The sequence below is a fragment of the Faecalicatena contorta genome (genome assembly GCF_001404335.1).
GTDB lineage: Bacteria > Bacillota > Clostridia > Lachnospirales > Lachnospiraceae > Faecalicatena > Faecalicatena contortus_B.
This window is the reverse complement of the sequence record NZ_CYZU01000032.1, coordinates 1-57671: the sequence shown is the minus strand read 5'-3', so window position 1 is coordinate 57671 and position 57671 is coordinate 1. Positions and strand designations below refer to the sequence as shown.

Here is a 57671-nt window from a genome sequence, read left to right as displayed (position 1 = left end):
ATGTCACTGCCGCCATTTTCGTTTAACTCCTTATCTGTTTTCCCATATTTCCGTAATTTTATAGATCCGCTTCTTTTACGACTTTTACCTCTGCTGCTTCCAGAACACGCGCAGCTTTTTCAAAATCATCTGTGTTGAACACCATAACCGGCGCCCTTCCCTCGCGGATTACAAAAGAATAAATATAATTGATGTTGATCCTGCCTTCTGCAAGTATGGAAAGCATCCGGTTCAGGTTTCCTTTTTCATCTTTGAGTTCTACACCAATTACGTCGTGTATTCTGACAACAAATCCCCTGCTTGTCAGATAGGTCTTTGCTTCTGCCGGTTTATCAACCACCAGCCTGAGAATTCCAAATTCAGGCGTATCAAATGAAGCGATCGCCCTGATATTGATATGCGCCTCCGTCAGCGCCGATGTCACCTGCATCAGGCTGCCCGGCCTGTTTTCCACAAATACTGATAACTGCTTAATCATCCTCTCACCGCCTATCCTTATAATGTGTATCCTACATCAAATGCTTTTTTATTGATTTCAATTGTTTTTGGAGGAACCGTCTTTTCGATCACCTCATACCACTGCTCTTTTGTAAAGTCCATATGCTGCGCTGCAACCCCCAGTACAATCAGATTGAATACTTTCGGATTGCCGAGCTTCTTGGACTCCTCCGTCGCGTTTACCTTATAGATCTTATACTCTTTTTCCAGGGTCTCCAGGATATTTTTCGGGTATTCTGCCGCGCCGATTACAACCGGCATCGGATCGATCCGCCAGTCATTGACAATCAGAACTCCGTCCTTTTTCAGAAAATGTGCATACCGCAGGGCTTCCAGGCGTTCAAATGCAATGATCACATCCGCCTGCCCCTCTTCCACGATCGGCTCCGCCACCTGCTCGCCATAGCGCACAAATGTAACAACACTGCCGCCCCTCTGAGCCATGCCATGTACCTCGGAAAGTTTGACATCATAGCCGCCTGCAATGGTAAGTCCTCCCAATATTCTGCTGGTAAGCAGGGTTCCCTGACCGCCTACTCCTACAATCATAATATTCTTTGTCGCCATGATTATTCACCCGCCTTTACCAGTTCTATTGCGCCAAATTTACATAGAGATTCGCACAGGCCGCATCCCGTACACATGGTATCGTCTATATGGATGGTGCCATCTGCATTTTTCGTCATTGCGGGACATCCAGGCTTCATGCACATACCGCACTTTTTGCATTTGTCTTCATGCACGGTATAAAGCGGCTTTTTGGATTTGTCCAGAAGTACGCACGGTGATTTTGTGATGATGACCGACACCTCATCTCTGGCGACTTCTTCCTTGATTGTCCTCTCCAGTGTGTCCAGGTCGAATGCATTTACCTCTATCACGTGATTCACACCCATAGCGCGGCACAGCTTCACAATATCAATGGCATAAGTCGGATCTCCCTGGAGTGTTTTTCCTGTCGCAGCATGATCCTGATGCCCGGTCATCCCGGTAGTGGAATTATCCAGAATCATCACGGTTCCTGTCGCTTTATTATAAACCATATTCATCAGGGAGTTCACACCTGTATGTAAAAATGTGGAATCACCGATCACGGCTACCCAGTCTTTGATGTATTCCTTTCCCTTTGCCTTTTCCATGCCATGCAGGGTGGAAATGCTGGAGCCCATGCACATCGTTGTATCAACTACGCTTAAGGGCGCAACTGCTCCCAGCGTATAACATCCAATATCTCCGGCCGCATGCATTTTCAGCTTATTCAGCACATGGTATACACTTCGGTGCGGACATCCGGGACATAAGATCGGCGGGCGCTGCGGGGCATCTGCCGGAGGCTGGATATCCAGCTCCTCATTTAATATTGCTTTGCGCAGCATATTCGCGCTGTACTCTCCCTGTACGGTAAAGATCTCCTTACCGACCGCCTTGATCCCCCAGGACTTCACCTGCTCTTCAATGACCGGATCCAGTTCTTCTACAACATAAAGTGTATCTACTTTCGCTGCAAATTCCTCAATCATCTTTCTTGGAAGCGGATTGACCATTCCCAGTTTTAATACGGAAGCCTGCGGAAGGGCCTCTTTTACATACTGATAAGGGATACCGCTTGTAATGACTCCGATTTTCGTGTCGCTCATCTCCACACGGTTGATCGGCAGTGTATTTGCGGCCTCGGCCAGCTCTTTATTGAGCCTTTCGATCTCCACATGGCGCAGCTTTGCGTTGCCCGGCATCATCACATTTTTCCGGATGTTTTTCACGTAAGGCTTATCTTCGATCTCTTCTCTGTCACACAGCTCCACCAACCCCTGTGAATGTGCCAGCCTGGTGGTTATTCTGTAAATAAACGGTCTGTCAAACTTCTCACTCAGTTCAAAAGCTGCCTTAATATATTCTTTTGCTTCCGCACTGTCAGAAGGTTCGATCACCGGGATCTGGGCTGCTCTTGCCACCATTCTGGTGTCCTGCTCGTTCTGGGAGCTGTATAAACCCGGATCATCGGCAACCGTAAGCACAAGACCGCCGTTAACGCCCATATAGGATACGGAATACAGCGGATCCGATGCCACATTCAGGCCGACGTGTTTCATGCAGGCCATCGCACGCACACCTGCAATGCTGGCTCCTACAGCCACCTCAGCAGCTACTTTTTCGTTCGGCGCCCATTCTTCATAAAAAGTATCTTTATACTGAACCATGTACTCACTGATCTCTGTACTTGGGGTTCCCGGATAGGCTGAGGAAACTTTGATGCCGGCCTCATATGCGCCTCTGGCAATCGCCTCATTTCCCAGCATTATCACTTTATCTGACATAGTTTATAATCCATCCTTTCGTAAATCTTTCACTCTCTTTGCCTTGCCCTCAAATCTCTGAAGCGAGTTCGGGGCAACCAGCCTGATCTGTGTTGCGAGTCCAAGCTGTGACTTCAGAGACGCTCTGATGCTCTGCTCCAGTTCGCTTAACTTCGCGTAGCTGTCCAGCAATCGGTCGTCGATCAGCTCAACAGAGATTGTCATAACATCCAGACGGTTCTTTCTCTCGACCAGAATCTCGTAGTGCGGCCCGATCTCCTCAATTCTCAAAAGGACTTCTTCTATCTGGCTTGGGAATACATTGACACCGCGGATTACAAGCATATCATCCGCACGTCCTGAAAGATTTTCCATGCGTACCGTTGTTCTTCCGCATTTGCAAGGCTCATACATCAGTTTGGTAAGATCTCCTGTACGGTAACGGACAAGCGGAAGCGCTTCCTTGCACAGGCAGGTTATTACAAGCTCTCCGGTCTCACCGGGAGCCAGGACTTCCTCTGTCTCAGGATCTATAATCTCCGGAATAAACCAGTCTTCGTTGATATGCATACCGCATAATTCCGTACATTCACCTGATACGCCGGGTCCGCACAGCTCGCTCATACCGTAGTTCTGTGTACAGACAAACTGATCCCCCCAGACTTTATGCATCTCATCGCGCATGGGTTCTGTCATTCCTTCGCCGCCAAACAGGCCGATATGTATCTTCAGATCCTTTGAAGGGTCAATTCCCCGTTCCCTTAAGATCTCTCCAAGATGAAGCGCATAAGAAGGGGTCGCTACCAACAGTGTCACGCCCATATCCTGCATAAACATAATCTGTTTATTTGTATTGCCTGAAGACATTGGAATAACGGAAGCCCCTAACTTCTCCAGTCCTCCATGCAGTCCCAGTGCGCCGGTAAAAGTACCGTATCCAAATGCAATCTGCGCTACATCTTCTGATGTTGCGCCGCCCATACATGCGATTCTTGCCACATTGTTCAGCCAGACATCCAGATCGTTCTTCGTATATGCCACTACGGTTGGTTTCCCCGTGGTCCCGGAGCTTGCATGGTACCTGACAATCTCCTTTTTATCTACCGCAAAAAGGCCGTCGGGATAATGATCCCTGAAGTCTGCTTTATATGTAAACGGCATCTTCTTTAAATCTTCCAGGCTCTGAATATCTCCTGGCTTCACACCGGCCTCATCCATCTTCTTACGGTAAGGCTCTACCCTTTCATAAATATATGCTGCCGTTTTCTGTAACCGTTCCAATTGGATTTTCTCAATCTCGGCCCTTGGCAGAGTCTCTTCCTTTGCCCAAATCATCGTAAAAACCTCCTTCAACATCACATTCGTTATCCAATAGTATAACACACTGCTTTGACGAATTAAAGCATTAAATTTGAAAAATTATGGGGACGGGGTTCACGCGGAAGAAGAAGCGGAAGGGGACGGAAAGGCCTGTGCTGTTTTGTATGGCGGTCCGCAGACTTAGCGGCAGCAAAAGGAAAAAGAAAGGATTGCCTGGCCCTGCAATCCTTTCTCATTGGGGGATTAGATAAGCGGGTACTTTTTCGTAAGTTCTGCTACCATTCCCTGTGCTTTTTCGACATTTGCTTCATCATCTATTACCATGGCTATGATTTCTGCTATCTTTGCCATGTCTTCTTCTACCATTCCCCGGGTGGTGACTGCTGGGGTTCCAAGCCTTACTCCGCTTGTAACGAACGGAGAACGGGGATCGTTCGGGATGGTGTTTTTGTTGCAGGTTACGTGGGCTTCGTCGAGTCGTTTTTCAAGTTCTTTGCCGCTTAAGTTGTTCTCTGTCAGATCTACGAGCATGAGGTGGTTATCGGTTGCTCCGGATACGATCTTGACTCCTCTTTCCTGCAGGCCTTTGCACAATGCTTTGGCGTTTTTCACGACCTGTTCCTGGTATGTCTTGAACTCAGGCTGCAGGGCTTCTTTGAAGCAGACTGCCTTGGCTGCGATGACGTGCATCAGCGGGCCTCCCTGGATGCCCGGGAAGACTGCCTTATTAAAGTTGAACTTTTTATTCATCTCTTCACTGCACAGAATCATACCGCCCCTTGGTCCGCGCAGGGTCTTATGTGTTGTGGTGGTCGTCACGTGTGCATAGGGGATCGGGCTTGGATGAATGCCTGCTGCCACTAAGCCGGCAATATGCGCCATATCCACCATCAGGTATGCGCCAACCTCATCCGCAATCTCACGGAATCGCTTGAAGTCGATGGTCCTGGCATAAGCGCTTGCACCAGCAATAATCAGCTTTGGTTTATTTTCTTTAGCGATTTCAAGTACTTTATCATAATCAATGACACCATTGTCATTCACGCCATACGCCGAGAAATCAAAATACTTGCCTGACAGATTAACCGGTGAACCATGAGTCAGATGTCCGCCGTGATCCAGGTTCATACCCATCACTTTATCTCCCGGCTCTACCATAGCAAACATTGCTGCCATATTAGCCTGTGCTCCGGAATGAGGCTGCACGTTGGCATATTCACACTGGAAGAGCTCTTTTGCCCGCTCTCTGGCAAGATTCTCAACAACATCCACACACTGGCATCCGCCGTAATATCTCTTTCCCGGATATCCTTCTGCATATTTATTCGTCAGCGGGCTGCCCATGGCCGCCATAACAGCCTTACTAACCCAGTTTTCAGAAGCAATCAGCTCAATATGAGAATTCTGCCTGTCCATCTCCGCCTGAATCGCTTCCGCAATCTCTACATCTTCATTCTTGATTTCCTCGAAACCGTACATAATTCTTCTCCTCCATAAATCTTTAAGCATTTCCGGATCATTAAAAATTCTCCCGGTAAAAGTCCATTGGGGACATTATAGCATAAACAAGAACGTTAAGTCCATACATAATTCTATTCCATCCGCTGCTCCCGTTCCGGACTCTCCTTGCCATTTGCATCCCCCAAGCAGAATACACTCTCCCCTACCCAAAATCAAATAGCGACAGCTGATTGCTCTGCGGCAGATCTCCAAACAGCCCCAGTTCCGCCATAAAATCAATGACTGTTTTGCTGACCTTCGTCCGCTGTCTGAAATCATCCAGAGACAGGTACGGCCCGTCTTTGGCTGCTTCCTCCACAGCCTCAGCGGCCTTCTCACCCATCCCTTCGATACTGGAGAGCGGCGGCATCAGTTTCCCGTCTATGATCTGGAATTTGGTTGCCTTTGCCTTATAGATATCCAGGGGCAGGAACTCATAGCCTCTGGCGTACATTTCCTGCACGATCTTCATGTCTTTTACTACATCCTGCTCTTTATTGCTGAGCGAATCCGCCCTGCGTTTATAGTCTTTTATATAATAATTCAGCTTGTCTTTTCCCTGGCACATGATTTCGTAAGAAAATGCATTGGCACGGATACCAAAATAAGCGCCATAATACGCCAGCGGATAATTAATCTTGCAGTACGCGATGCGGTAAGCCATCATAACGTACGCCGCCGCGTGGGCCTTCGGGAACATGTAGCTGATCTGTTTACAGGACCAGATGTACCAGTCCGGCACGTTCTTCGCCTTCATGGCTTCTTCCCACTCCGGTTTCAACCCTTTTCCCTTACGCACACTCTCCATGATCGTAAAAGACAGCGCGCTGTCCACGCCTTGGTTGATCAGGTAGATCATGATATCATCACGTGTACAGATACAGGTAGAAATTGTGGCCTTTCCTGACTTTACCAGTTCCTGTGCATTTCCCAGCCACACGTTTGTCCCGTGGGACAGACCCGATATACGGATCAGGTCTGAAAGCGACTGCGGCTTCGCATCCTGTACCATCTGAATAACAAAGTCTGTCCCGAACTCAGGAATTCCAAGGCATCCCAGGTTGCACCCGTCTATATCCTCCGGTTTGATCCCCAAAGCACTTGTATCGTGGAACAGGGAGAGCACCTTCTTATCGTCCAGCGGTATATTGGTGGCGATAAACGGATTCTCCTCATTGTACTCATTGTCCATGGCATCCGAAGTGATATATTCTTCCAGTGTACGGATCATAGTAGGATCATCATGGCCAAGAATGTCCAGCTTCAAAAGGTTATGGTCAATAGAATGATAATCAAAGTGAGTCGTAATGATATCTGTTGTCATATCATTTGCCGGATGCTGCACCGGGGTAAACTCATTGATGTTGTGTCCGTGAGGCAGTACGACGATTCCTCCCGGATGCTGGCCCGTACTTCTGCGGATCCCTGTGCATCCCACCGTAATTCTGTCAATCTCACACTTTCTTTTTCTGTGCCCGCGTTCCTCGTAATAGTTCCTCACATAACCAAATGCGGTCTTATCTGCAAGTGTTCCGATAGTCCCGGCCTTGAACGTATGTCCCTCCCCAAATAACACTTCCGTATACTTATGTGCCTTTGCCTGATAATCTCCCGAGAAGTTCAGGTCAATATCAGGCTCTTTATCACCCTTAAAGCCGAGGAAGGTCTCGAATGGGATGTCAAATCCCGCCTTAATCAGCATTTCTCCGCAGTTCGGGCATATTTTGTCCGGCATATCGAAGCCGCAGCCCCCTGCATATGCCTTTACTTCCGGGGAGTCAAATTCATTATAGTGGCATTTCTCACAGTAATAATGCGGACTTAAGGGATTCACCTCTGTGATCCCAGACATCGTGGCAACAAAAGAAGAACCGACAGAACCACGGGAACCTACCAGGTATCCGTCGTCATTTGATTTCCATACCAGCTTCTGGGCAATGATATACATGACGGAGTACCCGTTCGATATGATAGAGTTCAGTTCCTTCTCCAGACGGGTGGATACCGGCTCCGGCAGGTCTTCGCCATAGATTTCATGGGCCCTGTTGTAACAGATATTCCTCAGATCCTGCTCCGAATTCGCGATCACCGGCGGGCACTTATTCGGATTGATCGGAGATATTTTCTCGACCATATCGCAGATCTTGTTCGTATTCTCTATGACAATCTCCCTGGCCTTTGCTGAACCAAGATATTCAAACTCTTCCAGCATCTCCTCCGTCGTCCGCAGATACAGCGGCGCCTGTTCATCCGCATCACTGAATCCCTTGCCCGCCATGATAATCCGGCGGTACACCTCATCCTCCGGATCCAGAAAATGCACGTCGCAGGTTCCTACAACCGGCTTTTTGAACTTTTCTCCCAGTTCCACAATCTTTCGGTTAATCTCCTCTAAGTCCTCCGTAGTGTTGATATCCGGAAACTTGTCACTGACCATCATAAACCGGTTGTTGCCGAGCGGCTGGATTTCGTAGTAATCATAGAAATCTGCCAGCCTTGCGATAGATTCCGCAGATTTATTGTTCAAAATGGCCTGATAAAGTTCTCCGGCCTCGCATGCGCTCCCTACAATCAGCCCCTCCCTGTACTTGTTCAGTACACTTTTGGGGATTCTGGGCCTTCTTGCATAATAGGTCAGATGGGACTCGGTGATTAATTGGTAAAGGTTATACCGGCCGATATCATTTTTAATCAGTATGATGATATGATAAGTGGGCAGCTTGCGGATGGCATTCGGATTCATGTCCCCAAACTGGTTCATTTCCTTTAAGGTTGTGATATTCTGTTCTTTCAGCATCTGGACAAATTTTACGAATATCTCCGCTGTCGCGGCTGCATCGTCTACCGCCCGGTGGTGGTTCTCCAGGGAAATTCCCAGCGCCTTCGCCACCACGTTCAGCTTATACTTGGACAACGTGGGCAGAAGTACTCTTGCCATAGCCACCGTATCCACATAAACAAAGTCAGGCTCTATATCCTGATATCTGCAGTTCTGCTCAATAAATCCCACATCAAACCCTGCATTGTGCGCAACAAGCACCCCGCCCGCCGCAAATTCCAGAAACTGCGGCAGTATCGTTTCTATGTCCGGATATCCCATCACCATTTCATCCGTAATACTTGTTAGCTGTGTGATTTCAAAAGGGATCGGCCTTTTGGGATTGACAAAGGTGCTGAACCGGTCCACAATCTCGCCATTTACAACCTTAACCGCTCCGATCTCAATAATTTTATCCTTAATAGCGCTAAAGCCGGTCGTCTCCAGGTCAAATACGATATATGTATCATCCAGCCGCTCATCCCCGGCATTTACCGCGATCTCCGTCAGATCATCTACAACATAGCCTTCCACACCATAAATCACTTTAAAAGGATCATCCTTATCCAGTGTCTCGATAAAATGATTGGCATCCGGAAATGACTGCACAATGCCATGGTCTGTAATAGCAACGGCAGGATGCCCCCAGTCATGGGCACGCTTCACAATATCCTTTACCTCAGATACCCCATCCATATCACTCATCTTTGTGTGGCAGTGGAGTTCCACTCTCTTAACCTGGCTCAGATCCTTTCTTGTAACAGTAAAATCTCCGCTCTTTTTGATACCTGTCACCGAGCCGATGGTCAGTTCCCCGTCAAATTTATCAATGGTTGTGATCCCCTTGATTTTAACGAAAACGCCCTTTTTAAGATCCCCCAGCAGTTCCGGCAGCTGATCATTTCTGGTGAACATCTTCACCGTTATCGTGTCGGTAAAGTCCGTGACTGCAAACATCAGAATCGTCTTGTCATTTCTGATCTCCCTGGTATCAAAATTAATAATCTTTCCGTGGACGGTAATCTCTCCCATCTCAGTAACAACCTGATCCAGTGTGATCGGCTCATCGTCGAAATTCCTGCCGTATATCAGACTCGGGTCATCGCCTTGCTTAAGCGGCCTGTAGAAATCTTTTTTCTTGAAATCTTTCTTCTTGAAATCGCCTTTCTTCCCGGAGTCTCCCCGTTTTTCCTGATTCCCCTCTTTCTTTACTCCCTGGCCGCCAGCGCTGTCTTCTGCCGGTTCTTCGCCTCTCTGCTTCGCCCTGCGTTCAAATATGGCATTGATCTCCTGCTGGATCCGCTGCTCCTCATACTGACGGTCCTGCTCTCCCTGCGCCTCGCGGTACGTTACCCTAATGTCAGCTTTGATATGGAATCTCTTTTCATAGATCTCATGAAGCAGATCTACGATATACTCCCGTTTCCCTTCGGATACGATCGTGTTGAGCATCTCCAGATACAGGATATCACTGCCTTCAAAGTGCATCTCTGCCTGTTCAAACATACTTGCCGCCAGCACGCTGTGCTGCTTCAGCTCCTGCACAATACTTTCCCGGTATTCCATCATAAGCGTACTCGCCGTGTACTGCTCGGACAACGCATACTGCTCTTCCAGGCGGATGGACACCCTCGTATTGCCAAAAAGCTGCTCTTTAATCTTCTGTTCCATCTGCCATATATGCTTTTTCTGGATCAGATGCGTGCTGAAAATATGGACACGGAGAAAATCACGTTTTGAGTTCGTTGTGATCTTCGAGACCTCCACATCGCTAAAAAGCATCTTGATATCATTTTCCACTTTTAATGTCGGAAAAACATGAAAAAATATCTTTTCGTTCCCTATCTTTTCCAATTTAACAACTCCTGCCGCAAGGTTTCCAGAAGCTCCTCTTCCTTCACCTTTTTTACAATTTCACCTTTCCTGATCAGAAGGCCTTCTCCAATTCCCCCTGCAATTCCGATATCTGCCTCTTTTGCCTCACCCGGGCCGTTAACCACACATCCCATAACGGCAACCTTGATGTCCAGGGGGATATCTGCCACCATATTCTCAACCTGGTTTGCCAGGCTGATCAGGTCAATCTTCGTCCGTCCGCAGGTCGGGCAGGACACCACTTCGATCCCGCCTTTGCGCAGCCCCAGTGTCTTCAAGATCAGCTTTGCCGTTTTAATTTCTTCCAGTGGATCTCCGGTCAAGGAGACACGGATGGTATCGCCGATGCCTTCGTACAGGATGATTCCCAGGCCCACAGAAGATTTGACATTTCCCGAGTAAACAGTTCCCGCCTCTGTGATCCCCACATGGAGCGGATACGGACACCTCGAAGCGATCTGTTCGTGGGCCTTCACACACATCATTACATCCGAAGATTTGATGCTGACCACAAGGTTATCATATCCCATCTCTTCGATCATACGGACCTTGTCCAGCGCACTCTCCACGATCCCCTCTGCGGTCACGCCGCCGTACTTCTCCAGCAGTGGTTTTTCCAGCGAACCGCTGTTGACGCCCACCCGGATCGGCGTCTCATATTCCTTTGCCTTATTCACGACGGCCTGCAGACGTTCCCTGCTCCCGATATTGCCGGGGTTGATCCGGATCTTATCTGCTCCGTTCTCGATCGCCGCAATTGCAAGCCTGTAATCAAAATGAATGTCTGCAACCAGCGGGATATGGATCTGCCTCTTAATCTCTTTTAAGGCAGAAGCCGCCTCCATCGTAGGCACTGCGCAGCGGATGATCTCGCAGCCTGCCGCCTCCAGCTTTTGTATCTGGGCAGCTGTAGACTCCACATCCTCGGTTCTTGTATTCGTCATAGACTGGATTGCAACCGGATGCCCGCCCCCAATAAGGACATCTCCTATTCTGACTGTTTTTGTCTTTTCTCTTAACATCTCCATCGTAATTATCCTTTCTGCACACACCGTCTTATCGTAGAAAAACAGGGAGTGAATTCCCTGTTTTCCGGTTACTTTTTATCAAATATCATCTGATCTCCATACTCTCTGTCGGTCAGTGTCAGCGTACTTTTTTCAATGTTGTAGTCATACGTTCCCTCCAGCGAATTCACTGCCGAACTTAATCCTTCTGCTGTAGCAGTTCCGTCCGACGCATCCGCTGCCTTTTGTACCGCCTCGTCATCCGACCGCAGCGTAAATGTCTTTGTATCTTTGTCTACACTATACCTCATCTCAACAGAGACGCCTTCGCTCTCGAACTCTTCCGGCCATTCAAGTACTGCGGTCCCATTCCCCCTGATCGACATAACCAGGCCGCTGTCCTCATGGCTCCACTTGCCTTCCACTGGATTGGCAGTAAAAAGCTTTATCACGAAAAAGGCTGCTATGATGATGATCAGCACAGTTGTAACAGCCATTACAGCCCTCCAGATCCGGTTTCTTTTTTCTTCGTTATTCTTTGCGATCATGCATATACTTCCCTTCTTTTTCTCAATTTCATTATACGAATTTTACCGGTCTGTGTCAACGGGTATCACTTTTGCAGCATTTGAGCAGTAAGAAATCGTTACTATTCACACCCTGCGGGTGCGCACAGTAACAAGGAATCAATACGTGTCATATCGACACTTTTATTTTTCTTATGTTGATTTTTGACACAATTTGTCTATAAATTGTAACAAGCTGGTAAAATATACCATATTCTGGGAGGTGCCATCATGAAGTTTGCATCTACATTGAAATTACTAAGGGAACCAAACCATGTCACACAGAAGGAACTGGCTGATTATCTGAAGGTGACGCGCTCGACAATCGCAGGCTATGAGACGAAGGGCAAACAGCCGGATTATGAACGTCTGCTGCGCATCGCCGCATACTTCGGTGTATCGGCCGATTATCTGCTTACGGGTTCGAAACTTGGACTTATCACAACCACCAGTACTTCTCCCGAAAAAGGGCGTGAAATCCTGATCTCTTATCTTCATCTTTCCGCAGAATCCCAACGGAAACTGGAAGAATATCTGCATCTGCTGATGCTGAAAGAACAAAATGAGGGAAAAGGACGGATGGAAGCTGGATCCTAAACCAAACCGGAAGTCAAAATATGTATTTCTGACAGCTCTGTTTCCTGTCTCAATACACATTCTGACTTCCGGTTTTCTATTTATCTCATATAGCTTTTCAGAAATGTGAAAAGTGCTTCCATCTCTTCTCTGGTTCCTACTGTGATTCGCAGATACTGCTCGATCCGTTCGCTGCCCCAGTACCTTACATAAATATTTTCTTTTTTCAGAGCAGCAAACAGTTTCTTCGCATCATAATCCGGGTGAGCTGCAAATATAAAATTAGCTTTTGCATCGGGAAACTGAAAGCCCAGACTGCTCAGTTCTTTCTTTGCCCACTCTCTGGTTTCTATGATACTGGCTGTTGTCATATCAAAATACACTTTATCTTTTACCGCTTCTGCCCCGCATACAAGCGACGGAAGATTCATGGTATAAGAGTTGAATGAATACTTCACATCATTCAGGTATTTGATCAAAGCAGGGCTGCTGATGGCATATCCGATTCGCATCCCCGCCATAGACCTCGCTTTTGAAAATGTCTGCACTACGATCAGGTTCTCGTACCTGTCCAAAAGTTCCAGCGCAGATCTTCCCGCAAAATCAATGTACGCTTCATCTACGATCACAATCACATCCTGATTATGCTTTAAGATATCCTCAACAAACTCCAGGTTCTCATAAACGGCCGTGGGAGCATTTGGATTGGGAAATATAATCCCCCCGTTTTCTTTATAATAATCTTCCCTTCGGATACGAAAATCTTTATCCAGTTTCGGGCACTCATATGGAATGTGATAAAGCTCAGCCCATACTTTATAAAAGGAATATGTAATATCCGGAAACAAAATCGGCTTTTTTGAATTGAAAAATGTCAAAAAGCACATTGACAGTACATCATCAGAGCCAACTCCAACAAATACCTGTTCACTGCTAACACCGTAATACGCTGCCAGCGCCTCCACAAGTGTGCCCGAGGCCGGATCCGGATAAAGGCGCAGGCGGTCTGTATCCAGATGCTTTAAGGCTTCAAGCACTCCGGGCGCCGGAGGATAGGGATTTTCATTTGTATTAAGCTTGATTACCTTTTCCTGTGGCTGTTCACCGGGAACATAAGGCTCTACTTTACGTATATTTTCTAACAACTTTGCATTTGGTTCCATTTTCGCTGCTCCTGTCCTATCTGTATTCTGCCGCCAGTTCCGCAAATTTAGGCAGGGAATTCACGATTGTCTCATAGGATACACAATATGCCAGCCTGACATAGCCAGGACATGCGAAGGAGGAGCCGGGCACGATCAAAATATTGTACTTTTTCGCTGCGGCACAGAATTCTTTTTCATCTGCAACCGGTGATTTTACAAACAGATAAAAAGCGCCTTCCGGTTTGATACATTCAAAGCCTAATTCTTTTAAACCGTTATATAGTGTTTCTCTGTTTCTATTGTAATAAGAAATATCTGTCTTTTCGTTCAGACATTTTTTAACCACCTTCTGCTGCAGGGTGGGCGCATTTACAAAGCCCAGAATTCTGGTCGCCACATTCGCTGCGCCGATCAGCTTTTCACTGTCAGCCGCCTCATCCGGAATTACCAGATAACCGATACGCTCCCCTGGAAGGGAGAGGGATTTGCTGTAGGAATATCCTACAACCGTATTGGCATAATACTTCGTAAGATAAGGAACTTCTACTCCGTCATATGCAAGTTCTCTATATGGCTCATCGGAAATCAGATAAATCTCCGTCCCATATTCTTTCTGCTTTTCCTCCATGACAGCGGCCATCTTACGAATGGTATCTTCCGAATAGACAACGCCGGTCGGGTTGTTCGGAGTATTTACGATGACAGCCTTTGTCTTCGGCGTGACTTTGGCCTCGAATTCATCCAGTTTTGGCTGGAATGTGGAGGTATCCGGAGAAATCTCCACAAGCACTCCGTCATAATTATTGGTATAACTCCTGTATTCGCCGAAATAAGGGGCGAACGCAATGACCTCGTCTCCGGGGTTCAGAAGCGATTTGAGAATGACATTCAGGCCGCCTGCCGCGCCAACCGTCATCGTAATATTCTTAGATTCAAAATATGTACCGAATCTTTTATTTAAAGATTCTGCAATGGCCTGCCTTACATCCTCGTAGCCCGCGTTACTGTTTGTATATCCATGAAGCACAACGGGATTTTCCTCATCAAGCAGCTCGCGGATCGCGTCCTTTACCGCCTCCGGCGCGGGAACATTGGGATTACCCAGACTGAAATCATATACATTCTCCGCTCCGTAAATCCCCGCCAGACGGTTGCCTTCTTCAAACATTGCACGGATCGCAGAACTGTTCGCGACCATAGTTTCCATTTTTTTTGAAATCATTTTCCTCTCTCCATTTCTGATTTATTTAATATATGGACATCCGGGGATACCCTTACATCCAGTTCTGCAGCATGGCCGCAGAACTGGATTTGCTATTCGGTACCGCGGGCCGTCTTTTTCGTAACAACCCCTTTTTCTACCAGAAAGGCCGGCCTGTACGAAAGCTTTGCCTTCCTCAGCCCTTCCGCCCCCGTATCCTCCTCGCGGTTCACATATTTATAATCCATGCATTCATGCTGCACAAACTGCTGGTTAATCATCGGATATGCACCGTCAATATCAGCAAATGCCTTTTCTATATGAACAACGAATGTATCCCCGCATACAGGTTCGCCAATCGTAAATGCGGCAATCTCTCCGTTCACCCTGAGAACACCGCCCCTCTGCCCAAGTTCCTTGAACAAACGCAGCGAATTCAATGTCACGCACATCTCCGCATTCTTATCCGAATCCTCCTCACACCCATTCTGGTTACGCCATTTCAATGCCATCTGGAAACACTCTTCCTGGTTACTGTTATCCAGCGTCTCATAGCTCCAGTCCGGATTCGCAATTTTAAACTTATTGATATGGTTTCGTTTACTGTGCAGCTTCTTACCTGCCAGCGTCGCCAGCTTTTCCGACTCGTACACATAATCCGCCTGATCCCGATCATAATGAATTTGGTATTCTCCGGGATACCAGCCATCCAACTGCGCAAAATTTTCTTCCGTCACATTATATAGTTTAAACGGATATCCCTTCTCCTCGCTGTATTTCATAAGAAACTCCAGTGCATTTTTAACGCACTGCGGCTCTCCCGCCGGATAAGCAAACGCAAGATCAAATTCATCGTCCTGAAATATCAGGGCATCCTCTATAACAGCATACTTTACATGGTAATGTCTGGACCAGAGGTACACGTTACTGAATGTTCTTTCGCAGCTTCTGCTAGGCGCCTTATTGAAATAAGAAGTAATTATCTCCCTGTCCTCCAGCTCCGGCCGTTTAAAGTTTATATCGTCCATTCCTAACCTTCTCTTTCTGAATGTAATTTCTAATAACTTTTTGTATAAACTTGTCTCACAGACAAATAATACTTTGATAGTATACCACATTTTTTCTTTAACTGACAATAAAAGCATGGATAATTAAAAAAATGGGGTGCGCGACGAGCTTTAGCCTCGGTACGGACGGAGTCGCTTAATGACAGGGATACCAGGGAAGGAATGGATCCGAATATGCCCGAGACTATAATAGCCGCTCCAATACCGTACGCCTTCCCTTTATGGAGCGTCCCCGTCCGTTGACGAACCTAAAGCTGGTCCCCTAATCCCCGAACTGCATTTGGTACAGCCCCGCATATATCCCCCGTTTTCTCAGCAATTCTTCATGTGTCCCTTCCTCTGCAATCCCATGATCCGTCATGACCAGGATACGCTGTGCATTGCGTATCGTAGACAGTCTGTGCGCAATCACAAAGGTGGTTCTGTTTTTTGCCAGGTTCTCCATTGACTGCTGTACTACTTTTTCACTTTCGTTGTCGAGCGCGGATGTTGCCTCGTCAAAGATCAGCACTTCAGGATTCCTAAGAAAGACCCTGGCAATGGAAAGGCGCTGTTTTTGCCCTCCTGACAGTTTTACGCCCCGCTGTCCGATATCTGTATCATAACCATCTGGGAAACTCATGATAAACTCATGGGCATTGGCATTTTTTGCCGCGCGGACCACGTCTTCGTCTGTGGCCCCGGGTCTTCCATAACGGATATTATCCATAACACTGCCCGAAAACAGATACACATCCTGCTGTACGATTCCAATATGACTGCGCAGTTCTTCCAGTTTGATATGCCTGATGTCCGTCCCATCCAGAAAGATCCCACCCTCAGATACTTCGTAGAAACGGGGGATCAGGCTGCAAAGCGTTGTCTTGCCCACTCCCGACGGCCCTACCAGTGCAATATAGTCGCCGGCCTCCACTTTGAGGTCCAGATTGTCCAGGACTTTCTCACTCTCATTTTCATAGTAAAAGGATACTTTTTTAAACTCAATGGCGCCTTTTACCTCTTTCAAGGAAACCGCATCAGGCTCATCAGCAATATCAGGCGCTATAGACAGTATTTCCAGAAATCTCTCGAAGCCGGAATAGCCGTTCTGGAACTGCTCGGTAAAGTTCACCAGTTTCCTTACTGGTTCCGTAAAGTTATTAATATAAAGCAGAAATGTAATCAGATCCGTCACGACAATCGATCCGTTGAGCATCAGACTCACGCCAGCCAGCAGTACGATAACAGTAATCAGTGTGCTCATAGCCCCAAGCCCGGAATTATAAATCCCCATGTATTTATAGCTCAGCTTCTTTGCCGCCACAAAATTCTCATTCCCTGCGTTGAATTTTTTCATTTCCACATTTTCATTAGCAAATGATTTTACAACGCGGATACCAGAGAGGCTGTCCTCAATCTGGCTGTTGATGTCCGCAATCTTCTCTCTGTTTCTTTTGAACGCGGTCTTCATTTTACCATTATAATAAAAGGCGAATATCGCCATAACCGGAATAAAAATAAAAGCAATCAACGCCAGTTTTACATTAACAGTCAGCAGAATCACAAAGGAACCGATTATTTTAATAAAAGATATGACAAGATCCTCCGGTCCGTGGTGAAGGAGCTCGCTGATATCGAACAGGTCGCTCGTAATTCTGGAGAGCAGGTGGCCGACCTTCTGATTATCATAAAACGCAAATGTCAGCTTCTGATAATGGCCGAATATATCGCTGCGCATATCGGCTTCCATCTTTGCGCCCATCGTATGTCCGAAGTACGCTATATAAAAATTGCAGAAGACTTCCAGTGCCACAAGCGCCAGCATCACGGCACCCAGAATAAGAATTGCATGTCTCGCATCGGCCCTGTCAAAATAAATAACGTCGTTTGTAATATACCGGACAATCATCGGAATGACCAGGGTCACAGCCGCTCCAAGTATGGCAAAAAACATGTCGCTGTAAAACAGCCCTTTGTAGGGCCTATAATAGGAAAATAATCTCTTCAGTTTTTCTTTCATGATCTTACCTCTCTCATTATAACAATTCGTATGTTAATCATATTACTCCTGTTTCGTTGTATCTGCAAACCCTTCCTTTATATATCCCTGCCTCAATACTGCTAGACGGCCCTGCTTCCGCAGTACATATGTCCTCAGGCCTTTTGGGATACAGGAATTTCCTAAATCATAAAATCTTAATAAAATCCCCAAAGTATTTTAAGAAGAGGCTGAAATAATGAAACTAACGTAATACATCAGGCAGGCCTGTCTGAACCGTTACAAACTAATGCATCAAAAATTTAGGTCAATATAACAGTAAGTTGATTATTATTCAATGTACAAGCATCAAGGAGGAAACTGCTATGGCTGATATTATTATTACACTCTATCCTATTTTGTGTGTGCTGCTGCCCTGTCTTATCTATATGTTTATCCTGGCTCGCAAGCCCGGAAACCACCTGACTAAGGCTCATTTTATCTGGGTATTCCTGTTTCTGTTCTACCTGCATATGGTACTGGACACAACGGGGATCGGAACCATATGGGACATCGGCAAATACGACAGTATCCTTTCACTGGACAAGATCAACCTGGTTCCATTTAACGATGGGCTGGAGTTTTCACAGATTCTGAATGTCATTATGTTCATGCCGCTTGGATTTCTCCTGCCGCTGCTCTGGACCAATTACCGTACACTCCCCAGAGTCCTTCTGGCCGGAGCCGGCTATTCTCTTTCCATCGAAATCTGCCAGTTATTCAACAACAGGGTTACCGATATGAATGACCTGATCATGAACACCTTCGGCGCACTGGCCGGCTATTGTATCTGGATCATATACCGGCGCCTGTTTCCCCGGACCGGCACGAGGAAAGAGCTCGCACTCTCCCTCCACGAACCTGCGGTTTACATGGTGCTGAGCGTACTTGCCGTGTTCTTCCTGTGCAACTGGAGGTGGATGGTATATAAGTTGTATATGTAAGAGACCATACACATAAGAAACTTTTGTCAATCCGTACTAAGATGTTCTGACGGCACCCAACTATAAGAGTCCGGCATCAGCTTAAACCGCTGATGCCGGACTCTTATTAATCATGTTTAGTTATCATTCATATTAGCCAGTTTTGCTGCCTGGTCTGCAGCGGTCAGACTGTCTATAATTTCATCCAGATCCCCGTTTAAAATCGTATCCAATTTGTGCAGCGTCAGCTTAATTCTGTGATCCGTAACCCGTCCCTGGGGGAAGTTGTAGGTTCTGATCTTCTCAGAACGGTCCCCGGTTCCGACCTGGCTTCTTCTCGCCTCAGCTTCGGACGCCTGCTGCCTTTCCAGTTCCAAATCATACAGCTTGGAGCGAAGCAGGCGGAACGCCTTTTCCTTGTTCTGCAGCTGTGACTTTTCGGTCTGGCTGTAAATCACAATCCCCGTTGGATAATGGGTCAGACGCACAGCGGAGTCCGTTGTGTTGACGCACTGTCCGCCGTTTCCAGACGCACGCATAACGTCGATTCGGATATCCTTCTCCTCGATGACAACGTCCACTTCCTCGGCCTCCGGCATAATGGCAACCGTAATTGTGGAGGTGTGGATTCTGCCGCCGCTCTCTGTCTCCGGCACACGCTGTACACGGTGTACGCCGCTCTCATATTTCAAACGGGAGTAAGCGCCCTGCCCGCTGATCATAAACACACACTCCTTGAAGCCGCCGATTCCGTTTTCATTCAGGGAAATCATCTCCACCCTCCAGCGGCGTCCTTCCGCATAATGAACATACATGCGATAGATCTCTGCCGCAAACAGCGCAGCCTCATCTCCACCGGCTCCTGCACGAATCTCTACGATTACGTTCTTCTCGTCATTGGGATCCTTCGGCAGCAGCAGAATCTTCAGATCCTGTTCGAGCTCTTCAACACGGGCTTTCGAATCGTTGAGTTCTTCTTTTGCGAGCTCCCGCATCTCCTCATCAGATTCTTCATCCAGCATGACCAGGCTGTCCTCTATATTCTGCTTACACTGCTTATACTCTTTGTATGCCTCTACGATCGGAGTCAGGTCACTCTGCTCTTTCATCAGTTTCCGAAATCGTTCCGGATCATTGGCCACATCCGGCTCCTGCAGTTCTCCCATTACTTCCTCGTAGCGGATCAGCAAATCTTCTAATCTGTCAAACATATTTCTCTATCCTTTCTCACAACTCACTTCATTCATCATACACGCCCGAAACGACCCGGTCAAGTCCTGCCAGATCCTTTTTTACGGCAACATGGGTATAGCCCGCTTCACACATCATGGATTGCACGGCCTCACCCTGAGCGGCCCCGATCTCAAACAGCAGACATCCGCCGCTTACGAGAAAGCGCCTTGCCGTGTCCACAATCTCTCTGTAAAAATACAGACCGTCCTCTTTGCCGTCTAGCGCCAGAAGAGGGTCATGCTGCCTCACTTCTTCCTGCAGAGTCTCTATCACATCGGTTCTGATATAGGGAGGATTGGACACGATCATCTGAAAGTTTCCCTCCACCCTGTCAAAGAGGTCGCTGTGCAGGAAATCTGCGCGGATATGAAGCGACTCCGCATTCTCCCGGGCTGTCTCCAACGCTTTCTCCGAAACATCCGCCCCTGTTCCTTCTATCAGCAGCTTTTTTTCTTTTCTTATCTCATGCAGAATACTCAGCAGGATACATCCGGAACCAGTGCACATATCAAGCAGTCGAAATGCTTTTTCGTTCTCCCTTCGGCTGCTCCCGGTAATCCCGGCAGACACACCGCAAGAATTTTCTTTATATTTGCGTATAAACCGGATGGATTCCTCAACTAACGTTTCTGTATCCTGTCTCGGAATCAGCACATGTTCATTCACCCGGAATTCCAGGCCCATAAATTCCTGCGTTCCGGTCAGATGCTGCAGGGGGATCCTCTGCGCCCTTTTTTCTATAAAATCTATATACTGCTTTTCCTGTACCTCTGTCAGAATTTTATCCGGCATGGCATAATACATGGCCCTGCCGACACCACTCACATGTTCCAGAAGATACCATGCATCCAGGCGGGCATCTGTGATTCCGGCCTCTGTTAACAGCTCTTCTCCCCTTTGAAACGCTTCACGCAGTGTCATAGCTGCTGCCCCTCGGCTGCGGCATGGCCCGTCATACCATATTGTCCGGCCGTCTGCCCGGATGCTGCAGCGGTTTTCATTTCCTGATCCGGTGTCTTCTCAACTGATGTGCCTGCTGGCAGCTCGATACCGAAATTCTCCGCCAGATATGCCTTCCAGTCAAATACGGCTTCCACTGCACAGATAGCCACTTCAATCATGCTGTCATCCGGCTCTTTCGTGGTCAGATTCTGCACCCACATTCCCGGCTTGCTCAGCAGGTTAATGAAATAATTATCACTGTTTCCGGCCAGTTTGATAATCTCATATGATACCCCTGCGATCAGCGGGAGAAGCGCGATACGCAGCACAACCCTCATAACCTGCGACTCTGCTGTAATAAAGAAGCAGAATATAATACTCACGATCATGACAAAGAACAGAAAACTTGTACCGCAGCGTTTATGCTGTTTGGAGCTTTTTCTTACGTTTTCTGTATTCAGGATAAGTCCATGTTCAATACAATTGATGCATTTGTGCTCCGCCCCGTGATACATAAATGTTCTCTGGATATCTTCCATCTTGGAGACAAGCAGAATATATCCCAGAAAAATAGCCAGGCGGATCACACCTTCCAGAATGGTAATTACCCCTCTGGACGCAATGTGCTGCCGCAGTATATTACTTAAAAAATAAGGAAGAAGCATAAATATGGCAACCGCAAGAACTACGGAAAATGCGACCGTCAGATTCATGAACAGCTTATCCTGCTTCTCCTTCTTTGCAATCGCTTCCTCTGTCAGCTCCGCCTCTGTCTCATCTTCCTCTTCAAAAAAGCTCGCCGAAAACATCAGTGTCTTCATCCCCAGGACAAGGGAATCAACAAAATTGAAGATACCTCGTATAAAAGGAATCTTCATTAGCGGCTTACACGGGATTACACTTTTATACTCCTGTATATCTACCGCGATCTCTTTATCCGGTTTCCTGACCGCCACCGCATACTGATTACCATTCTTCATCATGATGCCTTCCAAAACAGCCTGTCCGCCTATGTTCGATGACTTCATGCACCCTCCTGTCTTCTGTACCAGAAAAGGGTCAGTTCCTTCTTCTTTGAAGTTGCTGACCTTCTGATCCAATCTGCATATATAGTTACCTGTAAGGAACTGCCCGGAAATCACTTGTGCAAGTTGCTGATCAATGTGCACCAGTTGTGATAGACAGTCCTTTACCCAAGAACAGGCTGAGATATCTCACCTCAGCCTGCAATAAGTCATTCCTATTTAATACCATATTTCTTGTTGAACTTGTCAACACGTCCGCGAGCCTGATTTGCTTTCTGCTGTCCAGTGTAGAATGGATGGCATTTGGAACAGATTTCCACGTGAATGTTCTTGTTTGTTGAGCCTGTTACAAATGTGTTGCCGCAGTTGCAAGTTACTGTCGCCTGATGGTACTCTGGATGGATTCCTTCTCTCATGATTTTCACCTCTCTATTTTAAAATATAGTAATTATAATCTCTAAACAGCTTTGTTATTGTATCATAAGATTTATGGTTTTGCAAGCGATTTTTTAGAATAAACAAATAAAATAGGACAAGTCTTTTTTGTATATCCGGTTTGTGATATAATTCCCATGTTTGATTTATCATTAATGACATAAGGAGTTGCTCATATGGATATCACTGCCCCAATTATCGAACTTTCCGCTTCCACATTTCTAATCGTATGCCCATTTCTTTTTCTTGCCGGGCTGGTAGATGCGATCGGAGGCGGCGGAGGTCTGATCTCTCTGCCCGCCTATCTGATCGCGGGACTTCCTCCTCATATGGCAGTTGCCACCAATAAGATGTCTTCCACCTGTGGAACCACACTTGCCACGATCCGTTTTATAAAAAACGGGCTTGTCAGTTTCCGGCTGGCCATCCCTTCCGTGATTGCCGCAATTGCAGGTTCTTCAATCGGTGCACATATTTCCATGATCGTTCCTGAGAAGATCATGCTGTATGTACTGATTGGCATACTGCCTGTATCCGCATTCCTGGTGCTGAATAAAAAGCTGTTTCATGATAAGGGAAACGACTCTGTTACGCTGGACAAAAGAACTTACATAACCGCAGTCATTGCAGCTTTTATCATTGGCATCTATGACGGATTCTATGGGCCGGGTACGGGTACGTTTCTGATCATCGCATTTACCGTATTTGCCAAGCTCAGTATAAAAACCGCCAACGCACAGGCAAAAGTTATTAATCTGACGACCAATATCACATCCCTCATTATCTTTCTGCTAAACGGCCAGGTGCTGATCCCCGTAGGGATCGCAGCCGCACTGTGTAATATGGCCGGGGGCTACCTGGGTGCCGGAATGGTCATGAAAAATGGCGCTAAAATCGTAAAACCAAGCATTCTGCTAGTACTCTTCCTATTGCTTCTGAAGGTACTCAATGTATACTAATACCTGAAGTAGGGCGGCATATTGCTCAGGCACACCCTAGTACTGCGCTGCGTAAATTCCTGTAATACAGTATTTGCTGTCTGCGCCGGTGTATGCCTTATGCTGCTCTACAAAAATTTCTTTTTGATCACAACCTGGACAAGATCTGCATTGCTCTTTGTCTGTGAGAACATATTCAGCAGGTTGTCCACAGCTTCTTCCGCTTTTAGGCCGTTCATTGCCCTGCGGATAATATAGACTGCATCCTGCTCCTCTCTGCTGAGCAGGAGATCTTCCCTTCTAGTTCCTGATTTTGGTATATCTATGGCCGGGAATACTCTCTTTTCCTGTAGCTTTCGATCCAGCACCAGTTCCATGTTGCCTGTTCCCTTGAATTCCTCGTATACCACATCGTCCATCTTACTCCCTGTTTCCACAAGTGCAGTAGCCAGGATCGTAAGGCTGCCGCCTTCTCTCATATTTCTGGCTGCACCGAAAAACCTCTTCGGCATATGAAGCGCTGCCGGGTCAAGACCACCTGATAGTGTTCTACCTGATGGCGGAACCGTCAGATTATATGCACGGGCAAGCCTTGTAATACTGTCCAGCAGGATCATAACATCCTTGCCATGCTCAACCAGCCTCTTTGCACGCTCAATCACCATCTCGGAAACCCTTTTATGGTGATCCGGAAGTTCATCAAATGTAGAATAAATGACTTCTACATTCGGTCCTGCGATCGCCTCGCGGATGTCTGTTACTTCCTCCGGGCGCTCATCGATGAGCAGAATCAGAAGATGCATATTCGGCTCACGCTTTTGTACGGAAAGCGCCACTTCCTTCAGCAGGGTCGTCTTACCGGCCTTCGGCGGTGACACAATCATACCTCTCTGTCCTTTTCCTATAGGAGAAAGCAGATCAACGATTCGCATAGCTGTTGAACATCCCGGTGTCTCCAGGCGGAGCCTCTTATTTGGGAAGATCGGAGTCAGGTCCTCAAAATTATTTCTCTTCATTGCCTCCGACGGCCTCATGCCATTGATGGTGGAAACATACAAAAGGGCGCTGAATTTCTCGGACTGCGTTTTAATTCGTGTATTTCCGGAAATGATATCACCGGTTTTCAGATTAAATCTCCTGATCTGTGAGGGGGATACGTATACATCGTTTTCACCGGGCAGATAGTTCTCGCATCTGATAAATCCGTATCCGTCCGGCAGAACCTCCAGGATCCCGTTGGCTGACTTGCCGCTGTCCAGCTGTTCGATATCCGTGCCTTCCTTCTTCTCTTTCAATTCTTCTTTTACTTCTTCCTTGGCTTCTGCCCTTGCTTCTTCCATCTTCTCTTTCTCGTCCTGGGCCAGCATAGCGTCAATCAACCCGCTTTTTTTCATAGCTGACACACCCTTCATTTTTCGTGCCTTTGCCAGGTCTTTTAATGTTGCAAGCGGCAGAGATTCATATTTTTCTCTCGTCATAATACTTTAATTCCTTTCTCAATAAATATATGGCTTTTCTACAGTATTCTTTTGTTTCAATCCACGCCCGGTAATATCACAGAGTACGTCTACGGCCAATACATATGCGTAGATTAATCTCATGCCAGTGGGAGAAACCGTTTCCTCTCCAGCCAAAACTGTCGTTAATCTTGTTTTTCATGATTCATCTCACCGACTATAGCGGCGGGAGAATCCTCATCTTATCTTGTTAAATTTTACGGGAACCTTTAGTCTGAAACGACTTGTCCGAATTCAGGCGTCTGCCTGTATCCTCAAAGATATACTATTCCTATCCGTGCTCGGTAATTTCACAGAGTACGACTACATCTTAAATCTGTAGCTATTATACCTCATCTTCCACCAAAAAGAAAGAGTTTTTTTAGGGGGTGGGGTTTCGGCTCGGAGTGGATGAAAGGGGGGACGCTTACCGTAAGCCGGGACGGGCTGCAAAAAGTACCTGTCCTGTTGGTAATACAGACCGCTGCGCCAAGCGGCAGTAAGAGGTAATCTGCAGAATCAGCCGGAACCGAACACATTCACCGCTTAATCTGGTGATTAAGCGGCTCAGGTGTTCTAAAAAGCTGCTTCGGTAGCAGCTTTTTTCCGGCTGATTCTGCAGATTACCTCTAACTGCCGCTAGGCTCGCTAGGATGCATTTCCAACAGGACAGGTACTTTTTGCAGCCCGTCCCGGCTTACGGTAAGCTGTTTCATCCGGCCGGCAGAAAAGAACGCGCTCCCCAGTTGTGAAACTAACGGGGGCTGCGGATGGAATTGGATTGGTGATATCCTTTTTTATGTCTGAGATCATACTGGCTATATAAAATCCCGTGTCCATTTTCACGGCTGTTTCCCGCCTAGAATCACTTAGGTTCGTGTCCGCGTTTTGAAAGACAGGTATGTTCTTCCGGAGGCTTGCGGCTATCCCTTCATGGAGCGTCCCCATCCACCAGCGAAACTAAATCTCGTTACTATAGCAATCCTGCCTTGCGTTGCTTTTATAAGAGTGTTATTATATTGGACAGATAGCAAGAATCTATAAGAATATGAAGATACAGCGAGGTAAGAAAGATGACAAACAGTGAAAAAGCATTGCAGATGCACGAAAAATGGCAGGGGAAGATCGAGACTACGGCCAAGGCCCATGTGAACTCCCGCGAGGATCTTGCCATTGCCTATACTCCTGGTGTTGCAGAACCCTGTAAGGCAATCGCAGAGGATCCGGAAGATGCCTATAAATACACGATAAAGTCTAATACGATTGCAGTTGTCTCCGACGGAAGTGCGGTTCTTGGACTCGGCAATATCGGCGCCCTGGCTGCGATGCCGGTTATGGAGGGGAAGGCCGTTCTTTTTAAGGAATTTGGCGGCGTCAATGCGGTTCCGATCTGTCTTGATACCCAGGATACCGAAGAGATCATTCAGACTGTAGTTAACATTGCTCCCGCCTTCGGCGGCATTAATCTGGAAGATATCTCGGCCCCGCGCTGCTTCGAGATTGAGGAGCGTTTGAAAGAGCTGCTGGATATCCCTGTTTTCCATGATGACCAGCACGGGACGGCTATCGTTGTCCTGGCCGGTATTATCAATGCGCTGAAAGTCACCGGAAAGGTCAAAGAAGAATGCCGCGTGGTAATTAACGGTGCGGGATCTGCCGGTGTTGCTATCACCAGGCTTTTGCTTACATATGGTTTCCGTCATGTTACCATGTGTGATATCAATGGTATGATAAGCAAGGCCTCCCCTGATCTGAACTGGATGCAGCAAAAGATGGCAGAGGTTACCAATCTGGAAGGGCGGACAGGTACGCTGGCCGATGCGCTTCAGGGTGCAGATATATTTGTAGGTGTCTCTGCACCTAATATTGTGACAAAAGAGATGGTATCCTCTATGAACAAGGATGCAATTCTTTTTGCAATGGCGAACCCGGTACCGGAGATCATGCCGGATCTTGCAAAAGAAGCCGGTGCAAGAGTCGTTGGGACAGGACGTTCCGATTTTCCGAACCAGGTGAATAATGTGGTGGCTTTTCCGGGTATATTTAAGGGCGCCCTGGAGGGGCGCGCGTCCCAGATTACGGAGGATATGAAGCTGGCTACTGCCAAGGCAATCGCCGGACTTGTTGCGGAGGAAGACTTAAATGAAAACAATATCCTGCCGGAAGCTTTCGATCCGCGTGTAGCCGAGGCGGTGAGCAAGGCAGTAAAGGAACTGATATAGATGATGCGCTGGGGGGAAAAGCGTTACCGCTCCATGGACTATGACCTGAAGCAGGCCTATGGGGAAAAGGTATATAAGATCACCCTGGACGGCGGCATGACCTGCCCGAACCGGGACGGCACTTTAGGGCACGGAGGCTGTATCTTCTGCAGCGCCGAGGGCTCCGGGGACTTCGCCGGCTCAAGGGTCTGCTCTGTCACAGAGCAGATAGCCGCCGGAAAGCAGGCCCTGAATGGGAAACGTCCGGTTCACTCTTATATCGCATACTTTCAGGCATTTACCAATACCTATGCTCCGGTAAGCCGTCTGGAAGAGCTGTACATGCAGGCCATCGCGGATCCTGAGGTCCGTATCCTCTCTATCGCCACAAGGCCCGACTGTCTGGGCCCTGATGTCCTGGAACTGTTAGATAGAATCAACCGGATCAAACCAGTGTGGGTGGAACTGGGGCTTCAGACAATTCATCCCGCAACTGCCGCGTATATCCGGAGGGGATATGACCTGCCTGTCTTTGAAAGTGCAGTCGGTGCTCTCAGAAGAATGAACATTGCCGTGATCGTCCACACCATCCTCTATCTGCCCGGCGAGACCAGGGAGCAAATGCTGGAGACACTGGATTATCTGAACCACATGGATATACAGGGCATAAAGCTGCAGCTTCTGCATATTTTAAAAGGAACGGATCTTGCCCTGGAATATGAACAGCATCCGTTTTACGTCCCCGGGATGATAGAGTATATTCAATTATTGGGCACATGTATCTCGCATTTGAATCCCCGGATCGCAATACACCGTCTGACCGGCGATGGTCCCAGCGGTCTTCTGGCTGCCCCGCTTTGGAGCAGCAATAAAAGAACTGTCCTGAACACCCTGCACCGTTATCTGAAGGAGCAGGACATCTGGCAGGGAAAGGAGTATTATGACTGAAACATTTACCCTATATAAGTTAATCGTATTATACATGCTGGAGAAAGTAGATTTTCCGCTGACCACATCCCAGATCTCGGAATTCATTCTGGACAAGGGTTATACTACTTATTTTAAGCTGCAGGAAACGCTGTCGGAGATGGTGGAATCCGGGCTGCTCCGGGTGGAGACCACCCACAACCGTACGCTGTACCACCTGACGGAAAATGGAGCGGAGACAATCCAGTTCTTCAAGAATAAGATCTCAACCGCAATACAGAACGATATTGATGAGTTTTTAAAAGAAAAGAGGTATGACCTAAAAGAAGAAGTTGCTATTAAATCAGACTATTACCTGAATACAAACCATGAATACGAGGTGCGCTGCCAGATCGTGGAAAATGGCTTCAGCCTGATTGATCTTAAGATCACTGTCCCGACGGAGATCGAGGCCGAAACCATTGCCAGCAACTGGTCAAGGGAGAGCCAGAAGATCTATTCCTCACTCCTGTCTCAGCTTCTCTAAATATTCACGTATGGTTTTTTCGTATCCAAGGACGCCCGGTTCATAGAATCTGGCGTCTTTTATTTCGTCCGGAAGGTACTGCTGCTTTACGTAATGCCCCGGATAATCGTGTGCGTATTTGTACCCGACTCCGTGCCCCAGCTTCTGTGAACCTTTATAGTGGGCATCCTGCAGATGGGCGGGAACCGTTGTCTTCTTCTGCCGGACACATTCTGTTGCAGAAAAAATGGCATTGGTGGCGGAGTTGCTTTTCGGTGCGGATGCAACATAGGTCACTGCCTGCGAGAGGATGATCTGCGCCTCTGGCATCCCGATGCGCTCCACCGCCTGTGCTGCGGACACCGCAACCGTCAGCGCCATTGGATCTGCATTTCCCACATCCTCCGAGGCACAGATCATAATCCGCCGCGCGATGAACTTAATGTCCTCCCCTGCATACAGCATTTTTGCAAGGTAATAAACGGCAGCATCGGGGTCTGACCCCCTCATGCTTTTTATAAATGCAGAGCTTGTATCATAATGGTTATCTCCCGTCTTGTCATACCGCACAACACGCTTCTGAATGCACTCGCTGGCCACTTCCAGCGTAATATGGATCAGCCCGTCCGCCCCTCTTTCGGTAGTCAGTATGCCCAATTCCACCGCATTCAGCGCATTTCTTGCATCACCGCCCGATACATCGGCCAAAAACTCCAGCGCCTCCTCCGTAATTTCCGCCTTGAAGGTTCCCATCCCCTTCTCTTTATCATAAACGGCGCGTTTCAGCAATGTCTTTACATCCCCGCGTTCCAAAGATCTCAGCTCAAACACACTGGACCTTGAAAGCAGAGCGCCGTTTACCTCAAAGTAAGGATTCTCCGTCGTCGCCCCTATCAGCGTGATGGTTCCGTCTTCCACATAAGGAAGCAGGTAGTCCTGCTGCCCTTTATTAAACCGGTGGATCTCATCGATGAAGAGGATGGTCTTCTTCTGGTACATGCCAAGAAGCTCCTTTGCCTCTTTTATCACCTCTTCCATATCCTTTTTTCCGGCTACAGTCGCATTGATCTGCTTAAACTGGGCGCTTGTTGTATTCGCTATCACTTTGGCCAGCGTTGTTTTTCCGGTGCCCGGAGGGCCGTAAAATATCAGGGAACCCAGCTTATCCGCCTTGATTGCGCGGTACAGCAGCTTGTCCTTTCCGATAATATGCTGCTGCCCCACTACTTCTTCCAGCGTGGACGGCCGCATTCTGGATGCCAGCGGCGCTTCCTTCTCTTGATTTGTCTCTCTCATATAGTCAAATAAATCCATTTTTTTCCACTGCATGACAATCTGAAACAGACTATCAGGCTTTTCCTTTCTCAACGATATCCCGCACGGCCTCCCCCGCAATCAGCAGGCCCGCAACAGGGGGCACAAAAGAGATACTGCCGGGTATGCTGCGGCGCTGCCCTTTATCCTCCCCGGTATCCCTTTCGGATGTATCAATTGGTTTCTCTTTGGAATACAGTACTTTCAGATGATAGATGCCCCGGGCTTTGAGCTCTTTTCTCATCACCTTGCACAGCGGACACACGCTTGTTTTGGACAAATCTGTGATCTCAAACATCTCGGGGTGCAGTTTATTTCCTGTCCCCATGCTGCTAATGACCGGGATATCCAGTTTCAGCGCCAGTTCCACCAGCGCCAGCTTGGCAGTGACCGTATCTATGGCGTCGATTATATAATCCGGTCTCTCCACAAACAATGCTTCCAGATTATCCGGAAGCACAAACATCTCATATGTTTTTACACAAATCTCCGGGTTAATGTCCCTGATCCGTTCCTTCATAACCTCTGTCTTATATCTTCCGATGGTACTGTGATAGGCAATGGACTGCCGGTTGATATTGGTCAGGGAGACGGTGTCATTGTCGATCAGCGTCAGGCGGCCGACACCGCTGCGCGCTAGCGCTTCAATGCAGTGTGAGCCCACGCCCCCCACGCCGAATACCATCACAGACGCCGCTTTCAACCGCTCTATCCCAGCTTTTCCAATCAGTAATTCCGTCCTGGAATATTCATTTAACATCTTTTCCTCCATAAGCTGCAGCTCTGCTGCGGCTACCTCTATAGGACATGTATCCTGCCCCTGGGGTTACGTTTATTCTGCATGTCAGTCCAGCATCAGCTCATCTACGGTCACAAACTCGTATCCCTCTGCCTGAAGCAGATCGATGATGCGCAGCGCCGCTTTTATGGAGCTGTCGTAACAGTCATGCAACAGAATAATATCATTTTCCTGCGCTTCCGTCACTACTTTATTGACAATTTCATCTACATTTTCCGTAGCCCAGTCCAGAGGGTCGATGCTCCACATCACCGGCAGCACATGGATCTTCTTTTCCAGCTCCTTCTGCCACAGGCCGAACGGAGGGCGCATAAACTGCACTTCCTCTCCCGTAATGTTTTTGATTGCCTCATTGGTGAGCATTAGCTCCTGATAGGCTTCATCGTTGCTTACTTTCGTAATTTCCACATGGTGATATGTATGGTTACCGATCAGGTGCCCTTCCTCATACATACGCTTCACGATCTCACTGCCGCCTTCCTTTTCTATGTTCTGCCCGATCAGAAAGAACGTTGCCTTCACTCCTCTTTCCTTCAGCCCATCCAGAAGCCGGGGCGTGTAGACGGTGCTTGGCCCGTCATCAAATGTAATGGCAATTTTGGGCTTTTCTGTTATAGAGTCCGCCACATAGGCGGATGCATTGGCATATGCGGTTCCCGGCTCCTCCCCTTCCGCCTGGTTTCCAATTGTAAATAGGGACGGGCAGACCGCTCCCAGCAGCAGAAGCACGTAAACAAAACCGGCTCCCTGCATCATTCTTTTTAAACGCAAACAGCACACAACCCTTTTTTAACGATTCTTTTATATATATGCATTGTACTTAAATTTTATTGATGTTATAATGAACACGTTCTACATATGAGGAGGTTGTATTTAAGATGGAAAAAACACCACAAGCGGAAAATAAAATGGGCGTCATGCCCGTTCCAAAATTATTAATTACCATGTCCCTGCCAATGATTATTTCTATGTTGGTACAGGCGCTCTACAATGTCGTTGACAGCGTGTTTGTAGCGCAGATCAATGAGGAGGCCCTGACGGCGGTCTCCCTTGCGTTTCCTGTGCAGAATCTGATGATAGCAATATCCGCGGGCACCGGAGTCGGGATCAACGCCCTTCTGTCCAGAAATCTGGGGGAGAAAAATCTTGAAGGGGCAAACGCTGCCGCAAAAAACGGAATCTTTCTCGGCATGATCAGCTATATTGTCATGGCGGTTATCGGCCTGGCCGGCTCCCATTTCTTCTTTACCGTCCAGACAAAGGATCCGCTCATTGTGCGCTACGGCACCCAGTATATGCTGATTATAACCGTTGTCTCTGTGGGGATATTCATGCAGATCACTTTTGAACGCCTGCTCCAGTCCACCGGCAAGACGATTTACAATATGATTACCCAGGGAACCGGTGCGATTATCAACATTGTCCTGGATCCGATCCTGATCTTCGGAATGTTCGGCCTGCCGCGCATGGAGGTCGCAGGCGCAGCTCTGGCTACCGTGATCGGACAGCTGGTGGCAGTCTGCATGTCCCTTTATTTTAACTGTAAAAAGAATACGGAGCTGGATCTGAATATGAGGACTTTCCGGCCCAATAAGACAATCATTGCCACTATATATAAGGTTGGCGTTCCCTCGATTATCATGCAGTCCATCGGTTCCGTCATGGTATTTGGGATGAATAAGATCCTTTTGATCTTCTCGTCCACTGCCGCAGCCGTATTCGGCGTATATTTCAAGCTGCAGAGCTTCATCTTCATGCCGATATTCGGTCTGAATAACGGCATGATCCCTATCATAGCATACAACTACGGGGCAAAGAATAGGGAACGGATTATGGCGACCATCAAAATGAGCGTTCTGATTGCCGTGGGGATCATGCTTGTGGGGCTGGTCGTGTTCCAGATTTTCCCTGTACAGCTTCTGGAAATTTTCGATGCTTCCGAAAACATGCTTGGAATCGGTGTGCCTGCACTGCGCATCATCAGTCTGAGTTTTATCTTTGCAGGTTACATCATCATCATCATCTCCGTTTTCCAGGCGCTCGGGAACGGGGTTTACAGTCTGGTGGTCTCCGTGATCAGGCAGCTTTTTGTAATTCTGCCTGTGGCTTATCTGTTTGCAAGGGTGTTTGGTCTATCCAGAGTCTGGTGGGCAATTCCGATTGCAGAGATTGTAGCCGTTACGGTCACCACACTGCTGTTTCGGCGCATTATACGGCTGAAAATCAAGCCGCTCGAGGCACCGGAACCACAGCTGAACCAGGAACTGACAGCAGGATAGGGCTAGCCTCGTCTGTACTCTGTGGGGCTGACCTGCATCTGTTTCTTAAATACTTTTGAAAAATAGAGATTATTCTCAAATCCAACAGAATACGCGATTGCAGCAATGGACAGGCTTGTCTCCTTCAAGAGGAGACAGGCCTGTTTTACGCGGAAACTGCTCAGATACTCCTTGGGAGACTGCTGTTGGCAGGCCTGAAATGAGCGGTACAGATGGCTTCTGCTGATCCCCACATAGGCCGCCACATCTTCCACCGTGATGGGATAGGAATAACTGGTTGATATATAAGCCTTTGCCTTTTCCACATAGGAGAGCTGAATATCTCTGGCTGGTTCCCTGTTGCCCGAATAATGCATAAATGTGGAGAGCAGCGTATACAGGGCGCCTGTCATGGCTACAGCCGCTTCATGGCTGTTCCCCTTTACCTCATAGATTCTGCTCAGCTGGCTCTGCAGAATCTTTCTGGGGGGACCTCCGTTCTCTATGAAAGGTTTTTCTTTCGTGAAATCAGTTGCACGGATAATCGGCGCAGCATCGGTCCCCATAAATCCTACCCAGGCATATTCCCACGGATCTTCACGGTCCGCATAGTATCTGACCTCCGTATCCGGATACAGGATAAAGGTATCGCCCTCCGCCAGCCTGCTGGTGCTGCCATTCACGCTGTAGAACCCGCTTCCCGAGATAATATGGTGGATACAATAGTGGTTCCGCACTCCAGGCCCCCACTGGTAACCCGGCCCGCACTTCTGATGGCCCACATTATAGACCGATAAGGAGGTCAGCAGGTTTTCATCTGCTTTATAAGAATACTTATAGGTTCCTTCCAACATCAATCTCCCCTTTCGTCTAAGATTTTTTTCTTTTTCTGATACTGTTTTTCCCTTCTTTCATTATATCCACCTCTCGATTTTCATGCAACATTATTACATATATCTGCACGGATTTTTTATATACATCCCCGCCCTTTTTCGCTATAATAGGGGCAGGATAAAGAAGGAAGCAGATGTTACTATTCACAGGCTGTGCACCCTGCTGCACGGCACATAGGCCGTGAATAGTAACAACCAGAGAAGTGTATAACATAGACGAAAGTGAGGCAGATATCATGAAAGACAAATTATTCGCAAAATTCAAAGAACTCTTCGGAAGCACTGAGGGTGCAGGATTTTACTTTTCGCCCGGACGTGTGAACCTGATCGGAGAACACACCGACTATAATGGAGGCCATGTTTTTCCCTGTGCGCTAACCCTCGGCACCTATGGCATTGCCAAAAGACGCACAGACAGATCCATGCACTTTTATTCCATGAACCTGGATAGCTTCGGTGTGGTGGAAGCATCTCTGGACGACCTGACAAACAAAGCTGCCTATGGCTGGGCTAACTATCCCCTCGGCGTTGTATGGGCCTTCGCCCAAAAGGGTATCACGCTGGACGCTGGTTTTGACATGGTGATCTGGGGCAATATCCCCAACGGTTCCGGTCTCTCCTCCTCCGCTTCCCTGGAAGTGCTCACAGGCGTCATTCTGACCGATCTCTTTTGTATTGACCGCTTCAGCATGACCGATCTTGCACTCATCGGGCAGTATTCCGAGAATAACTTCAATGGGTGCAACTGCGGTATCATGGACCAGTTTGCCGTAGCCATGGGCAAAAAAGATCATGCCATTTTCCTGGATACCGCGACCCTGAATTATGAATACGCTCCGGTTGAACTGGAAGATGCCAAAATCATTATCACCAACAGTAAGGTAAAACACAGCCTGGTGGATTCCAAATACAATGAGAGGCGCCAGGAATGTGCCGATGCGCTCGCAGCGCTCCAGACGGAGCTGGATATCAATACGCTCGGTGACCTGGATATGGATACCTTTGAAAAATTCAAGGAGGTCATCCCTGACCCGGTCAAAGTAAGGCGTGCCAAACATGCCGTTGCTGAAAACCAGCGCACCATCGAGGCTGTCAAGGCGCTGAAAGAAGGAAATATCACCCGTTTCGGGGAGCTGATGAACCAGTCCCACATATCTCTGCGGGATGATTATGAAGTGTCCTGCGAGGAAATCGATATTCTGGTTGACCTGGCATGGAAAGTTCCCGGCGTGACCGGTTCCCGTATCACGGGCGGCGGCTTCGGCGGATGTACGGTCAGCATCGTAGAAAACAGCGCAGTAGATGAATTTATCAAGGCTGTGGGGAAGGGCTATCAGGAAAAGACCGGCGGCGAGGCGGAATTCTATACTGTAGAAATCGGCGGAGGGGCCCGCAGGATTCCGTCATAGGTAACCTGGAAACAAGAACAGAAAGGTGGAAATAAAATGTCTGTATTAGTATTAGGAGGAGCCGGATATATCGGATCCCACACAGTGTATGAACTTATTGACAGGGGAGAGGATGTCGTCATTGCGGATAATCTGGAAACAGGCCATATCGAAGCGGTGCATCCCAAAGCGCGTTTCTATCAGGGAGACATCCGGAACCGTGCTTTTATCGATTCCGTTTTTGAAAAGGAAACCATCGACGCGGTCATCCATTTTGCAGCGAATTCCCTGGTAGGTGAAAGCATGGTTGATCCGCTGAAATATTATGATAACAATGTCTGCGGCACTAAAGTGCTGTTGGAGTCCATGATTGCCCACGATGTCAAGAAAATCGTCTTCTCTTCCACTGCAGCTACCTACGGAGAGCCGGAAAACATTCCGATCCTGGAAGATGATAAGACCTGTCCCACCAATACATATGGTGAAACCAAGCTGGCTATGGAAAAAATGATGATGTGGACAGACAAGGCCCACGGCCTCAAATTTGTTGCGCTGCGCTATTTCAATGCCTGCGGCGCTCATAAAAGCGGCTGTATCGGCGAAGCACACAGCCCGGAGACCCACCTGATCCCGCTGATTCTCCAGGTTCCGCTGGGACAGCGCGATTATATCAGCATTTTCGGAGATGATTATGACACAAAGGATGGCACCTGTATCCGGGATTATATTCACGTAACCGATCTGGCACAGGCCCATATCCTGGCGGTAGAGTATCTGATGAACGGCGGGGAGAGCAATACTTTTAATCTCGGCAACGGCGTTGGCTTTACCGTAAAGGAAGTCATCGAAACCGCGCGCAAAGCCACAGGCCTGGAGATCAAGGCACAGACTGCACCGAGACGCGCCGGAGATCCGGCAAGGCTGATTGCCTCCAGTGAAAAGGCACAAAAAGTACTCGGCTGGAAACCAGAGCATGCAGATCTTGAAGAGATCATCTCTTCTGCCTGGAAATGGCACAGTACCCACCCCGCAGGATTTGACGATGGCAGGAGGGACGCTTCATGTTAAGTAATTCTATCAAAAAGCTGGTGCAGTACGGTATTCAGACCGGCCTGACTCCGGAGTGCGAACGCGTTTACACAACGAATCTGCTGCTGGAGCTGTATCATGAAGACGAATATGAAGATACTGACTGCGATCTTTCCGGCATTGTCCTGGAAGATGTGCTCAGAGACCTTCTGGACGAAGCATGCAGCCGCGGCATCATAGAAGACAGCATCGTATACCGTGATTTATTTGATACAAAACTGATGAACTGTCTGCTGCCCCGCCCCGCCCAGATCCAGAAAGAGTTCTGGGAACTCTACAAAACATCGCCTGTGGCTGCCACCGATTATTATTATAAGTTCAGCCAGGACAGCGATTATATCCGCCGCTACCGCGTGGCAAAGGACATGAAATGGACGGTTGATACCCAATACGGCACACTGGATATCACCATCAACCTGTCCAAACCGGAAAAAGACCCCAAGGCCATCGCTGCGGCAAGGAACGCCAAGGCTTCCTCCTATCCAAAGTGCCTGCTCTGCATGGAAAATGAGGGATATGCGGGACGTACCAACCATCCTGCCCGCGAAAATCACCGGATTATTCCGGTCACTATCAACGACAGCGGCTGGGGCTTTCAGTACTCCCCCTATGTTTATTACAACGAGCACTGCATCGTATTGAACGGCGAACATGTACCCATGAAGATAGAAAAAAACACCTTCCGGAAGTTGTTTGATTTTGTCAAATTATTTCCACACTATTTTCTTGGTTCCAACGCCGACCTGCCGATTGTAGGCGGCTCCATTCTGAGCCATGACCACTTCCAGGGCGGAAATTACACCTTTGCAATGGCAAAAGCGCCTGTAATCAGCACATTCGAGGTGAAAGGCTTTGAGGACGTCAAAGCCGGCATCGTTAAGTGGCCGCTTTCCGTCATCCGTCTGCAGGGAAAAGATGAAAACCGGATCATCGATCTGGCGGACCATATCCTTAAGGCCTGGAGAGGCTACACCGATGAGGAAGCCTTTATCTACGCAGAAACAGAAGGCCAGCCTCACAACACGATCACCCCGATTGCCAGAATGCATGACGGCCTGTACGAGCTTGACCTGACACTGCGCAACAACATCACCACAGAAGAGCACCCGCTGGGTGTATACCACCCGCACGCAAACCTGCATCACATCAAAAAAGAAAATATCGGTCTGATAGAGGTCATGGGCCTCGCCGTACTCCCCGCCCGCTTAAAGGATGAGATGGAACGGCTAAAGACCTGTATACTGGAGAAAAAAGATCTCCGCAGCGATGAGATCCTGACGAAACACGCCGACTGGGCGGAAGGCTTCCTGCCCGGATATCCGGAGATCACCCCGGAAAATATCGACCATATCCTCCGGCTGGAAATCGGTAAAGTCTTCTGCCAGGTACTCGAAGATGCCGGGGTGTATAAATGCAGTGAAAGCGGACTCAAAGCTTTTCATAAATTCATAGGGATTCTTTAGGGGCTGGGTAGTTGGAAACGGGGAAGGGTCCGCCTGTGGAAGGAGGGAGGTCCGGGGCGGGGAAGAAAATGCAGGGGAACCTTTGCTAAAGCAACCCATTTGCGGAGAATGGCTAAATGGAAAATCTGCTGGATTTTGAGGCATCAGAGACATTCACTGCACAATCTTGATGATTGTGCAGCTCAGGTCTCTTTAAAATCGGCTTTGTGAGCCGATTTTAGCCTCAAAATCCAGCAGGTTTTCCATTAAGCCATTCTAAACCGCGCATTCTATGCTTTTGCAAAGGCTCCCCTGCATTTTCTTCCCCGCCCCGGACCTCCCTCCTTCCACAGGCTGCGTGCATCCGGTATGCAGAGAACCAGCCTGTACGGGGGAATCTGCGGGAGAGGCGGATGGGAGCGGCGATACGGAGGGGGCGTAACGGGAAAATCGGGAGGAATATCACGAAATTCCTTGGCGGAATTGGAAATATAAAAAGCACTTCTTGGGTTGCTCTTCCTCTTCCATCTTGTCCCGCACATCCAACCAAGATCCGCTGCCCTCGTGAAACGCCACCCAAAGTAAGTTTTTATTTCCGGCTGGATGCGCCCAGCCTGCCTGAGATGGGGAGAGGGATGCCGCCGGGACTTAGAGGAGGCTTTTTGTTCGTATAGAGCGCACGGTCTAGAAGTCCTTACGTAAAAGGAACTGTCCATGAGGGATGAAAAGTGATTTTCCAAAATCACTTTTCAGTACTACCTAATGCGAGAAAGCATCAAGCTTTCTCGCTGCATGTAGTACGTGCCCTCATGGACAGTTCCTTTTGCGTTAGGACTTCTCCGTAAGCGGGTTACAAACAAAAAGCCTCCTCTAAGTCCCGGCGGCATCCCTCTCCCCATCTCAGGCAGGCGCCCCCCACACCCGCAAAAATCCTACTTCCCCCGTCTCCTCTTCTTGCGAATACTATATCCGAAGGTTCCGATTTTTTTTCCCAGCCCCAGGTATTCTCCGTGGGAATAGGCGAGGAGTCCTGTTTTATTGAGTTCGAATTTGTTTTTTTCGTTTAGATACGATTCGTCAACCTGTACTGTTTTTACCTCAGCCAGGAACATGTGATGGCTGCCGAGTTCTTTGATCTCGGTTACCCGGCACTCGATGCTGACGGGACATTCTTTTATGACCGGTGCATACAGCAGGGACTCGGCGGGCCCCGAGGTGAGACCGGTTTCTTTCCATTTGTCTGTGTCACGGCCGGATCTGACACCGCAGTAGTCCGTGGCTTTTGCCAGTTTTTCTGTTGTCAGGTTTATTACGAATTCACCGGTGTCTTTTATCATCTGATAGGAATACCGCTCCGGCCGCACGGATATATAGACCATGGGCGGGTTGGTACAGATGGTTCCCGTCCATGCAATGGTCAGGATATTTTGGTTGCCTTCCTTGTCCCCCGCGCTTACCATGACTGCTGGGAGTGGGTACAGCATATTGCCTGGTTTCCATATTTGTCTGCTCATGAATGTATGTGCCTCTTTTCTTTCTCTTACAAATGATGGGTACTTTTGTCCGTTTCAATCACCATATGATCCTATTGCTGCAGTGCGCCTACCAGTGTTGGCACGAGCTGCTTCTTTCTAGATACAACTCCCTTCAGAAGGAGGTCTTCCGTATCCTCACGCAGATCGTAGGCTGACATCACTTTTTCCCTTGCATCCGGCCCGCAGCAGAGCAGTTCGGAGGATTCGGTCACGATATTGGTCAGCATGAAAAATACCATATCCAGGCCGTGTGATTTTCTTGCACTATCCAGATGCGGAAGCACTGTGGTCTTGATTTCCTTCAGTTCATCCGCACTCATAGAGTTCACCTGGCCTACGCCTATCACGATCTCATTGACTGTAAACTGCTTGAAGTCCAGGAAAATAATCTCTTCTGCACTCTTACCTTTCAGATTGCTGCCCGCATTAAACATTTCCAAAGCCAGTTCTTCTATATTAATGTTTGCAACCCTGGCCAGACTCCTTGCGGATGCCTCATCCAGAGATGTACACGTGGGTGAGCGGAACATCAGTGTATCGGAAATGATTGCGGAACAGAGGAGGGCCGCTATCGTCGGCTCCACTACCACACCCTCTTCCTGATACATCTGGTAAATAATCGTAGCTGTACAGCCCACCGGTTGATTTCTGAAAAATACCGGGCCCATCGTTTCAATGCTGCTCAGTCTGTGGTGGTCTATGATTTCCAGTACATCGGCCTCTTCAATCCCGTCCACAGCCTGATTCTTTTCATTGTGATCCACGAGGATCACCTGTTTCTTCCTGCAGTTAAGAAGTCTCCTTCTGGAAATAAACCCAAGGAAATTCCCTCTGTTGTCCAGAATCGGAAAATCACGGAACCGCTTATGTGCCATGACCTCCTTCACATCATCCACATAATCACGCATCTTAAATGATATCAGCCCCTCTTTGGTCATAAAATGCCTGACCGGAATACTCTGGTTAATCTGTCTGGCTACGGTAAACGTATCATGAGGCGTACTAATGATCACAATCTCCTTCTCCCTTGCCTGATCAATAATATCATCCGGAACTTCTGCCCCCTGGCATACAACCATGCATCCCACATTCAGGTCAATCGCACACTGCTGGGCCTCTCTTCGGTTTCCCAGTATCACCAGGTCATCCTGCTCTATAAAATCCGACATGAGATCCCGGCTGGAAGCTGCAATGCCTACTTTTCCTTTCAGCAGATAGCTGTGATCATTACCGATCACGACCCGCCCGCCAATCGTTGTCGCTATATTGCGGTACTGCGTCCTGGCTCTCGACAGAATCGTACTATCATAAACATCCATATAGGATGTGGCGATATCGCCGATCGTAATCAGCCCTTCCAGCTTCCCATCCCTCGTAACCGGAAGCGTCTTAATATTCAGTTCCTTCATCCGTGCCCAGGCCGTCTTAATCGATACACTGCCGCTCAGCCCTTCAATTTTCCTCAGCTCCACGTCCTTAACCTGAACACGCAGATCCGACAAAAGTGCAGGTACCTTCACCTTAAAACGCTCCAGCACATATTGTGTCTCCTCGTTCAGCTGCCCCGCCCTGCGAGGGGTATGGTCCTCCCCTGTCACGATCGTCTTAAGCCTTGCATAAGCAATCGCAGAACAAATAGAATCCGTATCAGGATTCTTATGGCCGACTACATATACTTTTCGTTTATTAACTCCATTATCCATTTTATATCCCCTTTAACCATAAATTCACATAATAGTAGATTGCCACCTTTTTAAGTTTTCGTCAACCAGATTTTCAACATTCTCATCATTTTTTACAACAGAAGCTACCCAAACCCCAGCCAGCGCCTCACTTCGCTCTCCTAATCCCCCTTTCTCCTGACTGGTCTATTTGTCCCCAAAAACTACCAATCTTCCCCCAATCTCATCCCCTGCCCTCGTTTTCCCCCCTAGTCAAAGAACGAGTTCTTCCCTTCTGGCAGGATGAACCAGTCACCCGCAAGGCGTCCCCCCTTCCCCCAAAAAACTCGCACTCTAAATTCAGTAATGTTACAAGACCTGTTGTTTTTTTGGTCACAAATATGCTATACTTATACTATATGGACTACATGAATTATAAAAGATAAGTTGAGGTGCGACGATGAGTGAAGAATTGAGAACAGAAGAGTTACAGACAAACGATGAACCGGTTGAGACAATGGCAGATTACGAGGAACATTTTGATGATGCCAACCCATGGAACAGAGTGATGGATTATATGGAAAAGAAAACGGTTCTGCCAGTTAAGGTAGAAGGCATTGTCAATGGCGGTGCTATAGCCATGGTAGAAGGGCTGCGAGGATTTATCCCTGCATCCAAGCTTTCTCTTTCATATATTGAAGATCTTGAAACATATTTACTGAAAGACATTGAAGTCCGCGTGATTGATGTGGATCAGGCGAATAACCGCCTTGTATTGTCCGCACGTGAGATCCTGAGGGAAAAAGAACAGCAGGCACGTGCAGAACAGATTGCCAGCATTAAGACCGGCACTGTTATGGAAGGAACCGTAGAGACGCTGCAGAACTATGGGGCATTCATTAAGCTTGACAACGGGCTGTCCGGTCTTGTCCACATTTCCCAGATTTCCCAGAAGCGTATTAAAACCCCTGGCGAAGTGCTGAAAGTGGGCGACACTGTGAAAGTGAAAGTAATCGGCATCAAAGAAGGAAAGATCAGCCTGAGCATGAAAGCTCTGGAAGAACATCAGGAAGAAGTGGAAGAAAGAGTCGAGATTCCGAAGAGTGAGAACATTGGAACCAGTCTCGGAGACCTCTTCAAGAATATCAAACTTTAATAACCGCTTTTTAAAAGGCATCATCCGTATGAAGTATTCACAGCGGATGATGCCTTTTCTTTTCCGACACGCTCTAAAGTTCGATATCTTTGAGATACGGATTCTCCGTCTCGTAGAATTTTTCCTGTTCTACTGCTTCTGCGATCTTTGTATCGACTGGCATCTTGCCAAGGACAGGCAGTCCCAGGTCTGCCGCGATCTCATCGATGTGGCTCTCGCCGAAGATACTGATCTCCTTGCCGCAGTCCGGACATTTTAAATAACTGTAGTTCTCTACGATTCCCAGTACCGGAATATTCATTTGTTTCGCCATGTTGTAGGCTTTTTTCACGATCATCTGTACCAGATCCTGGGGAGAGGTCACGATTACTACGCCGTCTACCGGCAGGGACTGGAATACGGTAAGAGGAACATCACCGGTTCCCGGCGGCATATCTACAAACAGATAATCCAAATCTCCCCACATAACATCGGTCCAGAACTGTGTGACAACGCCTGCTATGACCGGCCCTCTCCAGATCACTGGCGTGTCTTCTTCCTCCAGAAGCAGATTCACGGACATAATCCTCGTCTCATCCTTTGCAATGCAGGGGAACATTCCGTCTTCACTTCCCTTTGCCATCTCGTGCACGCCATACATTTTGGGTATGGACGGCCCTGTAATGTCGGCGTCCAGAATACCTACCGTATATCCTTTTTCACGCATCATTCTGGCAAGTGAAGCGGTCACAAGAGACTTGCCCACGCCGCCCTTTCCGCTGATAACGCCGATTACTTTTTTTACCTGTGAATATGCATTTGCAGGGACCCTAAAATCTTCTTTTTTACTTTCGCATGTCCCGGCATGTGAACATCCGGAGCAGGATTGTTCACTGCAGCCATTGCTGTACTCTTCTGCCATAATACTCTACCTTCTCTTTCTTTCATGATACCAAATCCGGGCCTTTGTCCTGAACGCCGGCCCACTGTTCCTATTATACCACACTCTAAAAAAAAGTACACCCATGGGGGAAAACTAATCCAACTCCCGGGTTACGTCCTTCAGCCATTTATAGCTGCGGTACCTGATCCATGTAATGGGTACTTTAATCAGTTCATCGCTCATCAGTATGATATAGACAACGGGCACGCCACAGTGGAACACAAAGGCCGCCAGGAAACCAAAGAGTATGGAGCATCCCCACATTGTAGCGACATCCATGATCAGTCCGAACCTCGTGTCTCCGCCGGAGCGGAACGTCCCGACCACCATCGTCGTATTGAACGACTGAGCAATTACGAAATAAGACATAACAAAGAACATAAACTTCAGATAGCTCTTTGCCGCCGGTGTCAGTGAAAGAAGAGCCGCTGTTACCGGCGCTGCCACAAGAATAATCACGCCGCCGATCGCCCCCATCACCACGCTTAGAAGAAGGAAGCGGTGTGCATAGGCTTTTGCATGCTCAAACTTCTTCTCTCCTATCGTCTTGCCCAGATAGATCGCTGTCGCGCTGGACAGTCCGAATGCGACTACCGTAGCCAGCTGCCTGGCCACCTGCGCCACGGAATTGGCCGCCACCGCCGCACTGCCCATATGTCCAAGAATCGCGGTGTTCGCCGCCGTTCCAAGCCCCCACATCACCTCATTCATCACCACCGGCAGGGCATACCGGAGAAAATCCCTCACCAGCAGTCTGTCTGTCCGCATAAGATAGCGGAAACGGAACTTAATGTCCTTATTAAAGAGCCTGGCATAACCGAACACAAGTATCAGTTCCACAAACCGTGCTGCCAGCGTACCCAGCGCAGCTCCCTGTATTCCCATTGCAGGACAGCCGAGAAGTCCGAAGATAAAGATGGCATTCAGTATGACATTGCAGATCAGAGAGACCAGGTATACAACCGTTGCGACTACCACCCGTTCCACGCTGCGCATGATGAAAAGATAAACCTGGGTAATTCCCATCAAAACATAGGAAAAGGCAACAATTCTCAGATACTTTATCCCCTCGGAAATGACCGCAGGATCATTTGTAAATATCCGCATCAGAAGATCCGGGATCATCAGGGCCGCCACCGTAAATATGGCAGTGACAATAATGGCCGCTTTCATCCCCAGCCCCAGAATCTTTTCTATCGTTTTCTTGTCGCCCTTCCCCCAGTACTGTGCCGTCAGCACTGTGGCGCCGGAGGTCAGCCCAAACAGAAAAAGTACCATGATATACTGCACCTGTCCCGCCAGGGACGCTCCTGAAAGCGCCTTTTCTCCCACTCTCCCCAGCATAATTACATCGGCGGCGGTTACCCCCACATTAATCAGGTTCTGCAGGGCCATAGGAATTACAAGAGCAAAAACACTCCGATAAAACTTTCCCCAGTCAATTCCCAATCCGTCATCTCCAAATAATATTCGTTTCATGAATGTCATATAGTCCCGTACCTCTCCTCAGTCAGTAAAATTTATCGTTACCGTCTACAGGTTTGCCCGTGGGCAGTAACGCTTTTTCTTTCAATCCCAGAAAAGATGTTCTCCGCACTGCGCGGAGAACATCTTTTTTAGATTCTAACATATATTCCCAGAAAGGTACAGCCCTGTTTTTGCAGTTTATGCCCCCATCTTCTTCTTTTTGGACACTGCCATAGCAATACACAGGATAGCCGCTGCAAAAACCAGCTGGATACCAACCGCCTGCAGCACTTCTGTACGCACGCCGCCTGTAATATTTCCAAATTCCGCCAGCGTATCATTGGCTTTTTCGTACCAGTAAACCGGCAGGAACTGTGCAACTGTTATTACCCCTTTATTCAGGACATCCAGCGGTACAAAGACCCCGCACAGGAAGCACATGCCAAGCGACACCGTATTGACAATGCCGTTGAGTGCATTTGTATTATTGGTCAGCATTCCCACCAGATATGCCAGCGCCAGAACCACGAGCAGAACCGCCAGCGAGTTGAGCAGATAGTAGGGAATGGAACTGCTCTTGAGGAACGCTTTGCCATAGAGCACCAGGTTGCCCAGCATGCATACCGCCCACAACGCTCCCCCCAGCAGCCCGGCAGCCAGAAGCGCTTCCAGGTTCTGCCTCCGGTTTGACACTGCGCATGCCTGCATTCTTTTGGGGATATCTCCTTTATGGAAGGCGGATAAGATATTACCCAGCACATAGCAGAGGACACTCATCATCAAATATGGAATGTATCTGAAATAATAAGTATAACCTGGTAATTCTCCGGCGTTGCCGTTGATATCCAGCATGGTGATCTCTGCCTCCTGCCTATCCAGAGCCGCATCAACTGCATCCGATGCAGAATATCCGGCAGCATAGTAGGTCTTCACACTGTTCAGAAAACTGGTAATCTGCTGGTCTACATAGAAACTGGTGTACGAGCCGGGCACCTTCGTCACCTCCAGCTTCTCCCCGTCTTCCAGACACTCTTTTTCAAAGCCGTCGGGAATCTTTACTATATACTCTAACTCTCTGTAGAACAGGCTTTCCTGCAGCTTTTCTTTGTTATTATCTATCATGGTCAGGTTATGGAACTGTCCGAGATACTCCTTCAGCCCTTTCGCCAGAGCGCCCCCGTCCTCATCCACGATGCCTACACGTACACTTTCCGCACTGTAGCTGCCGCTCCCTGTATCTTTTGTAACAGCCTGGATCATCATCGTGATACCGAAGAAGATAGCCAGATACATCAGGATCAGCCCCACATTTGCTTTTACAATTTTCATATAACCTTTAAATACTGTCATAACGTTCCCTCCTGACTGCTAAGAATGATCCCAGGATCAGCACCACTGACATGAACGTTAAGATAAGAAGGCTGCGCCTGAATCTCACCGGATCATCATAGACATTGATACAATAGAATGCATCTGATATCAGAGCCGCCGGGTTAATGCGGTTTATAATCGGGCAGTATCTTTCTACCGTATATTTCATTTCCGAGTTCATCAGCCCTGCCAGAAAACTGCACACCATGGAGATTCCAAGAAGTATCCCTATCTTGATGCCTTCGCCAAACTTGCTGATACTGCTGATAAAGATCCCCATGGAAACACCAATCAGACAGCCTATGAATGATACGATCAGCATCTGCGGCATTTCCCCTCTGAATTCCAACTGAAGCCCATACCTCAGATATAAAAGCAGGATGATGATATTCATAAAATGCATACCAAATGAGGTCAGCATCTCTGACAGGATCAGTTTCAGTTTATGGGTTGGCGTAACGCATCTTCTGGACGCCAGAGCGGTCAGGTTGGCCTGCAGGGTGAGTGCGGAACCAAATCCGATAAAGCAGCCGTACAGGCAGCCCATTGCGATGAGCGCATAAAAGAATTGTGAGTTTCCGTCTGTTGTCTTGCCGCCCAAAGAAACCTGTTTTACCATCTCCTGATAATCGGACATCTGAGCGGCTGCATTACGGATTCCCTCCGGGTGTTCCGCTGCGATCGTCATCATCGTCTGCTTCCCGTCCAAATAGCTTTCCAGCAGGGACTGCAGGATACTTTCCCCCATTCCCACACCTCCAACGGTAAGGGCAGGGGTCTCCCCTACATAGAATATCCCGGATATTTCCTTCCCTTTCAGAGCATGGAGTGCCTTTTTTTCATCCATAGTTTCTATATGGATCAGTTTGGAATCATCCTGCTCCATCATATCCAGAAATCCCAAAAATTCCTGATCCGCAGCCTGCCCCTTCTCCTCTACAACCGCAGCTGGCACTGTCTCAAAATCAGCCTCGTCTATTTTGCCGAACGCAAAGTAAAAGAAGGTAGCCAGCAAAAGCGGAAAAAAGAAGGGCCAAAACAGCATATTAAAATTATGCAGCTTTACTTTGACATCATATTTCATTAAATGCAGCATGTGATCCCCTCCTAGTCTCTCAGCTCTTTTCCCGTGATTTCGAGGAAAACGTCATTCAGTGTCGGAAGCTCCGAGAATACCCTGCCGAATGGTATTTCATTTTCCTGTAAATAGTTCAATATACGTATCAGATTGTGTTTTGCCCCTGTGCAGCGCACTGTTAGGATCTGTTCTTCATATTTTACATCGAAAACATGGGGCAGAAGGCGGATATCCTTGATCTGATCCGAATCCAGGGCAGCTGCCTCTATGGTAACCGTTTCCCCGGTCTTAATCATGCCCTTTAGTTCTTCTTTTGTTCCAACCGCAATGCTTCTGCCATGATCCATGATAGCGATTTTGGTGCAGATCTGTTCTACCTCCTCCATGTAATGGGATGTATAGATGATGGTAGATCCCTGTCTGTTTAATTCCTGTATCCCCTCCAGAATCCGGTTTCTGCTCTGCGGGTCTACCGCTACAGTCGGCTCATCCATGATAATAAGGCGGGGTTTATGTGCAATGCCGCATGCAATATTCAGACGTCTGAGCAGGCCTCCCGAAAGCTTCTTTGGCCGCATTTTTATATAGTCCTCCAGCCCCACAAAGTGGATGGCTTCCACAACCAGCTTTTTTCTTTTCTCTCTGTCTTTCACATACAGTCCGCAGAAATAGTCGATATTTTCATAAACGGTCAGCTCATCAAAGACTGCCACATTCTGAAGGACGATTCCAATCTGCTGTTTAATACCATAATTATCCGGACTCATCTCTTCGCCGAAAATACTTACCGTGCCTTTGTCGTATTTTAAAAGTGCCAGCATACAGCTGATCGCCGTTGTTTTTCCGGATCCGTTTGGACCGAGCAGTCCGTATATCTCCCCTTCCTCTATCTCCAGATTTAAATGATCCAGTGCCACAAGTTTTCCATAACGCTTTACCAGGTTTTCTATTTTTATCATTCCAAAGCCTCCTCTGACTTTATTTTCCTTAGCCGCGCGGCGGCCTTGTTTTTTATAGTCTCAGTATACTTTCTTTTCTTTCCTTCCGGTAGTGTCATACGTCATGATCTTCATGTGACAAATGTCACCTTGTTAATATGTGCGCCCGCAGGGTGTACACATTAACAGTAGATTACTATGCGCGGCCTATGTCCGTGAATAGTAACAACAGCATAACAGTTCAGGCCTGCCAGAACTGTTCCATATTAGTTACGTATCCAGCCATTTTATGATATAATGATCGTTAGTTTGGAAAGTGTGTCTGTACATTTTCCGAACGGCGTTTGGCGGTCATGAATCTTAGATTCATGATATAATAGAAAATATAACAGACTGTGATGATTCTTCCGCACAGAAAGAGGTTCCCATGAATTTTTTCAGAGACACTGGATTATTGATTGTATTTTGCTTTTTCACTTTATTTCATGATTCACCGGATATTGTTTACGTATTTGGTTTTTTAACGGCGCTGATTTTCTGCTGCGCCGATTATTTTCTGGAGCTGAATAAGCTGCTCCTGCCCATTTTCCTCCTGTATCTGCTCGTATCCATACTGCTTCCTGAGCTGCTTTATTTTTATCCGGCATGTGCTTATGTGCTTCTGCACCATAAGCGCTATATTCCGGCCGCCGCAGGCCTCTGCCTGTATATCTGGGCATATGGCATCCGGGAAGCAGACCTGTTCCTTCTATGTCTTGGAATCTTCGGGGTGATGCTTGCCTTTCTGCTCCAAAGAAGCGCAGGAACCTATGAGCAGCTGGACAACCTGTATAAGCGGACGAGAGATGACAGTACGGAGCTGAATCTTCTTCTCACGGAAAAGAACCATGCACTGCTGGAAAAACAGGATTACGAGATCTACGCCGCCACTCTGAGGGAACGCAACCGGATTGCCCGTGAGATTCACGATAATGTCGGACATCTTCTTTCCCGCTCCATTCTCATGGTGGGGGCCCTGCGTGCCGTTCATAAGGAGCCTGCACTGTCGGAGCCGCTGGAGATCCTGGATTCTACTCTGAATTCTGCCATGAACACCATTCGCAACAGCGTGCATGACCTCCATGATGATGCCATAGACTTAGAAGAGGCGGTGAACAGCCTGCTCAAAGATTTTACAGCCTGCACGGTGTCATTTGAATATGACATGGGGCGTGACTTATCTCGGGAAATCAAGTACTCCTTTATCAGTATTACAAAAGAGGCGCTCTCCAATGTAATAAAACACAGCAATGCTACACATGTAACGATTATTATGCGTGAGCATCCGGCACTTTACCAGCTCTTAATTGAGGACAACGGAACAGCCCTTTCCCCCTCCGGTTCCGGGATCGGGCTTGTCAACATGAAAGACAGGATACAGTCCCTGAAAGGCAATATACAGATTCAGACGGACAAAGGTTTCAAAATATTTATTACCATACCAAAGGAGATTTAAAGTATGAACATTTTGATCGTAGACGATGATTTTCTCGTGGCAGGAGCCCTGAAAACGATACTTGAGACGCAGGAAGACTTTCATGTACCGGCCTGCGGAAGTGACGGAAGTGAGGCAGCCGCGCTGTTTAGGCAGCACCGGCCTGATGTTCTTCTCATGGATATCCGTATGAAAGATATGAACGGACTGGATGCTTCAGCGGAAATACTCAGAGAATTTCCGGAAGCAAGAATCTTGCTTCTTACCACATTTTCTGACGATGAATATATTATCAAAGCGCTGAAGCTGGGTGCAAAGGGGTACCTCCTGAAACAGGACTACCAAAATATCGTGCCTGCCATCCGGGCCGTGTATTCGGGCCAGACCGTGTTCGGAGATGCCATAGTATCGAAGATTCCTTCACTTCTCCAGAGGCCCCCGGCCTTTGACTACACTTCCTGTGATATCAATGACAGAGAGCTGGAAATCATCCGGCTCATAGCCGACGGGCTGAGCAATAAGGAGATTGCCTCTGCTCTGTATCTGAGCGAAGGAACTGTACGGAATTACCTGAGTTCTATTCTCGATAAACTGGAGCTGAGGGACCGGACCCAGGTTGCCGTCTTTTATTATCAGCACAAATAATGCCGGCACACAAAATAACAGCCAAAATATTATCAGCACTAAAAAGAAAGGATCTGATATTTATGCCATTACAGACTACCGATATGTCTCTTGTCCCCAACGGTCAGCTGGAACCGCTCGACATGATCAGCGGTTTTCTCGTCCGCCCTGGATTTTTTAATACTTTCGGGGCAACCATCATCCCCGGAGGGGTCAATTTTACAATTCAGTCCCATAAGGCTTATTCCTGCGAACTGCTTCTCTTCCATAGGAAAGCGGAAGAACCTTTCGCAGTGATTCCTTTTCCTGAACATTATAAGATCGGGTTTGTCTATTCTATGATTGTATTCGGGCTGGACATCGAAGATTTCGAATATGCATACAGCCTGGACGGGCCTTATGACGAGAAGAAAGGCCTCCGTTTTGATAAAACAAAGATCCTGCTGGATCCTTATGCCAGGGCCGTCACCGGCCAGAGCAAATGGGGCTGCATGAACTGCGCACAGCACGGCTACCGGGCTCGCGTTGTGCGCAACAATTTCGACTGGGGACGGGAACGCCAGCCTCAGATCCCCATGGAAGATATGATCATCTATGAGACCCACGTCAGAGGCTTTACAAAAGATGATTCCTCCCGGGTAAAACATCCCGGCACTTTCCGGGGGCTGGAAGAAAAAATTCCATACCTGAAGCAGCTCGGCATCAATACCGTGGAGCTGATGCCTATCTTTGAGTTCGATGAGATGCGCGATGCCCGGCTGCTGGACAATAATCAGCTGCTGGACTACTGGGGCTACAATCCGGTCAGCTTCTTCGCCCCAAACACCAGTTACGCCTCTTCCGTGGAATATAACCAGGAGGGCAGGGAACTCAAGGAACTGATCAAAGCCCTGCACGATAACGGCATTGATGTGATTCTGGATGTTGTATTCAATCACACGGCCGAGGGTAATGAATACGGCCCCTGCTTTTGTTTCAAAGGGTTTGATAATCATATCTACTACATGCTGACCCCCGATGGTTATTACTATAACTTCAGCGGCTGCGGTAATACACTGAACTGCAACCACCCGGTCGTCCAGCAGCTGATCCTGGACTGCCTGCGCTACTGGGTGACGGATTACCGGGTTGACGGATTCCGCTTCGACCTGGCGTCCATCCTCGGCCGCAGCGACGACGGCTCCCCCATGAGCCAGCCTCCGCTGCTGCGCAGCCTTGCCTTCGACCCCATTCTTGGCAATGTAAAGCTGATCGCAGAGGCCTGGGATGCGGGCGGGTTATACCAGGTAGGATCCTTCCCATCCTGGAAGCGCTGGGCGGAATGGAACGGCAAATACCGGGATGACCTCCGCAGATTCTTAAAAGGAGATGCCGGCATGGCCAGAGCCGCCGCCATGAGAATCCTGGGTTCGCCTGATCTATATGATCCGGATTCCAGAGGCCTGAATGCCTCTGTCAACTTCCTGACCTGCCATGACGGCTTCACTCTCTACGACCTGTACTCCTACAATCAGAAGCACAACGAAGCCAACGGCTGGGACAATACCGACGGAACGGATGACAACAACAGCTGGAACTGCGGTGTAGAAGGCGATACCGGCAATCCTGAAGTCAATACACTCCGCTTCCGCATGATCTGCAACGCCTGTGCGGTCTTAATGTGCAGCAGAGGAACCCCCATGTTCCTCGCCGGAGACGAGTTCGGGGATACCCGTTTTGGCAACAACAACCCCTACTGCCAGGACAATCTCATCTCCTGGCTGGACTGGCGTCTCTTAGAAAAAAACAAAGATCTCTTCCAGTTTTTCCGCTACATGACCGCCTTTCGGAGAAGCCATCCCGCAATCCGAAAAAACCTGGCTCCCAGCCGTACAGGTTTCCCCTGCACCAGTGAACACGGCCTGACCCCCTGGGCACCAGACTACACTCCCGAATCCAGGACCATAGGAATCATGTTCGCCGGATACGACGAAGAAACCAAAAAAGAAGATATCGTATACCTGGCAGTGAACCCCTACTGGCGAACACTAGAGCTAACCCTCCCCGAACTCCCGCCGGATTACAGCTGGCACATAGCAGTAAACACCGGCGATTCGTCACAAATGCTTTACGACGAAAACACTGCCCCCAAGGCAACTGGAACCATACTCCTGGGAGGCCGCTCAATCATCTGCCTGACAGCCGTTTCCCCATCCCGCAGCGTACCTCCCGCCTTGGACGCCCCAGCTTAGTGAAACCTCGGAACGGCCGTCCTCCCGGGAATCGGATATAGGGGCAGTCGGAAGCGTCTTTTGGCTGTTAGTTGGAGTTAAGGAAAAGAGAAGAAAAACCAGGGTGATTCTTGTGATCACAAATCACAAGAATCCCTGGCCCCAGCGCGAGAAGTCATCAAGGCTTCTCGTGATGTGGCCAGGTTGCCCTGGTTTTTCTTCTCTTTTGCTTTACTCCAGCTTACAGTCAAAACCCGTCTCTCCGACTGCGCCTATATCCGATTCCCGGGGGGACGGCCGTTCCGAGGTTTCACTAAGCGTCCCTTCGCTAAGCGCCCTCTCCTTCACTCATCCACCGCATCCTTCACTTTCCCTCTGAACCCTTTTTTCTTCCCCTTTTGAGGTTTGCTTTCCTCTTCCGGTTCCACATTCTGGTTCAGTGAATTCCCCGATAATTTATCAAACTGCTTCAATGCTTCCTTTGCCTCCGGGCTAAGTTTTTCCGGAGTCTGGATGACCAATGTTACATAATGGTCTCCCCGCACCTGAGAATTACGAAGGGACGGAACACCTTTTCCTTTTAAGCGCACTTTTGTATCTGTCTTGGTGCCTGCTTTTACGGTATATAAAACGTCTCCGTCCACGGTAGGAACTCTGATATCCCCCCCCAGCGCTGCCTGTGCAAATGTAATCGGTACGGTTGAAAAGATATGCATATCCTGCCTCTGGAAGATCGGATGTCTGCTTACATTTACTTCTACCAGCAAATCGCCTCTCGGTCCGCCGTTAACCCCCGGCTCGCCCTTTTCCCGTAAACGTACGCTCTGCCCGCTGTCTATGCCGGCAGGCACAATGACTGAAATATGCTTTTTACTGGATGTGTATCCCGTTCCGGAACAAGACGGACACTTTTCCTTAATAACTTTTCCGGAACCGCCGCAGTTCGGACAGGTCTGGACATTCTGTACTGTGCCGAAGAAGGACTGGGATGTGTAGACCACCTGGCCTTTTCCTCCGCACTTCGGGCAAGTCTCAGGAGATGTGCCCGGTTTTGCCCCTGTTCCGTTGCATGCTGTACATGGATCTTTTAATGCAACGTCCAATTCCTTTTCACATCCAAAGACTGCTTCCTCGAATGTGATTCTAATACTCTTGCGGATATTTGCCCCCTTCATCGGACCGTTGCTGGCCCTGCCGCCTCTGCGTCCGCCTCCGCCAAACAAATCTCCGAAAATATCGCCAAATATATCACTGAAATCAGCACCGTTAAAATCAAATCCGCCGAAGCCGCCTGCTCCGCCGGCCCCACCTTCAAATGCTGCGTGTCCAAACTGGTCATACTGGCGGCGTTTATCAGGGTCGCTAAGTACTGCATACGCTTCCGATGCCTCTTTGAACCTTTTTTCGGCCTCGGCATCTCCGGGATTCATATCCGGATGGTACTTTTTGGCCAGAACTCGGTATGCCTTTTTAATTGCCGCGTCATCTGCATCCCTGCCTACGCCAAGCACCTCGTAATAATCTCTTTTTGACTCTGCCATAACACTCTACCCTTTCATCTGTCTGCTTAATTCTGTCAACAAAGAAATTCTACGAGGCCGCATTTCGCGGCTTCGTAGAACCTTTCTGCCAACGGATTTTATACTTCTTTATAATCCCCGTCTACTACATCATCTCCCTGGTAGCCTTCCGGCGCCGGACCTGCTTCCGGTCCCGGTCCCTCTGAGAAGCCTGCTCCTGCTCCAGCGCCAGCTCCTGCCTGCTCATACATCTTTGTAAATAACTTCTGAGCGCTTTCCATCAGCTTATCCTTAGCTGCCTTGATCTCAGCAACCTGAGCGTCTGAAGTATCTTCCGGAGTAGATTTTGCAAGGATATCTTTCAATGCCTGGCAGTCAGCCTCTACGGCTGCTTTGTCTGTAGCATCCAGTTTGTCGCCTACTTCCTGAATTGCTTTTTCGGTCTGGAATACCATACTGTCGGCTTCATTTCTGGTGTCAATCGCCTCTTTACGTTTCTTATCCTGGCTCTCGAATTCAGCAGCTTCCTTAACCGCCTTCTGGATGTCATCATCTGACATGTTGGAGCCCGCAGTAATTGTGATGTGCTGCTCTTTGCCTGTTCCGAGGTCTTTCGCTGATACATTTACGATACCGTTTGCATCGATATCGAATGTTACTTCGATCTGCGGGATTCCACGCGGAGCCGGCGGAATTCCATCCAGTCTGAACTGTCCGAGGGACTTGTTGTCTCTTGCGAACTGTCTTTCTCCCTGTACAACATTGATATCAACTGCTGTTTGATTATCTGCTGCCGTGGAGAAGATCTGGCTCTTCTTTGTAGGAATCGTTGTGTTTCTTTCGATCAGTCTTGTTGCCACGCCGCCCATTGTCTCGATAGAAAGTGACAGTGGTGTAACATCCAGCAGAAGGATATCGCCTGCGCCTGCGTCTCCGGCCAGCTTACCGCCCTGTACAGAAGCGCCGAGTGCAACACACTCGTCCGGGTTCAGAGACTTGCTTGGCTCTTTGCCTGTCAGACGTTTTACTTCTTCCTGAACTGCAGGAATACGTGTGGAACCACCAACCAGCAGTACCTGGCCCAGCTCAGATGCGGAGATGCCTGCATCTGACAGCGCACGTCTTACCGGTTCCGCTGTCTTTTCAACAAGATCATGTGTCAGTTCATCGAACTTCGCTCTTGTCAGGTTCATATCGAAATGCTTCGGTCCTTCGGATGTAGCTGTGATGAACGGAAGGTTGATGTTGGTTGTTGTTGCAGATGAAAGCTCTTTTTTTGCCTTCTCAGCGGCTTCTTTCAGTCTCTGAAGAGCCATCTTATCCCCGGATAAGTCTACGCCCTCTTTTGCCTTGAAGTCAGCCAGCATATAATCAGTAATCTTCTGGTCAAAATCGTCTCCGCCGAGTCTGTTATTTCCTGCTGTAGATAATACTTCGATAACTCCGTCGCCGATTTCAATGATTGATACGTCGAAAGTACCGCCGCCAAGATCGTATACCATGATCTTCTGCTCTTTTTCATTGTCCAGGCCATATGCAAGCGCTGCTGCTGTAGGCTCGTTGATGATACGCTTCACGTCCAGCCCTGCGATCTTACCTGCGTCCTTTGTTGCCTGGCGCTGAGCATCGTTAAAGTAAGCCGGTACAGTGATAACTGCTTCCGTTACTTTTTCACCAAGGTATCCTTCTGCATCCGCTTTCATTTTCTGAAGAATCATAGCAGAAATCTCCTGAGGAGAATACTTTTTGTCATCGATTGTTACTTTATAATCGGTTCCCATCTCTCTTTTAATGGAAGAGATTGTTTTGTCTGCATTCGTTACTGCCTGACGTTTTGCAGGCTCTCCCACAAGACGCTCTCCTGTCTTTGTAAATGCTACTACGGACGGAGTTGTTCTTGCCCCCTCTGTATTTGCGATGACAGTCGGCTGTCCACCTTCCATAACAGCTACGCAGCTGTTTGTTGTACCTAAGTCAATACCAATTATTTTGCCCATAATCATTTCCTCCTAAAATATTTTGATTTTGAATGAGAAATTAGTTTGCTACTTTTACCATACTATGTCTTACTACACTGTCGCGGTATGTGTAGCCTTTTTGGAACTCCTCGGCTACGATATTTTCGCCAAGTTCTTCATCCTCCACATGCATGACTGCATTATGGAAGTCCGGGTTAAATTCATTTCCAACCGCCTCGATCGGTTTCACACCGACCTCTTCTAGTGTAGTCATCAGCTGTTTATAAATCTTTTCCATTCCCTCTGCAAAAGGATTGGACTGTTCTTCCTCCGGCACAGCTGCCAGGCCGCGTTCAAAATTATCCACGACCGGAAGAATCTTTTCTATGATATCTTTCGCACCTATCTCGTACATCTGGGATTTCTCCTTTTCCGTACGCTTGCGGAAGTTATCAAACTCTGCCATTTGACGGGTAAGCCTGTCAGTCAGTTCTTCGATCTTCTCGTCTTTTTTATCTTTTTTATTCTTTCTGCCGAAGCGCTTCTTTTCTTTACCGGATTTGTCTTCTTCATCCTCAGCCGTATCCGGTTCTTCATTCTCTTCGGCTTCTTCGGCATCCTCACCGTTGTCTGTGCACTCTGTTTCTTCCTGTACATCCTCACAGGCTTCCGGCCCGGCTTCGGACTCAGACTGGTTTTCGTCTCTTTCTTTTTCCGCTTCCTTTGCGGCCTTAGCCTTGGCTTCCTCTACGGCTTCTCTTACCATATCTTCTTTGCTCATCTTCTCTTCCACCAGCTATTCACCTTCCTATTCTTTTGGGTCTTTGTAATAAATTGCATCCAACTCATTCTGCAGAGTCTTCAGCGTCTTCATGACATGTTCATAATCCATACGCTTTGGACCTATGATACCTATAGTACCCTTCATGCCTTCGCCCAATTCGTAGGTTGCTGTCACAACACTGCAGTCTTTCATGGTCTTCACCGGTGCTTCATCTCCAATGTATACCTGAATTCCATGATTATCTTCACTGGCCAGTGTCTCGGTAACGAGATCGGCCAATTGCTGCTTTTCTTCAAATGCACTGATAATTTCCTGTGCGCTCTGCTTATCGCTAAGCTCCGGATACTTAAAAATATTCGTGGCACCGCTGGTATAAATCTCCATATCCTCATCCACATGGATGATCTCTGCCACAGCATCCAGAACATCACTGATCACCTGGCTGTGAATCCCAGCCTGTTCCTTCAGCCTTGCGATCAGGCCGAGGTTAATCTCTTCTATGGACATCCCGTTCAGGGTCGTATTCAGCAGCATATTCAGCTTCAGCAGAGTCTCACTACTTAAAGTTTCACCGACATCAATAATTTTATTCTTGATGACGTTGCCGCCCATCACGATCACTGCCACAATCTGTTCTTCATCCACCTGTGAAAGCTGGATAAACTTCAATGTGTTCCTGCTGTTGACCGGGGCCGAAACCATAGTCGCATAATTTGTATTCGCTGCTAGAACTTTGGCTGCCTGCTGCAATATCTTGTCAACTTTGTCTGTCTTTTCAAGCATTGTGTTCCTCAGTTCCGTGATCTCCTGCTCTTTCTCCTCCATCAGCATATCCACATACAGCCGATAGCCTTTGTCTGAAGGAATGCGCCCTGCAGATGTGTGGGGCTGGAATATGTATCCCAGATCCTCCAGATCTGCCATCTCGTTTCGAATAGTAGCTGAACTCAGATTCAATTCCGTATATTTCGAAAGGGTTCTGGAACCTACCGGTTCGCCCGTCTCCAGATAATTCCGGATAATTGCTTTTAAAATCACTAGCTTCCTGTCAGTCATTTCAGTAACTGCTGCCATATCCGGACCCTCCTTTTTGATTCAGCCTTTTTACTTATTAGCACTCTTTAGTTTTGAGTGCTAATACCTTACGTATACTAAGATAGCACCATGGATAATTTTTGTCAACAGTCTTTATATATTTTTTATACAAAATCGGGATTTAGTCGGCTAGCTTTAGCCTAGTCGACGGATGGGGACGCTTTATGACAGGGAGGCCGGGGAGGT

General features: G+C 48.1%; 47 protein-coding genes (1 of these 47 running past the window's edge). 14 read left to right on the top strand and 33 right to left on the bottom strand.

Annotation, left to right across the window (positions count from 1 at the left end; all coding sequences use genetic code 11):
- The 9 genes from ARB69_RS15805 to ARB69_RS15765 form a co-directional block, all read right to left on the bottom strand.
- Positions 1 to 16, bottom strand: partial view of a phenylacetate--CoA ligase family protein gene (locus ARB69_RS15805; RefSeq protein WP_050639984.1) — the beginning only. Its footprint begins 1319 nt before the window's first position; 16 of the gene's 1335 nt are visible here — the first part of the coding sequence; it begins with the start codon at positions 14 to 16; its stop codon lies off the left edge, out of view.
- A gap of 42 nt (positions 17 to 58) precedes the next feature.
- Entirely contained in the window at positions 59 to 478 is a 420-nt protein-coding gene (locus tag ARB69_RS15800) for an ACT domain-containing protein (RefSeq protein ID WP_050639983.1), read from the bottom strand.
- Positions 479 to 495: 17 nt separating this feature from the next.
- Positions 496 to 1065: an indolepyruvate oxidoreductase subunit beta gene (locus ARB69_RS15795; RefSeq protein WP_050639982.1), complete on the bottom strand. Its 570-nt coding sequence runs from the start codon at positions 1063 to 1065 to the stop codon at positions 496 to 498.
- 2 nt (positions 1066 to 1067) lie between these two features.
- Positions 1068 to 2813: an indolepyruvate ferredoxin oxidoreductase subunit alpha gene (iorA, locus tag ARB69_RS15790; RefSeq protein WP_055154167.1), complete on the bottom strand. Its 1746-nt coding sequence runs from the start codon at positions 2811 to 2813 to the stop codon at positions 1068 to 1070.
- 3 nt (positions 2814 to 2816) lie between these two features.
- On the bottom strand, positions 2817 to 4127 hold the full coding sequence (locus ARB69_RS15785) for a phenylacetate--CoA ligase family protein (RefSeq protein WP_050639980.1): 1311 nt from the start codon (positions 4125 to 4127) through the stop codon (positions 2817 to 2819).
- Positions 4128 to 4355: 228 nt separating this feature from the next.
- Positions 4356 to 5591 carry a serine hydroxymethyltransferase gene (gene glyA / locus ARB69_RS15780; RefSeq protein ID WP_050639979.1) on the bottom strand — a complete coding sequence of 412 codons (1236 nt, stop codon included), beginning with the start codon at positions 5589 to 5591 and terminating at the stop codon, positions 4356 to 4358.
- 184 nt (positions 5592 to 5775) lie between these two features.
- Complete coding sequence (locus ARB69_RS15775; protein ID WP_055154165.1) at positions 5776 to 10284, bottom strand: PolC-type DNA polymerase III; 4509 nt, start codon at positions 10282 to 10284, stop codon at positions 5776 to 5778.
- Complete coding sequence (gene ispG, locus ARB69_RS15770; protein WP_055154186.1) at positions 10272 to 11327, bottom strand: flavodoxin-dependent (E)-4-hydroxy-3-methylbut-2-enyl-diphosphate synthase; 1056 nt, start codon at positions 11325 to 11327, stop codon at positions 10272 to 10274. Before ispG ends, ARB69_RS15775 begins: the two co-directional genes overlap by 13 nt.
- Before the next feature lie 74 nt (positions 11328 to 11401).
- Positions 11402 to 11860: a hypothetical protein gene (locus tag ARB69_RS15765; protein WP_025657269.1), complete on the bottom strand. Its 459-nt coding sequence runs from the start codon at positions 11858 to 11860 to the stop codon at positions 11402 to 11404.
- Positions 11861 to 12109: 249 nt separating this feature from the next.
- On the opposite strand from ARB69_RS15765, the gene ARB69_RS15760 reads away from it, so the two are divergent.
- The gene (locus ARB69_RS15760; protein ID WP_055154163.1) at positions 12110 to 12475 is read left to right on the top strand and encodes a helix-turn-helix domain-containing protein; all 366 of its coding nucleotides are present in this window, start codon (positions 12110 to 12112) and stop codon (positions 12473 to 12475) included.
- An 80-nt stretch (positions 12476 to 12555) separates the two neighbouring features.
- Here the strand turns inward: ARB69_RS15760 and hisC are convergent, their stop codons facing one another.
- The 4 genes from hisC to ARB69_RS15740 form a co-directional block, all read right to left on the bottom strand.
- Entirely contained in the window at positions 12556 to 13617 is a 1062-nt protein-coding gene (hisC, locus tag ARB69_RS15755; RefSeq protein ID WP_050639976.1) for a histidinol-phosphate transaminase, read from the bottom strand.
- A gap of 16 nt (positions 13618 to 13633) precedes the next feature.
- Entirely contained in the window at positions 13634 to 14821 is a 1188-nt protein-coding gene (locus ARB69_RS15750) for a pyridoxal phosphate-dependent aminotransferase (RefSeq protein WP_055154161.1), read from the bottom strand.
- A gap of 92 nt (positions 14822 to 14913) precedes the next feature.
- Entirely contained in the window at positions 14914 to 15828 is a 915-nt protein-coding gene (locus tag ARB69_RS15745; protein WP_055154159.1) for a DUF2156 domain-containing protein, read from the bottom strand.
- Between the two features lie 301 nt (positions 15829 to 16129).
- Positions 16130 to 17866, bottom strand: coding sequence for an ABC transporter ATP-binding protein (locus ARB69_RS15740; RefSeq protein ID WP_055154157.1), 1737 nt, complete (start codon positions 17864 to 17866; stop codon positions 16130 to 16132).
- Positions 17867 to 18210: 344 nt separating this feature from the next.
- On the opposite strand from ARB69_RS15740, the gene ARB69_RS15735 reads away from it, so the two are divergent.
- On the top strand, positions 18211 to 18828 hold the full coding sequence (locus ARB69_RS15735; protein WP_050639972.1) for a VanZ family protein: 618 nt from the start codon (positions 18211 to 18213) through the stop codon (positions 18826 to 18828).
- A 116-nt stretch (positions 18829 to 18944) separates the two neighbouring features.
- Here the strand turns inward: ARB69_RS15735 and prfA are convergent, their stop codons facing one another.
- The 4 genes from prfA to rpmE form a co-directional block, all read right to left on the bottom strand.
- Positions 18945 to 20018: a peptide chain release factor 1 gene (prfA, locus tag ARB69_RS15730; RefSeq protein WP_055154154.1), complete on the bottom strand. Its 1074-nt coding sequence runs from the start codon at positions 20016 to 20018 to the stop codon at positions 18945 to 18947.
- A 28-nt stretch (positions 20019 to 20046) separates the two neighbouring features.
- The gene (gene prmC / locus ARB69_RS15725) at positions 20047 to 20961 is read right to left on the bottom strand and encodes a peptide chain release factor N(5)-glutamine methyltransferase (RefSeq protein ID WP_055154152.1); all 915 of its coding nucleotides are present in this window, start codon (positions 20959 to 20961) and stop codon (positions 20047 to 20049) included.
- On the bottom strand, positions 20958 to 22010 hold the full coding sequence (locus ARB69_RS15720) for a DUF1385 domain-containing protein (RefSeq protein WP_055154184.1): 1053 nt from the start codon (positions 22008 to 22010) through the stop codon (positions 20958 to 20960). Before ARB69_RS15720 ends, prmC begins: the two co-directional genes overlap by 4 nt.
- Before the next feature lie 212 nt (positions 22011 to 22222).
- Positions 22223 to 22423, bottom strand: coding sequence for a 50S ribosomal protein L31 (rpmE, locus tag ARB69_RS15715; RefSeq protein ID WP_025657260.1), 201 nt, complete (start codon positions 22421 to 22423; stop codon positions 22223 to 22225).
- 195 nt (positions 22424 to 22618) lie between these two features.
- Here rpmE and ARB69_RS15710 point away from each other — a divergent pair, with 195 nt between their 5' ends.
- Entirely contained in the window at positions 22619 to 23401 is a 783-nt protein-coding gene (locus tag ARB69_RS15710) for a sulfite exporter TauE/SafE family protein (RefSeq protein WP_207733214.1), read from the top strand.
- 107 nt (positions 23402 to 23508) lie between these two features.
- Here ARB69_RS15710 and rho read toward each other — a convergent pair whose 3' ends face one another.
- On the bottom strand, positions 23509 to 24858 hold the full coding sequence (gene rho / locus ARB69_RS15705; RefSeq protein WP_050639969.1) for a transcription termination factor Rho: 1350 nt from the start codon (positions 24856 to 24858) through the stop codon (positions 23509 to 23511).
- A 1091-nt stretch (positions 24859 to 25949) separates the two neighbouring features.
- Here rho and ARB69_RS15695 point away from each other — a divergent pair.
- From ARB69_RS15695 to ARB69_RS15685, 3 genes are read left to right on the top strand one after another with little or no spacing between them, the layout of a single operon-like run.
- On the top strand, positions 25950 to 27098 hold the full coding sequence (locus ARB69_RS15695) for an NAD(P)-dependent malic enzyme (RefSeq protein ID WP_055154148.1): 1149 nt from the start codon (positions 25950 to 25952) through the stop codon (positions 27096 to 27098).
- 3 nt (positions 27099 to 27101) lie between these two features.
- Positions 27102 to 28025, top strand: coding sequence for a TIGR01212 family radical SAM protein (locus ARB69_RS15690; RefSeq protein WP_055154180.1), 924 nt, complete (start codon positions 27102 to 27104; stop codon positions 28023 to 28025).
- On the top strand, positions 28018 to 28530 hold the full coding sequence (locus ARB69_RS15685) for a DUF4364 family protein (RefSeq protein ID WP_050639966.1): 513 nt from the start codon (positions 28018 to 28020) through the stop codon (positions 28528 to 28530). Before ARB69_RS15690 ends, ARB69_RS15685 begins: the two co-directional genes overlap by 8 nt.
- Here the strand turns inward: ARB69_RS15685 and ARB69_RS15680 are convergent.
- The 3 genes from ARB69_RS15680 to ARB69_RS15670 all read right to left on the bottom strand — a co-directional run bounded on the left by ARB69_RS15680 (position 28507) and on the right by ARB69_RS15670 (position 31378).
- Positions 28507 to 29823 carry a replication-associated recombination protein A gene (locus tag ARB69_RS15680; protein ID WP_050640035.1) on the bottom strand — a complete coding sequence of 439 codons (1317 nt, stop codon included), beginning with the start codon at positions 29821 to 29823 and terminating at the stop codon, positions 28507 to 28509. The genes ARB69_RS15685 and ARB69_RS15680 overlap by 24 nt on opposite strands.
- A gap of 34 nt (positions 29824 to 29857) precedes the next feature.
- Positions 29858 to 30583 (bottom strand): tRNA threonylcarbamoyladenosine dehydratase, encoded by a 726-nt coding sequence (locus ARB69_RS15675; RefSeq protein ID WP_055154178.1) that lies wholly within the window; start codon positions 30581 to 30583, stop codon positions 29858 to 29860.
- 84 nt (positions 30584 to 30667) lie between these two features.
- Positions 30668 to 31378: a polysaccharide deacetylase family protein gene (locus ARB69_RS15670; protein WP_050639965.1), complete on the bottom strand. Its 711-nt coding sequence runs from the start codon at positions 31376 to 31378 to the stop codon at positions 30668 to 30670.
- A gap of 122 nt (positions 31379 to 31500) precedes the next feature.
- Between ARB69_RS15670 and ARB69_RS15665 the strand changes: the two genes are divergently transcribed.
- Complete coding sequence (locus tag ARB69_RS15665; RefSeq protein WP_050639964.1) at positions 31501 to 32901, top strand: MATE family efflux transporter; 1401 nt, start codon at positions 31501 to 31503, stop codon at positions 32899 to 32901.
- Positions 32902 to 32903: 2 nt separating this feature from the next.
- Here ARB69_RS15665 and ARB69_RS15660 read toward each other — a convergent pair whose 3' ends face one another.
- On the bottom strand, positions 32904 to 33734 hold the full coding sequence (locus ARB69_RS15660; RefSeq protein ID WP_055154146.1) for an AraC family transcriptional regulator: 831 nt from the start codon (positions 33732 to 33734) through the stop codon (positions 32904 to 32906).
- Positions 33735 to 34009: 275 nt separating this feature from the next.
- Between ARB69_RS15660 and ARB69_RS15655 the strand changes: the two genes are divergently transcribed.
- The 3 genes from ARB69_RS15655 to galT are packed head-to-tail and all read left to right on the top strand — an operon-like array spanning position 34010 to position 37713.
- Positions 34010 to 35182, top strand: coding sequence for a galactokinase (locus ARB69_RS15655; RefSeq protein ID WP_050639962.1), 1173 nt, complete (start codon positions 34010 to 34012; stop codon positions 35180 to 35182).
- 36 nt (positions 35183 to 35218) lie between these two features.
- Positions 35219 to 36229 (top strand): UDP-glucose 4-epimerase GalE, encoded by a 1011-nt coding sequence (galE, locus tag ARB69_RS15650; protein ID WP_050639961.1) that lies wholly within the window; start codon positions 35219 to 35221, stop codon positions 36227 to 36229.
- Positions 36223 to 37713, top strand: coding sequence for a UDP-glucose--hexose-1-phosphate uridylyltransferase (galT, locus tag ARB69_RS15645; protein ID WP_055154144.1), 1491 nt, complete (start codon positions 36223 to 36225; stop codon positions 37711 to 37713). Before galE ends, galT begins: the two co-directional genes overlap by 7 nt.
- A 911-nt stretch (positions 37714 to 38624) precedes the next feature.
- Here the strand turns inward: galT and ARB69_RS15635 are convergent.
- Both ARB69_RS15635 and ARB69_RS15630 read right to left on the bottom strand, forming a co-directional pair.
- Positions 38625 to 39206, bottom strand: a complete 582-nt coding sequence (locus tag ARB69_RS15635) for a flavin reductase family protein (protein WP_055154140.1) — start codon at positions 39204 to 39206, stop codon at positions 38625 to 38627.
- 71 nt (positions 39207 to 39277) lie between these two features.
- On the bottom strand, positions 39278 to 40930 hold the full coding sequence (locus ARB69_RS15630; RefSeq protein ID WP_050639957.1) for a putative manganese-dependent inorganic diphosphatase: 1653 nt from the start codon (positions 40928 to 40930) through the stop codon (positions 39278 to 39280).
- Positions 40931 to 41348: 418 nt separating this feature from the next.
- On the opposite strand from ARB69_RS15630, the gene ARB69_RS15625 reads away from it, so the two are divergent.
- On the top strand, positions 41349 to 42044 hold the full coding sequence (locus ARB69_RS15625; RefSeq protein ID WP_050639956.1) for a S1 RNA-binding domain-containing protein: 696 nt from the start codon (positions 41349 to 41351) through the stop codon (positions 42042 to 42044).
- Between the two features lie 73 nt (positions 42045 to 42117).
- On the opposite strand, the gene ARB69_RS15620 is transcribed toward ARB69_RS15625, so the two are convergent.
- From ARB69_RS15620 to ARB69_RS15600, 5 genes are all read right to left on the bottom strand, one after another.
- Positions 42118 to 42945 carry an Mrp/NBP35 family ATP-binding protein gene (locus ARB69_RS15620; RefSeq protein WP_050639955.1) on the bottom strand — a complete coding sequence of 276 codons (828 nt, stop codon included), beginning with the start codon at positions 42943 to 42945 and terminating at the stop codon, positions 42118 to 42120.
- 114 nt (positions 42946 to 43059) lie between these two features.
- Entirely contained in the window at positions 43060 to 44454 is a 1395-nt protein-coding gene (locus tag ARB69_RS15615) for an MATE family efflux transporter (RefSeq protein WP_050639954.1), read from the bottom strand.
- Between the two features lie 177 nt (positions 44455 to 44631).
- Positions 44632 to 45783 carry an ABC transporter permease gene (locus tag ARB69_RS15610; RefSeq protein WP_050639953.1) on the bottom strand — a complete coding sequence of 384 codons (1152 nt, stop codon included), beginning with the start codon at positions 45781 to 45783 and terminating at the stop codon, positions 44632 to 44634.
- On the bottom strand, positions 45770 to 46900 hold the full coding sequence (locus tag ARB69_RS15605; protein WP_055154138.1) for an ABC transporter permease: 1131 nt from the start codon (positions 46898 to 46900) through the stop codon (positions 45770 to 45772). Before ARB69_RS15605 ends, ARB69_RS15610 begins: the two co-directional genes overlap by 14 nt.
- Positions 46901 to 46911: 11 nt before the next feature.
- Positions 46912 to 47841, bottom strand: coding sequence for an ABC transporter ATP-binding protein (locus ARB69_RS15600; RefSeq protein WP_050639951.1), 930 nt, complete (start codon positions 47839 to 47841; stop codon positions 46912 to 46914).
- Positions 47842 to 48247: 406 nt separating this feature from the next.
- Here ARB69_RS15600 and ARB69_RS15595 point away from each other — a divergent pair, with 406 nt between their 5' ends.
- From ARB69_RS15595 to glgX, 3 genes are all read left to right on the top strand, one after another.
- A complete protein-coding gene (locus ARB69_RS15595) occupies positions 48248 to 49315 on the top strand; it encodes a sensor histidine kinase (protein WP_055154136.1) in 1068 nt (355 codons plus the stop codon).
- A gap of 3 nt (positions 49316 to 49318) precedes the next feature.
- Complete coding sequence (locus ARB69_RS15590; RefSeq protein ID WP_055154134.1) at positions 49319 to 49939, top strand: response regulator; 621 nt, start codon at positions 49319 to 49321, stop codon at positions 49937 to 49939.
- 62 nt (positions 49940 to 50001) lie between these two features.
- The gene (gene glgX, locus ARB69_RS15585; protein WP_055154176.1) at positions 50002 to 52149 is read left to right on the top strand and encodes a glycogen debranching protein GlgX; all 2148 of its coding nucleotides are present in this window, start codon (positions 50002 to 50004) and stop codon (positions 52147 to 52149) included.
- Positions 52150 to 52472: 323 nt separating this feature from the next.
- Here the strand turns inward: glgX and dnaJ are convergent, their stop codons facing one another.
- The 4 genes from dnaJ to hrcA all read right to left on the bottom strand — a co-directional run bounded on the left by dnaJ (position 52473) and on the right by hrcA (position 57464).
- A complete protein-coding gene (dnaJ, locus tag ARB69_RS15580; RefSeq protein ID WP_050639948.1) occupies positions 52473 to 53669 on the bottom strand; it encodes a molecular chaperone DnaJ in 1197 nt (398 codons plus the stop codon).
- A gap of 98 nt (positions 53670 to 53767) precedes the next feature.
- The gene (gene dnaK, locus ARB69_RS15575) at positions 53768 to 55645 is read right to left on the bottom strand and encodes a molecular chaperone DnaK (RefSeq protein WP_050639947.1); all 1878 of its coding nucleotides are present in this window, start codon (positions 55643 to 55645) and stop codon (positions 53768 to 53770) included.
- A 40-nt stretch (positions 55646 to 55685) separates the two neighbouring features.
- Complete coding sequence (gene grpE, locus ARB69_RS15570; RefSeq protein WP_055154174.1) at positions 55686 to 56387, bottom strand: nucleotide exchange factor GrpE; 702 nt, start codon at positions 56385 to 56387, stop codon at positions 55686 to 55688.
- Positions 56388 to 56414: 27 nt separating this feature from the next.
- Positions 56415 to 57464 carry a heat-inducible transcriptional repressor HrcA gene (hrcA, locus tag ARB69_RS15565; protein ID WP_050639946.1) on the bottom strand — a complete coding sequence of 350 codons (1050 nt, stop codon included), beginning with the start codon at positions 57462 to 57464 and terminating at the stop codon, positions 56415 to 56417.
- Positions 57465 to 57671 lie beyond the last annotated feature (207 nt).

Bases quoted from the DNA above. Each gene is read 5' to 3' on its own strand.
- ARB69_RS15800 (WP_050639983.1), bottom strand. From the start codon at position 478: ATGATTAAGCAGTTATCAGTATTTGTGGAAAACAGGCCGGGCAGCCTG.
- ARB69_RS15795 (WP_050639982.1), bottom strand. From the start codon at position 1,065: ATGGCGACAAAGAATATTATGATTGTAGGAGTAGGCGGTCAGGGAACC.
- iorA (WP_055154167.1), bottom strand. From the start codon at position 2,813: ATGTCAGATAAAGTGATAATGCTGGGAAATGAGGCGATTGCCAGAGGC.
- ARB69_RS15785 (WP_050639980.1), bottom strand. From the start codon at position 4,127: ATGATTTGGGCAAAGGAAGAGACTCTGCCAAGGGCCGAGATTGAGAAA.
- glyA (WP_050639979.1), bottom strand. From the start codon at position 5,591: ATGTACGGTTTCGAGGAAATCAAGAATGAAGATGTAGAGATTGCGGAA.
- ispG (WP_055154186.1), bottom strand. From the start codon at position 11,327: ATGTTAAGAGAAAAGACAAAAACAGTCAGAATAGGAGATGTCCTTATT.
- ARB69_RS15765 (WP_025657269.1), bottom strand. From the start codon at position 11,860: ATGATCGCAAAGAATAACGAAGAAAAAAGAAACCGGATCTGGAGGGCT.
- ARB69_RS15760 (WP_055154163.1), top strand. From the start codon at position 12,110: ATGAAGTTTGCATCTACATTGAAATTACTAAGGGAACCAAACCATGTC.
- hisC (WP_050639976.1), bottom strand. From the start codon at position 13,617: ATGGAACCAAATGCAAAGTTGTTAGAAAATATACGTAAAGTAGAGCCT.
- ARB69_RS15750 (WP_055154161.1), bottom strand. From the start codon at position 14,821: ATGATTTCAAAAAAAATGGAAACTATGGTCGCGAACAGTTCTGCGATC.
- ARB69_RS15745 (WP_055154159.1), bottom strand. From the start codon at position 15,828: ATGGACGATATAAACTTTAAACGGCCGGAGCTGGAGGACAGGGAGATA.
- ARB69_RS15740 (WP_055154157.1), bottom strand. From the start codon at position 17,866: ATGAAAGAAAAACTGAAGAGATTATTTTCCTATTATAGGCCCTACAAA.
- ARB69_RS15735 (WP_050639972.1), top strand. From the start codon at position 18,211: ATGGCTGATATTATTATTACACTCTATCCTATTTTGTGTGTGCTGCTG.
- prfA (WP_055154154.1), bottom strand. From the start codon at position 20,018: ATGTTTGACAGATTAGAAGATTTGCTGATCCGCTACGAGGAAGTAATG.
- prmC (WP_055154152.1), bottom strand. From the start codon at position 20,961: ATGACACTGCGTGAAGCGTTTCAAAGGGGAGAAGAGCTGTTAACAGAG.
- ARB69_RS15720 (WP_055154184.1), bottom strand. From the start codon at position 22,010: ATGAAGTCATCGAACATAGGCGGACAGGCTGTTTTGGAAGGCATCATG.
- rpmE (WP_025657260.1), bottom strand. From the start codon at position 22,423: ATGAGAGAAGGAATCCATCCAGAGTACCATCAGGCGACAGTAACTTGC.
- ARB69_RS15710 (WP_207733214.1), top strand. From the start codon at position 22,619: ATGGATATCACTGCCCCAATTATCGAACTTTCCGCTTCCACATTTCTA.
- rho (WP_050639969.1), bottom strand. From the start codon at position 24,858: ATGACGAGAGAAAAATATGAATCTCTGCCGCTTGCAACATTAAAAGAC.
- ARB69_RS15695 (WP_055154148.1), top strand. From the start codon at position 25,950: ATGACAAACAGTGAAAAAGCATTGCAGATGCACGAAAAATGGCAGGGG.
- ARB69_RS15690 (WP_055154180.1), top strand. From the start codon at position 27,102: ATGCGCTGGGGGGAAAAGCGTTACCGCTCCATGGACTATGACCTGAAG.
- ARB69_RS15685 (WP_050639966.1), top strand. From the start codon at position 28,018: ATGACTGAAACATTTACCCTATATAAGTTAATCGTATTATACATGCTG.
- ARB69_RS15680 (WP_050640035.1), bottom strand. From the start codon at position 29,823: ATGGATTTATTTGACTATATGAGAGAGACAAATCAAGAGAAGGAAGCG.
- ARB69_RS15675 (WP_055154178.1), bottom strand. From the start codon at position 30,583: ATGTTAAATGAATATTCCAGGACGGAATTACTGATTGGAAAAGCTGGG.
- ARB69_RS15670 (WP_050639965.1), bottom strand. From the start codon at position 31,378: ATGATGCAGGGAGCCGGTTTTGTTTACGTGCTTCTGCTGCTGGGAGCG.
- ARB69_RS15665 (WP_050639964.1), top strand. From the start codon at position 31,501: ATGGAAAAAACACCACAAGCGGAAAATAAAATGGGCGTCATGCCCGTT.
- ARB69_RS15660 (WP_055154146.1), bottom strand. From the start codon at position 33,734: ATGTTGGAAGGAACCTATAAGTATTCTTATAAAGCAGATGAAAACCTG.
- ARB69_RS15655 (WP_050639962.1), top strand. From the start codon at position 34,010: ATGAAAGACAAATTATTCGCAAAATTCAAAGAACTCTTCGGAAGCACT.
- galE (WP_050639961.1), top strand. From the start codon at position 35,219: ATGTCTGTATTAGTATTAGGAGGAGCCGGATATATCGGATCCCACACA.
- galT (WP_055154144.1), top strand. From the start codon at position 36,223: ATGTTAAGTAATTCTATCAAAAAGCTGGTGCAGTACGGTATTCAGACC.
- ARB69_RS15635 (WP_055154140.1), bottom strand. From the start codon at position 39,206: ATGAGCAGACAAATATGGAAACCAGGCAATATGCTGTACCCACTCCCA.
- ARB69_RS15630 (WP_050639957.1), bottom strand. From the start codon at position 40,930: ATGGATAATGGAGTTAATAAACGAAAAGTATATGTAGTCGGCCATAAG.
- ARB69_RS15625 (WP_050639956.1), top strand. From the start codon at position 41,349: ATGAGTGAAGAATTGAGAACAGAAGAGTTACAGACAAACGATGAACCG.
- ARB69_RS15620 (WP_050639955.1), bottom strand. From the start codon at position 42,945: ATGGCAGAAGAGTACAGCAATGGCTGCAGTGAACAATCCTGCTCCGGA.
- ARB69_RS15615 (WP_050639954.1), bottom strand. From the start codon at position 44,454: ATGACATTCATGAAACGAATATTATTTGGAGATGACGGATTGGGAATT.
- ARB69_RS15610 (WP_050639953.1), bottom strand. From the start codon at position 45,783: ATGACAGTATTTAAAGGTTATATGAAAATTGTAAAAGCAAATGTGGGG.
- ARB69_RS15605 (WP_055154138.1), bottom strand. From the start codon at position 46,900: ATGCTGCATTTAATGAAATATGATGTCAAAGTAAAGCTGCATAATTTT.
- ARB69_RS15600 (WP_050639951.1), bottom strand. From the start codon at position 47,841: ATGATAAAAATAGAAAACCTGGTAAAGCGTTATGGAAAACTTGTGGCA.
- ARB69_RS15595 (WP_055154136.1), top strand. From the start codon at position 48,248: ATGAATTTTTTCAGAGACACTGGATTATTGATTGTATTTTGCTTTTTC.
- ARB69_RS15590 (WP_055154134.1), top strand. From the start codon at position 49,319: ATGAACATTTTGATCGTAGACGATGATTTTCTCGTGGCAGGAGCCCTG.
- glgX (WP_055154176.1), top strand. From the start codon at position 50,002: ATGCCATTACAGACTACCGATATGTCTCTTGTCCCCAACGGTCAGCTG.
- dnaJ (WP_050639948.1), bottom strand. From the start codon at position 53,669: ATGGCAGAGTCAAAAAGAGATTATTACGAGGTGCTTGGCGTAGGCAGG.
- dnaK (WP_050639947.1), bottom strand. From the start codon at position 55,645: ATGGGCAAAATAATTGGTATTGACTTAGGTACAACAAACAGCTGCGTA.
- grpE (WP_055154174.1), bottom strand. From the start codon at position 56,387: ATGAGCAAAGAAGATATGGTAAGAGAAGCCGTAGAGGAAGCCAAGGCT.
- hrcA (WP_050639946.1), bottom strand. From the start codon at position 57,464: ATGGCAGCAGTTACTGAAATGACTGACAGGAAGCTAGTGATTTTAAAA.